This window comes from Shewanella sp. 3_MG-2023, assembly GCF_030548765.1.
In the GTDB taxonomy this organism is placed as follows: Bacteria; Pseudomonadota; Gammaproteobacteria; order Enterobacterales; family Shewanellaceae; genus Shewanella.
This window is the reverse complement of record NZ_JAUOSH010000037.1, coordinates 1-44,000: the sequence shown is the minus strand read 5'-3', so window position 1 is coordinate 44,000 and position 44,000 is coordinate 1. Positions and strand designations below refer to the sequence as shown.

General features: G+C 41.8%; 35 protein-coding genes, 1 tRNA gene and 1 riboswitch. Of the genes, 22 read left to right on the top strand and 14 right to left on the bottom strand.

Features of this window, described 5'->3' with window-relative positions:
* Positions 1 to 169: 169 nt before the first annotated feature.
* Positions 170 to 245: transfer RNA gene (locus Q4591_RS17480), tRNA-Glu, on the top strand.
* 499 nt (positions 246 to 744) lie between these two features.
* Here Q4591_RS17480 and Q4591_RS17475 read toward each other — a convergent pair.
* The 3 genes from Q4591_RS17475 to tesB form a co-directional block, all read right to left on the bottom strand.
* Complete coding sequence (locus Q4591_RS17475; protein ID WP_241901100.1) at positions 745 to 1,977, bottom strand: MFS transporter; 1,233 nt, start codon at positions 1,975 to 1,977, stop codon at positions 745 to 747.
* Between the two features lie 161 nt (positions 1,978 to 2,138).
* A complete protein-coding gene (locus tag Q4591_RS17470; protein ID WP_076540422.1) occupies positions 2,139 to 2,534 on the bottom strand; it encodes a YbaY family lipoprotein in 396 nt (131 codons plus the stop codon).
* Positions 2,535 to 2,537: 3 nt separating this feature from the next.
* The gene (gene tesB, locus Q4591_RS17465) at positions 2,538 to 3,401 is read right to left on the bottom strand and encodes an acyl-CoA thioesterase II (RefSeq protein WP_102477013.1); all 864 of its coding nucleotides are present in this window, start codon (positions 3,399 to 3,401) and stop codon (positions 2,538 to 2,540) included.
* Between the two features lie 234 nt (positions 3,402 to 3,635).
* On the opposite strand from tesB, the gene Q4591_RS17460 reads away from it, so the two are divergent.
* The gene (locus tag Q4591_RS17460) at positions 3,636 to 4,517 is read left to right on the top strand and encodes a 1,4-dihydroxy-2-naphthoate polyprenyltransferase (RefSeq protein WP_102439476.1); all 882 of its coding nucleotides are present in this window, start codon (positions 3,636 to 3,638) and stop codon (positions 4,515 to 4,517) included.
* 93 nt (positions 4,518 to 4,610) lie between these two features.
* Here the strand turns inward: Q4591_RS17460 and gndA are convergent, their stop codons facing one another.
* Positions 4,611 to 6,140 carry an NADP-dependent phosphogluconate dehydrogenase gene (gene gndA, locus Q4591_RS17455; protein WP_303462131.1) on the bottom strand — a complete coding sequence of 510 codons (1,530 nt, stop codon included), beginning with the start codon at positions 6,138 to 6,140 and terminating at the stop codon, positions 4,611 to 4,613.
* Positions 6,141 to 6,667: 527 nt separating this feature from the next.
* Between gndA and Q4591_RS17450 the strand changes: the two genes are divergently transcribed.
* The gene (locus tag Q4591_RS17450) at positions 6,668 to 7,666 is read left to right on the top strand and encodes a LysR family transcriptional regulator (protein ID WP_303462129.1); all 999 of its coding nucleotides are present in this window, start codon (positions 6,668 to 6,670) and stop codon (positions 7,664 to 7,666) included.
* Positions 7,667 to 7,882: 216 nt separating this feature from the next.
* On the opposite strand, the gene Q4591_RS17445 is transcribed toward Q4591_RS17450, so the two are convergent.
* On the bottom strand, positions 7,883 to 8,359 hold the full coding sequence (locus tag Q4591_RS17445; RefSeq protein WP_102477010.1) for a hypothetical protein: 477 nt from the start codon (positions 8,357 to 8,359) through the stop codon (positions 7,883 to 7,885).
* A gap of 283 nt (positions 8,360 to 8,642) precedes the next feature.
* On the bottom strand, positions 8,643 to 10,562 hold the full coding sequence (locus tag Q4591_RS17440; protein ID WP_102436308.1) for a propionyl-CoA synthetase: 1,920 nt from the start codon (positions 10,560 to 10,562) through the stop codon (positions 8,643 to 8,645).
* 428 nt (positions 10,563 to 10,990) lie between these two features.
* Between Q4591_RS17440 and Q4591_RS17435 the strand changes: the two genes are divergently transcribed.
* From Q4591_RS17435 to Q4591_RS17395, 9 genes are all read left to right on the top strand, one after another.
* Positions 10,991 to 11,389: a MerR family DNA-binding transcriptional regulator gene (locus Q4591_RS17435; protein WP_102436306.1), complete on the top strand. Its 399-nt coding sequence runs from the start codon at positions 10,991 to 10,993 to the stop codon at positions 11,387 to 11,389.
* A 127-nt stretch (positions 11,390 to 11,516) separates the two neighbouring features.
* Positions 11,517 to 12,686, top strand: a complete 1,170-nt coding sequence (locus Q4591_RS17430) for an isovaleryl-CoA dehydrogenase (protein ID WP_102477009.1) — start codon at positions 11,517 to 11,519, stop codon at positions 12,684 to 12,686.
* A gap of 229 nt (positions 12,687 to 12,915) precedes the next feature.
* On the top strand, positions 12,916 to 14,523 hold the full coding sequence (locus tag Q4591_RS17425; RefSeq protein ID WP_303462127.1) for a carboxyl transferase domain-containing protein: 1,608 nt from the start codon (positions 12,916 to 12,918) through the stop codon (positions 14,521 to 14,523).
* A 39-nt stretch (positions 14,524 to 14,562) separates the two neighbouring features.
* The gene (locus tag Q4591_RS17420; RefSeq protein ID WP_102436300.1) at positions 14,563 to 15,399 is read left to right on the top strand and encodes an enoyl-CoA hydratase-related protein; all 837 of its coding nucleotides are present in this window, start codon (positions 14,563 to 14,565) and stop codon (positions 15,397 to 15,399) included.
* The gene (locus tag Q4591_RS17415; protein ID WP_102436298.1) at positions 15,399 to 17,444 is read left to right on the top strand and encodes an acetyl/propionyl/methylcrotonyl-CoA carboxylase subunit alpha; all 2,046 of its coding nucleotides are present in this window, start codon (positions 15,399 to 15,401) and stop codon (positions 17,442 to 17,444) included. Before Q4591_RS17420 ends, Q4591_RS17415 begins: the two co-directional genes overlap by 1 nt.
* Entirely contained in the window at positions 17,445 to 18,347 is a 903-nt protein-coding gene (locus tag Q4591_RS17410; protein WP_102436296.1) for a hydroxymethylglutaryl-CoA lyase, read from the top strand.
* An 81-nt stretch (positions 18,348 to 18,428) separates the two neighbouring features.
* On the top strand, positions 18,429 to 19,145 hold the full coding sequence (locus Q4591_RS17405) for a CoA transferase subunit A (RefSeq protein ID WP_102436294.1): 717 nt from the start codon (positions 18,429 to 18,431) through the stop codon (positions 19,143 to 19,145).
* An 11-nt stretch (positions 19,146 to 19,156) separates the two neighbouring features.
* Positions 19,157 to 19,813: a 3-oxoacid CoA-transferase subunit B gene (locus Q4591_RS17400; RefSeq protein WP_102436292.1), complete on the top strand. Its 657-nt coding sequence runs from the start codon at positions 19,157 to 19,159 to the stop codon at positions 19,811 to 19,813.
* Between the two features lie 551 nt (positions 19,814 to 20,364).
* Positions 20,365 to 21,285, top strand: a complete 921-nt coding sequence (locus Q4591_RS17395; RefSeq protein WP_303462124.1) for an FRG domain-containing protein — start codon at positions 20,365 to 20,367, stop codon at positions 21,283 to 21,285.
* Between the two features lie 577 nt (positions 21,286 to 21,862).
* Here the strand turns inward: Q4591_RS17395 and Q4591_RS17390 are convergent.
* From Q4591_RS17390 to Q4591_RS17380, 3 genes are all read right to left on the bottom strand, one after another.
* A complete protein-coding gene (locus Q4591_RS17390; RefSeq protein WP_102477004.1) occupies positions 21,863 to 22,207 on the bottom strand; it encodes an FKBP-type peptidyl-prolyl cis-trans isomerase in 345 nt (114 codons plus the stop codon).
* Positions 22,208 to 22,761: 554 nt separating this feature from the next.
* Positions 22,762 to 23,163 (bottom strand): hypothetical protein, encoded by a 402-nt coding sequence (locus Q4591_RS17385; protein WP_102440648.1) that lies wholly within the window; start codon positions 23,161 to 23,163, stop codon positions 22,762 to 22,764.
* A gap of 154 nt (positions 23,164 to 23,317) precedes the next feature.
* Entirely contained in the window at positions 23,318 to 23,833 is a 516-nt protein-coding gene (locus Q4591_RS17380) for a DUF1097 domain-containing protein (RefSeq protein ID WP_303462121.1), read from the bottom strand.
* A gap of 415 nt (positions 23,834 to 24,248) precedes the next feature.
* Between Q4591_RS17380 and Q4591_RS17375 the strand changes: the two genes are divergently transcribed.
* The gene (locus tag Q4591_RS17375) at positions 24,249 to 25,586 is read left to right on the top strand and encodes a coproporphyrinogen III oxidase family protein (RefSeq protein WP_303462119.1); all 1,338 of its coding nucleotides are present in this window, start codon (positions 24,249 to 24,251) and stop codon (positions 25,584 to 25,586) included.
* A 419-nt stretch (positions 25,587 to 26,005) separates the two neighbouring features.
* Positions 26,006 to 27,796 carry an acyl-CoA dehydrogenase C-terminal domain-containing protein gene (locus Q4591_RS17370; RefSeq protein ID WP_303462117.1) on the top strand — a complete coding sequence of 597 codons (1,791 nt, stop codon included), beginning with the start codon at positions 26,006 to 26,008 and terminating at the stop codon, positions 27,794 to 27,796.
* 236 nt (positions 27,797 to 28,032) lie between these two features.
* On the opposite strand, the gene Q4591_RS17365 is transcribed toward Q4591_RS17370, so the two are convergent.
* Positions 28,033 to 28,611 carry a thymidine kinase gene (locus tag Q4591_RS17365; protein WP_076540377.1) on the bottom strand — a complete coding sequence of 193 codons (579 nt, stop codon included), beginning with the start codon at positions 28,609 to 28,611 and terminating at the stop codon, positions 28,033 to 28,035.
* 304 nt (positions 28,612 to 28,915) lie between these two features.
* Between Q4591_RS17365 and Q4591_RS17360 the strand changes: the two genes are divergently transcribed.
* On the top strand, positions 28,916 to 31,057 hold the full coding sequence (locus Q4591_RS17360; RefSeq protein ID WP_102476999.1) for a M3 family metallopeptidase: 2,142 nt from the start codon (positions 28,916 to 28,918) through the stop codon (positions 31,055 to 31,057).
* A 455-nt stretch (positions 31,058 to 31,512) separates the two neighbouring features.
* Here Q4591_RS17360 and Q4591_RS17355 read toward each other — a convergent pair whose 3' ends face one another.
* The 3 genes from Q4591_RS17355 to Q4591_RS17345 form a co-directional block, all read right to left on the bottom strand.
* On the bottom strand, positions 31,513 to 33,069 hold the full coding sequence (locus Q4591_RS17355) for a Na+/H+ antiporter NhaC family protein (protein ID WP_102476998.1): 1,557 nt from the start codon (positions 33,067 to 33,069) through the stop codon (positions 31,513 to 31,515).
* A 77-nt stretch (positions 33,070 to 33,146) separates the two neighbouring features.
* A riboswitch (Lysine riboswitch) is annotated at positions 33,147 to 33,367 on the bottom strand.
* Positions 33,368 to 33,764: 397 nt separating this feature from the next.
* The gene (locus Q4591_RS17350; RefSeq protein WP_102440654.1) at positions 33,765 to 34,688 is read right to left on the bottom strand and encodes an electron transfer flavoprotein subunit alpha/FixB family protein; all 924 of its coding nucleotides are present in this window, start codon (positions 34,686 to 34,688) and stop codon (positions 33,765 to 33,767) included.
* 2 nt (positions 34,689 to 34,690) lie between these two features.
* Entirely contained in the window at positions 34,691 to 35,440 is a 750-nt protein-coding gene (locus Q4591_RS17345; protein ID WP_102440655.1) for an electron transfer flavoprotein subunit beta/FixA family protein, read from the bottom strand.
* 453 nt (positions 35,441 to 35,893) lie between these two features.
* Between Q4591_RS17345 and Q4591_RS17340 the strand changes: the two genes are divergently transcribed.
* The 6 genes from Q4591_RS17340 (at position 35,894) to Q4591_RS17315 (ending at position 41,646) form a co-directional block, all read left to right on the top strand.
* Entirely contained in the window at positions 35,894 to 36,298 is a 405-nt protein-coding gene (locus tag Q4591_RS17340; protein WP_076540367.1) for an H-NS family nucleoid-associated regulatory protein, read from the top strand.
* 135 nt (positions 36,299 to 36,433) lie between these two features.
* Positions 36,434 to 36,829 (top strand): Rcs stress response system protein RcsF, encoded by a 396-nt coding sequence (rcsF, locus tag Q4591_RS17335; protein ID WP_102440656.1) that lies wholly within the window; start codon positions 36,434 to 36,436, stop codon positions 36,827 to 36,829.
* A gap of 270 nt (positions 36,830 to 37,099) precedes the next feature.
* A complete protein-coding gene (tsaA, locus tag Q4591_RS17330; RefSeq protein ID WP_102440661.1) occupies positions 37,100 to 37,846 on the top strand; it encodes a tRNA (N6-threonylcarbamoyladenosine(37)-N6)-methyltransferase TrmO in 747 nt (248 codons plus the stop codon).
* A 1-nt stretch (position 37,847) separates the two neighbouring features.
* Positions 37,848 to 38,492, top strand: a complete 645-nt coding sequence (locus Q4591_RS17325) for a DapH/DapD/GlmU-related protein (RefSeq protein WP_102440662.1) — start codon at positions 37,848 to 37,850, stop codon at positions 38,490 to 38,492.
* Between the two features lie 138 nt (positions 38,493 to 38,630).
* On the top strand, positions 38,631 to 40,346 hold the full coding sequence (locus Q4591_RS17320) for a proline--tRNA ligase (protein ID WP_303462113.1): 1,716 nt from the start codon (positions 38,631 to 38,633) through the stop codon (positions 40,344 to 40,346).
* Between the two features lie 172 nt (positions 40,347 to 40,518).
* Positions 40,519 to 41,646: a patatin-like phospholipase family protein gene (locus tag Q4591_RS17315; RefSeq protein WP_102440658.1), complete on the top strand. Its 1,128-nt coding sequence runs from the start codon at positions 40,519 to 40,521 to the stop codon at positions 41,644 to 41,646.
* Positions 41,647 to 41,800: 154 nt separating this feature from the next.
* On the opposite strand, the gene Q4591_RS17310 is transcribed toward Q4591_RS17315, so the two are convergent.
* Positions 41,801 to 42,337 (bottom strand): YfaZ family outer membrane protein, encoded by a 537-nt coding sequence (locus Q4591_RS17310; RefSeq protein WP_102440659.1) that lies wholly within the window; start codon positions 42,335 to 42,337, stop codon positions 41,801 to 41,803.
* Between the two features lie 328 nt (positions 42,338 to 42,665).
* Here Q4591_RS17310 and Q4591_RS17305 point away from each other — a divergent pair, with 328 nt between their 5' ends.
* Entirely contained in the window at positions 42,666 to 43,154 is a 489-nt protein-coding gene (locus Q4591_RS17305) for a glutathione peroxidase (protein WP_102440660.1), read from the top strand.
* The last annotated feature ends 846 nt before the right edge of the window (positions 43,155 to 44,000 follow it).

Here is a 44,000-nt window from a genome sequence, read left to right as displayed (position 1 = left end):
GGCCTAGGACACCGCCCTTTCACGGCGGTAACAGGGGTTCGAATCCCCTAGGGGATACCACAATTTTAAAATTATTGGTTTATTTCGATAGTTTAAAACAAGCGTTAAGTTTTAGCCTACAGAACTTAATGAGTTATTCACTCTTTGGTAGAGTATAACGCCAGTCCGGGTCCCCTTCGTCTAGAGGCCTAGGACACCGCCCTTTCACGGCGGTAACAGGGGTTCGAATCCCCTAGGGGATACCACCTTCTTTTTTCTAAAAGAACATAAACCACTTAAATGTGGTTTTTTTGTGCCTAAAATTAGGCGAGTTGGTAGCGTGTTAAAAAAGCTCCAATGACGAATATGAGTAAATTTCCCAAAAGAACTCATCGCTAATATCTCATCGATATCTGTAACCTAATTCAAACAGCTCTTATCCATCATATATCCTATTACGGATATACTCGATCACACCAATTACAGCAACCAAGCGAAAACACTATAAAATCCTCCAATTGATAACTTCAAATCCGCCTTAGAGAGCTTTCAAACTAGAACGATTCAAACCAATACTAAGCACTGCCTACTCACAACCTGCTATTCAATTCATCAATTAGTGACTTTATTAAATTCATTAACTAAATCGCTATTCAACTCTGTGCTTATAAAGTCTTATTTAACTGTAAATTTGAGACAAAAAAAGAAGCCATTAAGGCTTCTTCTATAAACAATGACGAAATTATTTTCCCAAGAGGACTGACATTATACAGCAGCTTTACTTAGGCTTTGATAATGCGACAACCTGAATATAGCCAGCGACAGTAATACCAATAAGCCAACTGAACCCACAACAACACCTTGCCATTCAGCTTGAACCCAAAACATCATCAAGTAAGGCCCTCCAAGAGCTGCGCCGAGATAATAACTACAAAGGTATAGTGATGTTGCTTTAGCCCTGTGAGAGGACGCCCTGATGGCCACAAATGAGTTACAACAGCTATGGGTTAAAAAGAATCCACTTGCTGTTAATAAAAAGCCTATAACGATAGCAAATAAATTATCAACTAAGGTCAGTAAAGTACCCAAGAACATCACAACTAATGCGCCGCGATATAAAAATTCCACCCCAAATTTAACCACCCACTTTGCAGATAAGTACGAAGTAAAAGTGCCACTGAGATAGCATAAGAAAATTAATGTCGCACCGAAACGACTAAACCCATACGGCTCAGCCATGAGGTGTAATTGAATAAAACTAAACTGGTTTACCATCATCATAAACGCTATGCCACCAATGACATACACTAAGCGCATTTGATGATCCGTTAAGTGATAAACAAAGCCGCCAATATCTTGTTTTATCTTCAAAAAGGTACTTTGCTTATCTAATTGTGGGGCATTTTTTTGCTCACATCGAGGTAATAGATAAGTCACCAAGGCGATACCCGTTAAGGTCACCAAAAAATTCACCATCATTGCTGACTGCCAATCAAAGTATTGTGACAATAACCCACCCATCAGGCGTCCGCCAATACCACCAAGACTATTGGACATAATGTAAATACCTGCAGCTTTTAGCATAAAGCTCGCTGGCAGTTGCTCTTTAAAATAAGCCATCGCAATGGCTGGTACGGCAGCTAACAAAACCCCTTGCAGTAACCTCACCATCAACAAAGAGTCAAAGTCTTGTACAAAAATCAGTAAGATATTAGAGGCTGCGAGTAACCACATACTCACCATGATCGGCATTAACCGCCCGACTCTATCGGAAATAACCGCATACAACAGTAATGAAAATGCCAGTGAAAAACTGGTAAAAGATAGAATCAATGTAGCTCTAGCACCTGAAACCTCAAAGTGTTCAGCAATGGATGGCAACATCCCCTGCATGGCATATAGGTTTATATAAACCACGACAGATGCTAAGCACAAAGCCCAAATTAAGCGTATTTCAGATTTTGGCCGACAGGTTTTAGTCCTTGTAGATGCAGACAATTCAGGCACAACTTAAGCCTTAAATAAAAATTGATGAAGAATTTGATTATTACCCGAAAACCAACATAAGCAATGGCGGAAATATTAAGATGTGACTTATGCCCTAAAATGATTCTTAGGGCATTATATTTATAGGTTGAGTGAGTTAAACCTAACGAAAACTAATGAGGGACTTTTTTCATCACAACTTCAGTGGTGAACTTGTCGTTGTGGATGACTTGAAACTTTTCATAGGTTTGAAAAATTACCTGCTCATTGTAGGTAATCATTGCCACCACCCCATAATCCACCGCATCATCAATACCTTCAGCAGGTAAAGTAAACTTAAACGGCACTGGAGCTCTGGCAATATCGAAGGTCTTTTGTGAAATGATTGAACCTGGGGTATTAAAGTCAATAATGGCAATATTGATTTTACAGCCTTGAGGCAAGGCTATTTTTTCTAAGTAGCCCGCATAGCCATTAATAACCACTGGCGGCTCAGGTTGAACGGTGACACAAGCACTTAGCATTAATGTTAATAACGAAAATATCGCCATTTTAAATGAAAATTTCATAAATTATCCTTTTGTCATTCTAAGTAGGCCTTCTTGGGTTGCTGATGCAACTAAACGGCCTTGTTGATCAAAAAACTGCCCCTTTACAAAACCGCGACCACCGCTAGCATTGCTGCTTTCAACACTGTAAAGCAACCAATCAGAAAAGTTAAACGGTCTATGGAACCACATCGCATGATCAATAGTCGCCATCCTAACGCCAGGCGTTAAAAATGAAACCCCATGAGGCTGAGCTGCGGTGACTAAAAAATTAAAATCAGAGGCATAAGCCAATAAATATTCTTGTACATTATGATCCGTTGGGATTTTACCACTGGCACGCATCCAGATATATCGTTTGGGCTCAGTGGAATCAGGCGCGATGGGGTGCGAAGGGTTAACTAAACGCATCTCAATCGGTGAGTCAGTCATAAACTTTTCAAGTATTCTTGCTGGGATCTTATCTCGCATACTCACAGCAAGTTCTTGCTGATTAAGTATGCCTTCAGGCCCGGGGACATTAGGCATTTCAGCTTGATGTTCAAAGCCTTCCTCTGGAGCTTGAAAAGAACAGGTCATATAAAAAATTGGCCTACCCTTCTGAATCGCTTTTACGCGTCTTGCACTGAAGCTGCCACCATCACGCATATTTTCAACATCATAGACAATCGGTAACTTTTCATCACCGGCTCGTAAAAAGTAAGAATGTAAAGAGTGCACATGGCGATCTTCACTGACGGTTTGCTTAGCAGCGCTCAGCGCTTGCCCCATCACCTGGCCACCAAAAACATGACCAAAACCCAAGTCTTGGCTTTGACCGCGAAACAGCCCTAATTCAATTCGCTCTAGAGACAACAAAGACAAAAGGTCATTTAATACTTGGCTCATAATATTCCTAGCAGTTTATTTACTTATCACTAATATCATAGGTTAACTTAATAACCTTGGTTACTGGAAAATTTAATCGTAAATTGAGTCGCATATAAAATTAAATCTACCTAGAAGAAAAAATAGCATAACTTTTTCATCATTTGCGAGATCATAACCCCGTACAAAATCTCAAAAAATTGCTATGCTATTAGTCCATTCTAATTTAAATCAACACCCTGAAGCCTTAATTATATGCAATCTTGGATTTTAGCTATTAGACCACGTACTTTACCGGCTGCGATTGGTCCATTATTAATTGGTAATATTTTAGCACTACATTTAGAACTTTTTAGTTTTACAATTGCTTGTATCTCGATGCTGTGTGCTATTTTATTGCAAATAGCCGTAAACCTAGCCAACGATTATTTTGACTACAAAAACGGTATTGATACCGATGAGCGTGTTGGTCCAGTTCGAGTTACCCAAAGTGGCATGATATCTCCCAACAGTGTTCGAAATGCGATGATTTTGTGTCTTATTCTCGCACTTATCGTCGGCTCAGCACTGATTTTACACGGTGGTTGGCCTATCGCTATTTTAGCTGTAGCCTCATTATTAGGTGCCGTCTGTTACAGTGGCGGCCCGTATCCATTAGCTTCTCACGGTTTAGGTGAAATCGCCGCATTTGTTTTTTTTGGACTAGTGGCCGTAGTAGGTAGTTATTACTTACAGGCTGGGGAAACCAGTATCAGCGCTTGGTTACTTGGCAGCGCCATTGGTATGTTCAATGCCGCGATTATGCTCGTCAATAATACCCGTGATATCCAAACTGATACCAAAGCTGGCAAAAACACCTTAGCGGTTCGTATCGGCCAAGCTCAGGCAAGAGTGCTTTATCAAGCCTTAGTGTATTTACCCTTTGGGCTCATCATTGGCGGTTTTCTGATGGGCTACCTTGCTGGTTTACCGGTTTTACTCGCCGGGCTTTCCATCGTTTATGCCCGTCAGTTAAGTGGCGAGTTCAGTAACACCAGTGGTGAAGCACTCAATCCAATTCTAGGCAGAACCGCAAAACTCACAATGATTTTTAGCTTGTTATTTAGCATAGGTTTAGTGTTTAGTTTGCCGCAATAATAAAATATCACCAATAAAAAGGGCTTCTACTATTTAGTAGAAGCCCTTTTTTAATCTATTGATTTACAATAAGTCTTAAACTGCTTTTGCAATTTAAACTTTAGATAAGGTGCGCGCTTTAGCACTCCAATCTAAATGATACTTTTCACCCGCTGGCTTGTCAGTGCGTTCAAACGTATGAGCACCAAAGAAATCGCGCTGACCTTGAAGTAAGTTAGCAGGCAAAGTTTCACATCGGTAACTATCATAATAAGCAATTGCCGAGCTAATACATGGCGCTGGCGTGCCTTGCATCACTGATGCGGCAACCGTTTTACGCCAATTCATATGTTTAGCCGATAAGCTAGCACTGAAGGTATCAGCCATTAATAAGTTCGGCAGCTCAGCATTATCTTGGTAAGCCTTGGTAATTTCTTGCAAGAAAGTGGCACGAATAATACAGCCTGCACGCCAGATTTTGGCTATTTCAGCAAAATCTAAAGTCCAGTTTTGCTCTTTCGCGGCCATTGCCATTAGCTGGAACCCTTGTGCATAGCAGCACACTTTGGCGCAATATAGTGCATCTTCTAAGTTAGCAATAAATGCTGCTTTTTCTGCATCAGAAAGGGTTACAACCGCAGGGCCAGCAAGTTTGCTGTTAAGCTGTACTCGTAAATCTTTTTGAGTACTTACCGCGCGGGCATAAACAGCTTCGGCAATCGTAGGCGCAGGGCAACCAATTTGTAAACTGCTTACCGCAGTCCAAAGGCCTGTGCCTTTTTGACCCGCTTTATCAAGGATCATCTCAACTAATGGCTTGCCTGTTAGTGGATCGTCTTGCTGCAATACTTCTGCACTTATCCCCATCAGATAGCTATTCAAGCTGCCATTATTCCAGCCATTGAAAATATCACCAATTTCATGGGCACTTAAGCCTAATCCGTCATGAAGCAATTGAAATGCTTCGCAAATTAACTGCATGTCCGCATATTCAATGCCGTTATGTACCATTTTCACATAATGACCAGAACCCGCAGGGCCAATATAAGTGGTACATGGCTCGCCTTCAATAACAGGGTTTCCTGGCTCAAAGCGCTCTATTGGTAACCCTGTTTCTGGATCGACTTTAGCTGCTATGGCATTCCAGACAGGTGCAACGTATTGCCATGCATCTTTATTACCACTTGGCATTAAAGAAGGGCCAAATCGAGCGCCAACTTCACCGCCAGAGACTGCAGAGCTAAAGAAAACAAACTGACCTTTATAACGTGCTTCACGTTCTACAGTATCAGTCCATAAACTATTACCGGTATCAACGACAATGTCATCTGACTCAATGCCCGCTTCAATTAATGATTTACACACTCCATCAACAGGTCCACCAGCAGGAACTGACAGCACAATAACACGTGGCTTAGTTAGAGATGACAGCATTTCGGTAAGATTATTACAAGCCAGCATTCGGGGGGCTGAATTGGCTTTTCTTTCCGCTTGTTCTTGATTAATGGCAGCATTAACTTTGACAGTATCTAAATCAAAAGCAGCAACCTGGTAGCCATTATCAACGATGTTTAACGCGAGATTCTTGCCCATAACACCAAGGCCAATAACGCCGATGTCTGAACTGAATGGTAGGGTATTCATTTATTATTTTCCAAAGGTCGCAGAGATTAATCGCGTATAGCGAATCCATTTGGACGGTGATTATACTGATTTGTGTAACTAAATTACAGTCATAATACGTGCATACACTTTTGCCAAAAGCGGCATATTAGATCACCAACAAGACTCTGAAAAAAATTATTTATATAAGACAACACCTTAATCTAGATTTTTAACTTTAGATAAGGAAGTGATGCTTTGTTTATCCGAGTAAAAGTTATTTTGCATTTCCTTTTACTGGCATTAAAAACACATATCAATCTTTAAACCTGTTCACTTAACCAGCAATCCTAAATTGTATAGGTAAAGTGTACTTTCTCTAAATCCACCAGTTTTAACCAATTAAGCTAATGATTTAAAATTAGATTTTACCCCTCTGCCAATTAACACTTCTTGAATAAATTCCATTAAAAAATGTGATTAGGTTAATAAATACTACAATTAACCTGCAACCTATACCCCGAAATTGGTATATTCAAAAAATTCACATCAGCTACGGAAACTAATCAATGATTAACGCGACCACTCAAGACAAGCTTCAGCATCTTGATTACATGACATTATTAGTATTTTTAAGGCTATATGAATTTAAAAGTGGCAAGCTCACTGCTGAAGCTTTTAATGTTCCTCAATCAAAGATAAGCCGCTGTTTATCACGCTTGCGAGATGCATTTGATGACCCCTTATTTGTCAAAAAAGTAGCCGGTCTTGAAATTAGCGATAAAGCACAACGGCTCTACCCCATCATTAAAAAAATCGAGATAAACCACCTCGACTTAGCCCAAGAAATTGATAAAAGTAATGACAAACTTGATAACAAAGTTGTTATCCATGCTCCATCGGGCTTCACCAATGGCCTACTAAGAAATCTCTATCAATGTAGTTGCATGAGCGCCTGTGTGAAATCAGCGGTACTGCAAGACAATGGTCCCAATGATGAAGAAATGCTGCTAAATAGCCAATGTGATGTGGTGATAAGTTGCCAAGCATCTAGCCATGTAGGGATTCAAAATCAGAAAATATGTGAAGTGCGAGATACCTTCATTGTCGCAAGAGATGAGCACCCAATTTGGAATGAGATATACAAACCTATTCTTGATAGAGTGCTGAACTACCCGGTTATTTTGACCGAAGTGTTACACTTTAATAGTGACATTGAAGCCACACCACTGAAACAGTTTGCCGATAGCCGTAAACGCGAGCTCGACGTTGCAGCCAAAACCAATAATCTCAATGAAATTAGTGACTTCCTCGTTGGCACTGATGCCATCACGTTAGTGGTATCACAAGGCGCGGTTGATCACTTAACTCAAAATGAAGCAATTAGGGCGCAAATGATACCGAAAACAGAGCGCGCCGAACTGATGCGTAATAAGCCTAATATGAACCTGTATATGCAAACCCGAAAATCAGAGCGCAAGTTAACTGATTGCGTTAAACATAAAATTGCACAACTGGTTACTCAGGGCGCCAATGGCAGCGATGAAGCCTGTCTATTTGAAAAATAAACACCAGCGACATAAACGCCGAGCAATGCTCACAACATTTAGGTGAGCAAACAATGCAAAGGCTATTACTGAGTTCAATAAATAATTTTGATGCCGTTGCATCAAAAATAATAACCACAAGGTTTTTCAGTAAACTTATTCATAAAAAGCAGACTATTTGATTAAAAATAGTCTGCTTTTTTGTATCTATCCTTAAGGCCTTATCAGCTTGTTACTTCACTTAATCTCTGTAATGTTAATACTGCCTTTGCCATAGGCTGGGTGGCCTTTTTGCTGCTCTTCAGGTAATCGATTAATGCAATAATTGATATAGAAAATATTAAATACCACGGTGAAAAACTTGTTCATTTTGAAATCAATTCCAAAATTCACATGGGCATAGTCTTGTAATGCAGAACGGGCCCTAAATGACCAAAACACGTACAAGAAGAAAGCGCCAAAAAGTAACAAACTACCTACTCCACTCAATAACCCCATTGCACTGTGTGACAGCACACCACCAAAGCCAAAGCAAACCGCGATAGCGATAATAAAGTCGTCATCAGCGGTGCGAATTGATGTAATTGCATCCATTTTGGGATACTTAGCAAATAACCAAATTATCGGGTAAATACCACCAGTAAAAATGGTTAACCAAAATAGTCTGCTGGTTTTAGTATTAATCTTTTCTGGCAGTTCTTTAATGTTGTTCATAAAACTTGATCAAACCTTTGTCATATTTACTGGTTAACAGTCATCTTTCTCAATTTCAGCCACGAGTAACTGAATTCGAGAATACATCTAGTTTAACGATAGATAGAATACCCTTGCCGATTATAAAATAAAAAACATCTCAGTTTGATTAAATAACACTATAAATCAGCACTTAACTCTCAGTTTAGACCAAATTTAGTCCTTAATATCTTTATATTCGATAAAAAGGCGTTATCCATAAAAAAACGAGCCATCAGGCTCGTTTGTTAACATGACACACAAACTAAACCGTGAGTTCCTTGGCCAACGCATCAGCATAGCCCATCTTAGTTAATGCCGTGCGAATAATATCTAGCGTCATCGGATCTTCAATAGTGGCAGGCATAGTATATTCGTTATTGTCAGCAATCTTACGCATGGTGGCACGCAAGATTTTACCCGAGCGGGTTTTAGGCAGTTTTTGCACCGCGCTGACTAATCGAAAAGACGCCACTGGGCCAATTTCATGTCTCACCAATGCTAGTAACTCTTGATATAAAACTTCATCAGATAACTCGACGCCATTTTTAAGTACCACTAGCCCTAACGGTACCTGACCTTTGAGTTTATCTTGCACCCCAATAACCGCCGCTTCTGCAACCGCTGAATGTTGGCACAATACCTCTTCAAAGCGCCCAGTAGATAATCGGTGCCCAGCAACGTTAATAATGTCATCTATGCGGCTCATAATATACAGGTAGCCATCTTCATCAATATAGCCCGCATCGCCCGTTAAATAATAACCTTGATACATAGATAAATAGCTCTCCACATAGCGTTTATCGTTGTTCCATAAGGTGGTTAAGTTACCCGGTGGCAACGGCAGTTTAATCACCACATTACCACTTTCATTGGCGCTAACTTGCTCGCCCATGGCATCGAGTACTTCGACCTGATAACCGGGTACTGGTCTTGCGGGCGATCCCGCTTTAATCTCGATAGGATCTATCCCCATCAAATTCGCCGCAACTGGCCAACCGGTTTCAGTTTGCCACCAGTGATCGATAACAGGTTTGGCCAATTTATCTTGGGCCCAATTGAGCGTGTCGGGATCGCAGCGTTCACCCGCAAGAAATACTTGCCCTAAACACGATAAATCAACACCTTTAACTAATGCTCCGTCAGGATCTTCGCGTTTAATGGCTCGAATGGCCGTCGGCGCGGTAAAAAAGCTTTTTACATTATATTGTTCGATGATCCGCCAAAAAGCCCCCGCATCGGGGGTACCAATGGGCTTACCTTCATACATCAATGTTGTTGCGCCAACTAATAATGGCCCGTAAACAATATAAGAATGACCCACAACCCAGCCCACATCTGATGCAGCCCAAAACACATCGCCAGCGCCGATATTATATATGTGCTTCATAGACCAGATTAGCGCCACCCCATGGCCACCATTATCTCTCACCACGCCTTTGGGTTGGCCTGTTGTACCTGAGGTATAAAGCACATACAGCGGATGGGTCGCTTCAACGGCGACGCAATCCACTGACGATGCATGGCTCACAGCACTTTGCCAGTCAACGTCCCTTGGGCTTTGTAAGTCTGCAGTATATTGAGGTCGATTGAGAATAACGCAATGGTCAACTTGGTGAGACGCTTGAGCTAAGGCATCATCTAATAGCGGTTTGTACTTCACCACGCCTGACGGCTCAATACCACAAGATGCCGATAAAATAAGTTTCGGTTTAGCATCATTAATCCGGGTGGCTAATTCATTGGCTGCAAAGCCGCCAAACACCACAGAGTGAATGGCGCCTATGCGGGCACAGGCCAGCATGGCATAGGCGGTTTCTGGCACCATCGGCATATAAATGACCACTCTATCGCCCTTTTCAATGCCAATGGATTGCATGTAACCGGCTAACCGGCTCACTTGGGATAGTAATTCTTGATAACTAATACTGTACTGATTTTGGGTTACAGGACTTATGTATTCAATGGCAATGCGATCACCGTGGCCAGCTAACACATGACGGTCAACAGCGTTATAGCAGGTATTCATTTCGCCACCAGCAAACCATTGATAAAATGGCGCATTAGCCTCATCTAACACACTATCAAACAGCTTATCCCAGGTAATGGCCTTGGCAGCCTTTCCCCAAAACCCTTGTTTATCCTGTAAAGAATCTTGATGCATTTCAATCCCTAAACCAGCCATAAGCTACTCCCCACTGAACGATTGACCTTTCACGCTAAGTCATACCTTTAAATAACTTACCGTGAGTAATATTGAATTAACTTCATTATGGCGTGGTTAAAAAAGTTTCCCCATTAGACCAAGGGATATAGAAATCTCAGCAATAACACTTAAATAAAAACTTCAGTGTTATGATGCTAACTTAATGATAATTATAAGTTAGCACTAAAAATCACCATTAATTATTAACCTAATTAATGGCGTCTTTGCTACAATATTGAATTCACTATTCTGTCACTGCGCCATTCTTGCGCGCGGTAATCCCTAGGCCTTGGCAAGCTGTATTTACATTGTTTTTTAACAAAAACAGCCTTGGCAACTGGCGACAAACTTTACCTTTACGTAAACTTCATATATCTTGCATCAAAAGACGTACTTTTGGTGAAACGATGAGCGCAAATTTAAACCCACAATCCACTTATTCAATTAGTGATTTATCAAAGGAATTTGATATCACCACACGTAGTATTCGGTTTTATGAAGACCAAGGCTTAATAAAACCTAAGCGCCGCGGTCAAACACGTATCTATAGTTTAAAAGATCGTGTGCGCTTAAAACTGATATTACGAGGTAAACGTTTAGGTTTTTCGTTAGCGGAAACCCGTCGTTTGTTTGAGCTTTACGATGCAGATAAAAGCAGTACTTCTCAACTACAAACAATGCTCGATTTAGTAGAAGAGAAAAAAGCTTCTTTGCAGCAGCAAATGGACGATATCAAGGTGGTACTTATGGAACTGAACTCTGCTGAGCAGCAATGTAAGTCAGCCCTAGAGGAAAGTGTTAAATAGCGACTCATCATCGACAGCAAAAGATCCGTTTAACTGAATAATAACAGCAACAATATAAAAATTATAAGCCTAAGGAACAAGATAGTTTCACGGCGCAAATAGCTAATATTCAACAGGACACAAGACAATGACATCACTCTATACAAGCCTTAATTTCGGCCTGGGCGAAGACGTGGACATGCTTCGCGATGCCGTACATGATTTTGCCAGCAACGAGATTGCGCCCATCGCGGCGCAAGTTGATCAAGATAATGCTTTTCCTAACCACATGTGGCCAGTTCTAGGAGAGATGGGACTCCTTGGCGTCACCGTGCCTGAAGAGTATGGCGGCGCGAATATGGGCTACCTTGCCCATGTCGTCGCCATGGAAGAAATCTCCCGCGCCTCTGCTTCTATTGGCTTAAGTTACGGCGCCCACTCAAACCTTTGCGTTAATCAAATTAACCGTAATGGCAGCGCTGAGCAAAAAGCCAAGTACTTACCCAAATTAGTTAGCGGTGAACATATCGGCGCACTGGCCATGAGTGAACCTAATGCGGGCTCAGACGTGGTGTCAATGAAGTTAAGCGCCCGTAAACAAGGCGACCGTTACATTCTTAATGGTAACAAAATGTGGATCACCAATGGTCCTGATGCTGACACCTTAGTGATTTATGCCAAAACTGATGCAGACAAAGGCCCACATGGCATCACTGCATTTATTGTTGAAAAAACCTTTAAAGGATTCAGCACCGCACAAAAACTCGATAAATTAGGCATGCGCGGCTCCAATACCTGTGAATTGGTATTTGAGAATTGTGAAGTCCCTGAAGAAAATATCTTAGGCGGCCTTAACAATGGCGTAAAAGTACTGATGAGCGGCCTTGATTACGAACGCGTGGTGTTATCAGGTGGGCCGTTAGGCATCATGAATGCCTGTATGGATATTGTCATGCCTTATATTCACGAGCGGGAACAATTTGGTAAATCCATTGGTCAATTCCAATTAGTCCAAGGCAAGCTTGCCGATATGTACACCGGCATGAACGCTGCTAAATCCTACATCTATAACGTGGCCAAATCTTGTGACCGCGGCGAAACCACCCGTAAAGATGCTGCTGGCGCAATTTTATATAGCGCCGAGCTTGCCACAAAAATGTCACTGGATGCGATTCAGTTACTAGGTGGCAATGGTTACGTCAATGAATATGCCACAGGGCGTTTATTACGTGATGCCAAGTTATATGAAATTGGTGCGGGAACCTCAGAAATTCGCCGCATGTTGATTGGACGTGAGCTGTTTAATGAATCCAAATAGCTGTTAAATTTGGATAGCTAATCCAAATAGCTGTTAAATTTGGATAGCCAATCCAAATAGCTTCTAGAATTTAGCTAGTTAGCAGCACACTAAAAAATACATTCAACACCAAATTATTCAAAAGTTAACGTCAATAGCAAAGTGTTTAGTGCGTAGCGTGGTTGAGACCTCATCCCCCTTTAGACTCAGCCATGCTAACGCCTCACTTGACTCATTAAGGATATGAATTGTGACGCAATTGAGCAGCCGTATTAACGCCCGTAGTGACGAGTTTAAAGCCAAGCATGATGACATGGTGGCATTAGTTGATGATCTAAAAATCAAACTCACCCAAATTGAACAAGGTGGCGGTCCCGTCGCCCTTGAACGCCACCTGTCACGAGGTAAATTACTGCCCCGTCATCGAGTCGAAAAACTGCTCGATCCCGGCTCACCCTTTTTAGAAATATCCCAATTCGCCGCCTATGAAGTTTATGATGAAGCTGTGCCCGCAGCCGGTGTGATTGCCGGTATTGGCCGTGTAAGCGGTGTTGAATGTATGATTATCGCCAATGACGCCACCGTTAAAGGCGGTACTTACTACCCTATTACGGTGAAAAAGCATTTACGGGCCCAAGACATTGCCAGTCGCTGTCATTTACCTTGTATCTACCTAGTGGATTCAGGCGGGGCAAACTTACCAAGACAAGATGAAGTGTTTCCCGATCGCGATCATTTCGGGCGTATTTTTTACAACCAAGCGCAAATGTCAGCTAAAGGCATTCCGCAAGTGGCTGTGGTCATGGGTTTGTGTACAGCAGGTGGTGCCTATGTTCCCGCCATGGCAGATGAGTCGATTATCGTAAAAGAGCAAGGCACTATTTTTTTAGCCGGCCCGCCATTAGTTAAAGCCGCTACCGGCGAAGAAGTAACCGCCGAAGAATTAGGCGGCGCTGAAGTACATACTAAGATTTCTGGTGTTGCCGACCATTTAGCCCAAAATGATGACCACGCACTTGAGCTTGCCCGTAAAGCCATTTCACGCTTAAACCATCAAAAGCAAATTACAGCCCAGTTAAGCCCTGTTAAGCCACCTAAGTTTGATATTAACGAGCTTTACGGCATTGTCGGCACCGATCTTAAAAAGCCCTTTGATGTAAAAGAGGTTATTGCACGGGTTGTTGATGACTCAGATTTTGATGAATTTAAAGCCAATTACGGTAACACGCTGGTTTGCGGCTTTGCCCGCATTCATGGCTACCCTGTCGGCATTGTGGCTAACAACGGCATTTTATTTTCTGAATCTGCCCAAAAAGGCGCGCACTTTATTGAATTGTGTTGCCAACGCAAAATCCCATTACTGTTCCTGCAAAACATCACTGGTTTTATGGTAGGTAAAAAGTACGAACATGAGGGTATTGCTAAGCACGGCGCTAAAATGGTTACCGCAGTATCTTGTGCCAATGTGCCTAAATTTACCGTCATCATTGGTGGCAGTTATGGCGCGGGTAACTACGGCATGTGTGGCCGTGCATTTGAGCCCACCATGATGTGGATGTGGCCCAATGCTCGCATTTCAGTCATGGGCGGCGAACAAGCTGCTGGTGTATTGGCCACAGTTCGCCGTGACGGTTTAGCCCGTAAAGGCCAAGACTGGTCTGATGAAGACGAGCAAGCCTTTAGAAAACCGATTGTTGAGCAATATGACAAAGAAGGTCATCCCTACCATGCCAGTGCACGCCTGTGGGATGACGGCATTATCGACCCTGCTCAAACGCGTGATGTAGTGGGTTTAGCGTTATCGGCGGCGTTAAATGCGCCTATTGAAGATACCAAGTTTGGTGTGTTCCGCATGTAATTGCGGTTATTCATTCAATATCAATAGGAGCATGCAAACATGGCAATAGCCAACCCATATCAATACATTCAATGCCAGCTTAACCAAGGCGTTGGTGAATTAATTTTAGACCGCGTTGAAAAACATAATGCCTTTGATGAAGTGATGATTAATGAAATGATCACCGCCATCGAAGCCTTTGCCGAAAACGACCAATGCCAGCAATTAATATTGCGCGCCAACGGTAAAAACTTCAGTGCTGGCGCTGACCTTAACTGGATGCGCAAGCAAGCCAAAATGGACTTTGAGCAAAACCTCAATGACGCCCATGAACTGGCTAAATTAATGCACGTGCTAGATAAGTTTCCTAAGCCGACTATCGCCTTAGTCAATGGCGCAGCCTTTGGCGGCGCACTGGGATTAATTTGCTGCTGCGATATTGCCATTGCCAATGAGCGCGCAAGCTTTTGCCTCAGTGAAGTCAAACTCGGTTTAATCCCTGCGGTTATCAGCCCTTATGTGGTGCGAGCCATGGGCAACCGCCAAGCACGACGTTATATGCTCACCGCCGAGCGCTTCAGTGCCACTGTAGCCTTAACTCATCAAATAATTCATGAAGTTAATGATGATTTAGACGCAGCAGCCCAGCCGTTTATCGAGGCCTTTAACGCTAACAGTCCCCAAGGCATGGCATGGGTTAAAACCTTAGTGTCCCACCTTGAAGATGGCGTGATAAATGACGCCACCCTTGCCCATACTAGCGAGCAGATTGCCCGCATACGTGTATCAGACGAAGGCCAAGAAGGCCTCAATGCATTCTTTGAAAAACGTTCACCATCATGGCGTGCTCAATCGACTAAAAGCAGCGCTAAGACTGATGCACAAGGAGCCCAATAATGTTTACTAAGATTTTAATTGCCAATCGTGGTGAAATTGCCTGTCGCATCATCAACACCGCCCGCGCCATGGGCGTTCGTACTGTAGCGCTTTATTCTGATGCCGATAAAGATGCCCGCCATGTCACCATGGCCGATGAATCTTTCCACATTGGTGGCAGCGCTCCGGCTGATTCATACCTAAAAGCTGATTTGATCATTGAAATTGCGAAAAAGTCAGCCGCTGAAGCGATTCACCCCGGTTATGGTTTCTTGTCTGAAAACGCTGACTTTGCTCGCAACTGTGAGCAAAACGGCATTGTATTTATCGGCCCAGGCAGTGATGCCATTGATGCTATGGGCAGTAAAAGCGCCGCCAAAATGATTATGGGCGCAGCCAATGTGCCATTAGTGCCCGGTTATCATGGTGATGACCAATCAGATGAAACCCTACTGGCTGAAGCTGAAAATGTTGGTTACCCCATGCTGATTAAAGCGGCCTATGGCGGTGGTGGCAAAGGCATGAAGATTGTTGAAAGCCAAGCTGAAGTGCTAGCAGCGATTAACTCAGCTCGTCGAGAAGCGGCATCATCGTTTGGTAATGACAAATTATTAATGGAACGCTACTTACGCCAGCCACGTCATGTGGAGCTACAAGTGTTTGCCGATACTTTCGGTAATACCATCTATTTATCAGATCGTGATTGCTCCATCCAGCGTCGCCATCAAAAAGTGGTCGAAGAAGCGCCAGCCCCAGGGCTGTCAGATGCACTGCGTAAGCAAATGGGTGAAGCGGCAGTAGCCGCAGCTAAAGCCATTGATTATGTGGGCGCAGGCACGGTTGAGTTTCTATTAGATACTGATGGCAGTTTCTACTTCATGGAAATGAACACCCGTCTACAGGTTGAGCACCCAGTTACAGAAATGGTCACCGGGCAAGACTTAGTAAAATGGCAACTAATGGTCGCTAGTGGCAGTGAGTTGCCCCTTACCCAAGCTGAAGTGCGTATTCATGGCCACGCCTTTGAAGCTCGTATTTATGCTGAAGATCCCCGCAATGAATTTTTACCCGCGTCAGGCAAGTTAACCTTCTTGCGCGAGCCGGATCAAAACCGTCATGTACGCATTGATTCAGGCATTCGCGAAAATGATGTCATTAGTAACTTTTACGACCCAATGATTTCAAAACTGATTGTCTGGGACGAATCTCGCCCCCGCGCACTGCAGCGCTTAACCCACGCATTAAGCTCGTATCAAATCAGCGGCCTTAAACACAATATCGAGTTCCTCGCTAATATTGCTGAGCATAAAGCCTTTGCAGACGCCAATTTTTGTACCGACTTTATCGAGCGCTATTCCGACAGTTTAATTGGCAATGTTACTGATGAGTCAGACAACGCACTGGCATTAGCGGGGCTTTATCAAGTATTAGCTCGCCAGCAAGCGGCAAAATCCACAGCCACCAACAGCCACGACCCTTACTCACCGTGGGGACAAGTTAGTGGCTTTAGACTCAATAGCGCCAGCGTGCATCATGTTGCCCTACTCAGCGACAGCAGTGACGAGCAGCAATTGCACAATCTCGTCATCACCGATTTAGGCGATGCACTGCATCTTAACCTTAACGGCCAAGCATTATCGCTTGCAGGCACCATTAAAGATGACATGCTGCAGGCTGAAATTAATGGCCATAAAAGCAACATTCCCGTCAGCCATCAAGGTGATGACTTTACCTTGTTCTTACCGAGCGGCAGCTATCACTTTAAAGCGATATTAGCCCAAATAGCTGAAGACACCATTGATAGCGCCGACAAATTAAAAGCGCCAATGAATGGCACTGTGGTCACTCACTTAGTTGAGGTGGGCGATAGCGTCACTGAAGGCCAAGGCTTATTAGTGATGGAAGCGATGAAAATGGAATACACCATTGAAGCGCCATTTGATGGTGTGGTCAGTGAATTTTACTTTCAAAGCGGCGAGCTCGTCACCGATGGTGCCCAACTGCTAAATGTCGAGCCAACAACACTTGATGTCACAGCGCCTGAATCTGCTGACTCGGAGGCATAAATGTTACCGAGCAATCTCCCGACTCAGGTCAGTATTTTTGAAGTTGGTGCCCGTGACGGACTGCAAAATGAAACCACGGTCTCTATTGAAAACAAAATTACTCTTATTGAGCAGTTAGCCGCTGCCGGTGTTAATCGTATTGAAGCGGCCAGCTTTGTTTCACCTAAGTGGGTGCCACAAATGGCCGACTCAGGTGATATTTTACGGCAAATTAAGCGTAAACAAGGCGTGGTCTACTCTGCCCTCACCCCAAATTTAAAAGGGCTGGAACTTGCCCTTGACGCTGGCGCAGATGAAGTGGCCATCTTTGGCGCCGCATCAGAAAGCTTCAGCCAACGCAATATTAACTGCTCGATTGACGAGTCAATCGCCCGCTTTGAGCCAGTCATGGCGCTCGCTAAAGCGCGAAACATTAAGGTACGCGGTTATGTTTCCTGTGTACTGGGCTGCCCCTATGAAGGCGAGATAAAGAGCACAGAAGTGGCCCGCGTGTCTGAAATACTTTACAAAATGGGCTGTTACGAGATCTCCCTCGGAGACACCATTGGTGTTGGCACGCCACTAAAAGCCCGTAAGATGGTTGAAACCGTCGCTAATTTAGTGCCTGTCGATAAACTGGCGCTACACTTTCATGACACCTACGGCCAAGCATTAGCCAACATTCAAGCCTGTTTAACCACAGGCGTAAGCGTAATTGACTCATCGGTCGCAGGCCTTGGCGGCTGCCCTTATGCCAAAGGCGCATCGGGTAATCTCGCCACTGAAGATTTAGTTTATATGCTCCATGGCATGGGCATAGAAACTGGCATTGATTTACACAAACTTGCCCAAGCAGGCAATCAAATCAGCCAAGTATTGGGCCGCACCACAGGTTCAAAAGTCGCCCAAGCGCTAACGGTATAGGCCATTGTTTAAAGTCAGTGCTTAATAGCGCACATTAAAACGATATAAATTTGCAAACCGCAAACTGAAAAGGACAAGATTATGGCAGGACTCAACAAAGTCGTTCACAGTTACCAAGAAGCCCTAAACGGCCTCAATAACGACATGACAATTATGGTCGGTGGCTTTGGCCTGTGTGGTATCCCTGAAGGCCTGATTAATCATATGGTGACCACAGGCGTAACTGGGCTTACCGCAATTTCAAACAACGCTGGGGTTGATGATTTTGGTTTGGGCTTATTGTTAAAGCAGCGCCAAATTGCCACCATGATTGCCTCATACGTGGGTGAAAACGCCACTTTTGAACAGCAAATGCTATCAGGTGAGTTAAATGTCATCTTAACCCCACAAGGCACCTTGGCTGAAAAAATTCGTGCTGGCGGAGCGGGTATCCCAGCCTTTTTCACTGCAACTGGTTACGGCACGCCAATCGCTGATGGTAAAGAAACCCGTGAAATTAAAGGCCGTAATTATGTGCTTGAAGAGTCACTAACCGCCGATTTCGCCTTAGTTCGTGCATGGAAAGCCGATACCATGGGTAACTTAATCTTTCGTAAAACAGCGGCTAACTTTAATCCTATGATGGCTACCGCAGGCAAAATCACCGTGGTAGAAGCGGAAGAAATTGTCCAGCCGGGCGAGCTAGACCCAAACCATATTCATACCCCTGGTATTTATGTTGATCGGGTGATTCAAGCAAGTTTTGAGAAACGTATTGAGCAGCGCACCGTTAAACCTCAACCTGACAACCAAGCATAAGGAGCAAGATCATGGCTTTATCAAGAGAACAACTTGCTCAACGTGTAGCGCAAGAAATGCAAGACGGCTTTTACGTTAACTTAGGTATCGGTATTCCGACCTTAGTGGCTAACTACATTCCTGCAGGCATGAGCGTGATGCTGCAATCTGAAAACGGCCTATTAGGTATGGGCGAGTTCCCAACTGAAGACACCATTGACGCCGACCTCATCAACGCAGGTAAGCAAACAGTCACCGCAGTTGATGGCGCATCATTTTTCTCATCGGCTGAAAGCTTTGCCATGATCCGTGGCGGCCATGTCGATTTAACCGTGCTCGGCGCTTTTGAAGTTGATGTAAACGGCTCAATCGCCTCTTGGATGATCCCAGGTAAATTGATTAAAGGCATGGGCGGCGCCATGGATTTAGTCGCAGGCGCTGACAATATTATTGTCACCATGATGCATGCTGACAAAAAAGGTAACTCTAAGTTATTACCTTTATGCGAGCTGCCATTAACCGGCTACGGCTGCATCAAACGCGTCATGACAGATTTAGCCTTTATGGAAATCAAAGATGGCGCATTCCACTTATTAGAACGAGCCCCAGGTGTCAGTGTTGAAGAGATCCAATCTAAAACTGCAGGTAAGTTGGTTGTGCCAGAGCATGTACCAGAAATGGTGTTTTAACTTCTAGCCAAAAGTTAATGTGTTGGCTTTTTTAAAATCAAAAGCGAGCTTCATTGGAGGTTCGCTTTTTTGTTTGGTGTGATTTAAGTTTTGGGGTGTGTTAAACAATAAAGATAACAGCAAGATCAAGGTCGTGGCGCTTCGCCCACCCCAGACGAAAGGGAAACAACAGCATTTCCCTTCTCGACATCCCTTGCCGCTCCAACGAAGTTATTCTGAAAAGCGAATAAGCTGCGCTCTTATTCGAAAATAACTAACGCTTACGATGGGGCGTCCCTTCCCCTCGAAAGCTAGCCAGACATCCATGTCTGGACTTACGTCATTTTCTTCAACGACCACAGCAACTTCGAATGGAGATCGTGGAAACCTTCAGCATTTCTTATTAATAGCTGTTCAATAATGTTCTTAAAAACTCAGTTATTAACTCAGATAGAAACAAAATCAATTCTAAAGCAAGTTATTGAAAAAAATAAATTAAAGTAAGTAGAATCATCTGATAGATTAGAAGTTAATAACTAATTTTAAAATTTGTAAAGTACACTAAAAACACGGTGATAATTTTGGACATTAAAGAATCAAAACTGGGCAGTGTGAAAACATTGATGGGCCTCCTACCAAGTTTATCTGAGCCAGGTTATACCATTTTCTATAGAGGGCATAATGACAAGAAGTTTGAACTTACCCCTTCTATTTATCGTAAAAATGAATGGTTTACCAATGAAAGTAAGATTATTCGTGAAATAATAGGACGCTGCCCTAATGAATTTCAGCATATGAAAACAAGCTTTGAAAAGCTTGTGAAAATGCAACATTATGATTTGCCAACACGATTGCTCGATGTAACTGAAAACCCCTTAGTAGCCTTATATTTCGCTTGTCTTAGCAAGGAAAATGAACCTGACAAAGATGGTGAACTGCTACTCTTTAAAGTACCGAATAAACTGATACGCTACTACGATAGTGATCGAGTAACTATCTTATCAAACCTTGCATGGTCAGATAATAATTTCGAAGTACTCGGTAAACATAATAATTCAAATTCATTTCATAAAAAAGATAATGAGCATGCAATAAAGTTAATGCACAATATTCGACAGGAAAAACCTCACTTTACAGAAAATATCAACCCTTCAGATCTATCAAGTGTAGTTTGTGTAAAACCTAAAATGGATAATCAAAGAGTTATTAGACAAGATGGTGCTTTTCTTCTATTTGGTATTGATGGTAATAAACATAAACCTGCATCAATAGATAAAGAGTGGAAGTATAACCCCGAAAATAAAAAGTACATTATCAACCATAATGATAAAGCTACGATTTTGAAACAACTTGAAAGTATTGGAATATCAAAAGCCAAACTATTTCCAGAAATAGATATGGTTTCTCAATTTATTAAAGATACATATGATCTTGAAAAGAATGACTTCAATTCAACTTATAGACGTCCAACGCGATTGAATATAGGGTTTTAATAATAAATCTGATCAAAGTATGAATGAGCCAACGGAAGAGTAAGCAGGCTTAATAAGCAATTCCAATAGAACCTGCTGATTCAATGATCTCCGTTGGAAGTGTCCGAGGGCGTTTAGCTAATTTACGTGATGGAGGCAGGACGCCGACATAGCCTCAGATTGAGCCATGGATGGCGAATCTGAGGCGGTAGTTAATTCGCTTAATTAAGCATGAGGATCAACACTTCGCCGGAGCGGCAAGAATCTTTATATATGAATCAGCGAAAAGGGAAATGCTGTTGTTTCCCTTTCGTCTGGTGTGGGCGAAGCACCACGACTTTAATCACTGTGACCGCAGGTCATAAATAATCGAATTAAACTAATCCAAACACTCCAATAGAACCTACAGATTCAACAATCTACATTGGAAATTGCTGATGCTGTTGAAGAATTTATATAGAAAGATGAACATGAGTTTGCAGCTAAGGCTTTATTAGCCCTGATAGGTTAGCCAAAAACAACAATGGCAACATTACTGTTGCCATTCATCAATCACTACAATGCTGATGATTAATATCAGCAATTAAACGTGCTGATATTAATCATCACGAGTTAGCACTTCTAATAATTCAATTTCAAAGAATAAATCAGAATTAGGCGGGATTTTATCGCCAATTTTGCGCTCGCCATAACCAAGGTGAGCAGGGACTGACAGTTTACGTGTTCCGCCGACCTTCATTGGGTTGTCGCCAATAATACCTTGATACCAACCTTGGATAACCCGTTTAGCGGTGATCACCACTTGAAATGCTTCTGAGCTATCAAATACGCTGCCATCGGCTAATTTACCGGTATATTTACAGGTGATTAATGCACCTTTTTCTGCGGCTTTGCCTTCACCAACCGTGATGTCGGTAATATTAAGTTCTGCAAGGGAGGTCATACGAATGCCTTTTCTATAAAATAATGTCGCTATGATAACAGCAAATTGACTCAATTCAGATGCTAAAAATAACTCATAGTCAGTATTTTGCAGCGTTTTTCATCGCTAAATGCTGCTGTAAACATGCTTAGATACTGCCAAACGTTTTTAGCCTATCTTCATTGTCGCTGGGGTAATGACCGCCATTGTTAAATAAGTGGGATCAAGAAAAATGGTTCTTAGAAAAGTAAGAGGCGGATTGCTGTTGTTTCCCCTCTTCGTCGGGTGTGGGTGGATAACCCACGACGTTGACTTTAGCAACCGACAGCTTGTAATCCTGCCACTAACTCTCAATCACCAATCACCAATCACCAGCTATCAAGTTACATCCAACCAAACAAACCATCAAACAAACCATCAAACAAACCATCAAACCATCAAAAATCAGCCACAAAAAAGGGAATACCTTGGTATTCCCTACTTCACTAACTCACTAGCTAAAGCTTTGATTACAACTTTAACCAAAACGATGGCAACAAATCTCAACTTAGCCATTCAATCGGCAGATTGAAAACCTAGAAGTGATATCTCACCCCAGCAATGGCTTCTAATTTCACTTTAACATCATCAAGTATATACAAGGTCGGTTGTGCTTCAGCAAAAAAGGTAAAACGCTCCACTTTAGCGTGAGCACCAAACACCGCTCTAGCACCTAACTGAATATCATCTTTATGTGAGTCAGCAATTTTACCCCCAAGGCCCCAATAAAAATTTGGGTTATCTTGGAAATTAAAGGTTCTATCCATAGTAAAAGATAACTCGTCAAATCCAACACCAATCTTGTAATCATCAATTTTGACATTGATACCTGAATCACTACCCACCATTAAACCCACTTGTGGCGCGGCGTTAACTGATGAACTGCTAAAAAGACTGAATAAAGCGATGAGGGTTAAAGCCAGTGTTACGGATCTCATGTGATACCTTGCTAGATGCTAAATGGGGCAACATCCTAGCGAGTTAGCACAAGGGAGTAAATCAATTTGTGCTAACTCAATGACAAAAAACACTATGTATTAAAAGTATCAAAAAACAAAAATTTCTGCTTTTACAATGGGTTTACTAACAGGCTTATAGCTCTTTCGCTGCATTATTATTAGCGGCATCAACTGATTTATTTACCGATAAACCTTGAAACTTTTCTGTTAAATTAATCAACTGGCCTGTTAATAAGCTCATGCTGTAACCCAGCATAGCGCCAATGAGCAACGGCGGTAATATCGCTGCAATGTCGCCCCCCATAGCAAAAGTGACACAACAGCCAATAAATGCCCCAGGAATGAATGCCAACTTTTTATAACTTGCCTGCAAACACATTGCAGAAGTCGCAATGCCAGTAAAAATATAGCCAAATAAAGGTGACACAAAAAAGCTACTGCCAGAAATAATTAACCAGCCCCAAAACACCCCTGATAAATTAGTGCTCATGGCCATGAACATACCTTTTACGCCAGATTCAGTCTGAGCAAAAAAAGTACTGCAACTCAGAAAACCAATCCAAGTGACTAAATGAAAAACATCTGCCACACCAGCCCATAACCCCGCTAAAAGCCCTGCTGATATTGCAATCTGCCAACGATGTTTCATAGTTTTCCCCTTGCACATAGTCCACAAATAAAAATGGAGAGTTCATCATAAAATACAATTGTGTGTAATGTACGCTATTTATAGTCTGAGAAAAAGTGATCACACACGTGTTTTAATTAATTGCCCACCTGCCGCAACCACAGCGTTAGCACTATATTCAATATTAGTGATTCAAAATAAACTATTAACCAGAATGAAAATTAGGAACGGTTAACGGCTTCGTACAAAAAAACAACAAATAATCAAAATCTTGCAGTCTGCAACTGCTACAAGAAAGTGATAACCATCAAACTTTAGTAACAAATTACCCTCTAATTTGTAGATATTTGTATCTTCATGCTTCAGCCGACATTTATCACCACTGGAGTCCATTAGTCTGGTTATATTAGACATAATGATATCAATGAGGGCTTTAATGAAATCCACTCTCTCAACCTCAAGGTTAGACCTTGCAACCAATAGCCTCGACTGGGTTATGGGTCAAACGATTAAACGCTCTTTAAGCTTGAAAAATGCGGTTGAAGTTGATGTTGACGCCAAAGACTATATCCCTGAAAAACCCATCGAAACCCTCTATATTCACATTCCTTTTTGCCATACTTTATGCCGTTTTTGCTCATTCCATAAAATCAAATTTGTTGAAGGCATTGCCAGAGAGTATTTCAAAGCCCTGAGAAAAGAAATTAGAGAAGTTACTGCCAAAGGCTATACCTTTAACCGGGTTTATATTGGCGGTGGTACTACGACCATTTTAGAAGATGAGTTGATTAAAACCATCGAGATGATTAAATCGATCACCACGGTACGCGAGGTCTCTTGCGAAAGCGATCCAATCTACTTTAAAGAAGGCAATCCACATTTACTTAAAGGCTTAGTGGATAGAATGTCCATTGGGGTGCAAAGCTTTGACGATAAGATTTTAAAAGCCAGTGGCCGTTTTGAAAAGTTTGGCTCGGGATTACAGCAAGCTGAATACGTTAGCCGCGCCATTGAGGTCATCCCCACTGTAAACCTCGATATGATGTATGGCTTTAAGGTGCAAACGCCTGAGTCAATTGCTTGGGATCTTGAGCAAACGATTCGCTTAAGCCCTGATCAAATTACTACTTATCCACTGACTATCGGCATTGGTAAAAACCGTAAAAAAGCAGGTAGCCTTGCAGGTGAGCCTAATGAGCTTTGGCCGCAATTTCTAGCTGTTAAACAAGCGTTAGGTGACAAGTACATAATGGAGTTCCCATGGACATTTAGCCGTAATTTTGGCCAACCAGTTGAAAACAAATATGTGCTCGACGGTGAAGATTGCTTTGGGGTTGGCTCTGGTGCCTTTGGCCGCTTTGGCGAGCAATTCAACATTTCCAGCTTTGATATCCCAACCTATATTGAGCGTATCAATGCCGGCCATAGTGGTACCTGTTATACCAAACCTCTTGAGCAAAAAGCGCTAATACAACATCACTTAATGATGATGATGGGTCATGGTATATTAGATAATCAACAATTTAAAGCCCATACCGGTAAAACATTGTGGCAGGCATTTCCCTTAGAAATGAGTTACTTGCATGCAGCTGGGGCAATAAAGAAACAAGGCAGTAACTACCGCACTACCACTGAAGGGCAATTTATTGCGCTGAAAATGTTCTCCGGTTTCTTAGCGGGAATGGACTATCTGCGCGAGCAAGCAAGGGAGTTGCCGTTATCACAACAGCAAGACCGCGAATTAACTGAATCAGTACTTACGTGCACTAACTAAATGCTATAACTAGGGCGATAAACGTGGTTTTGAGTTAAACTTTAGCAGCCATTGCCACAATACTGAATCGATGTAGCATTCACAGGGATGTGAGTGCTAGTTTCAAATCAATCACTCAAATCAATCACTCAAATCAATCACTCAAATCAGCTTTAATTCAAAACTAGCTCAATACAACCCATTGACTATATTACCTATTAGCATAATAGAAGCACATCAATCTCACTTTTCAATAGCCATCCACATTCAATAACGACACCTGACGCTATAATTGCCGCTGTGAAGTTAACAAACCGCCGATAAATAATTACTGAGTTTTTGCTCAAAGTTAGTTATGGTTAAACACCTGTTTAATTCTTGAACATCAATTCTGTCACTATGCGAGTAAGCACAGAAATATCATAAGAAAGGATCCTATTATGCCGATTTATCAAGCCCCCCTTAGAGATTATCAATTCATATTATCTGAATTACTTAATATTTATCAGCAACCTAACTTATCAGGTTTTGATGAAATCGACCCTGAGCTTGCTGATGCTATTTTGCAAGGCGTGGCCGATTTCACTACCGAGATTATGTTGCCGCTTAATGCTTCAGGTGATCTTGAAGGTTGTCAGCTTGTGGATGGCAAAGTGATTACCCCAAAAGGATTTAAACAGGCGTATAAACAATACGTTGATGATGGTTGGGCCACATTAACCTGTGATCCTGAATATGGCGGTCAAGGCTTACCCGAAGTTATTGGCACCTTTGCCACCGAAATGAAAACCGCCACCAATATGGCCTTTGCCATGTACCCAGGGTTAACCCATGGTGCTTACTCAGCTATCCACGTTCATGGTAGTGATGCACTGAAACAAAAATACCTTGCCAAGCTGGTCAGTGGTGAGTGGACTGGCACCATGAACTTAACTGAGTCTCATGCTGGCACTGATTTAGCTTTACTGCGCACTAAGGCAACCCCAGCTGCAGATGGCCAATTTGCCATTAGCGGTGAAAAAATATTTATCTCATCTGGTGATCATGATTTAGCGGAAAATATCATTCACTTGGTATTAGCTAAATTACCTGACGCTCCAGAAGGCGTTAAAGGGATCTCATTGTTTGCGGTACCTAAGTTTATGGTTAACGATGACGGCAGTTTGGGTGAAGCTAATAGTTTATCTGCCACCGGTCTTGAACATAAAATGGGTATTCATGGTAACTCCACCTGTGTGATGCATTTTGATAATGCTCTAGGTGAATTAGTCGGCGCACCTCATCAAGGTTTAAAGGCAATGTTCACCATGATGAATCAAGCCCGCTTAGGCGTCGGCATTCAGGGTTTAGGCGTGTCTGATATCGCTTATCAAAACGCATTGGAATATGCTAAAGGTCGCATTCAAGGCCGCGCGTTATCTGGTGCTAAACAACCAGAGCAAGCCGCTGACTCTATTTTAGTTCATGGCGATGTGCGCAGAATGCTGTTGTCGCAAAAAGCATTTAATGAAGGCACCCGCGCCTTAATGGGCCAGCAAGCGCTTTGGCTAGACTCTGCTGAGCGCCATACTGATCCCGCACAAGCAAAACAAGCTTCAATGCTGGCAGCGCTATTTACCCCAATAGTAAAAGGCTTTGTCACCGACCAAGGCTTTAAAGCCTGTGTTGATGCGCAGCAAGTTTATGGCGGCCACGGATATATTAACGAATGGGGCATGGAACAATTTGTCCGCGATATTCGCATTGCGATGATTTATGAAGGCACCAATGGCGTACAAGCATTGGATTTAGTTGGCCGTAAATTACTCTCAGATAAAGGCGCTGCACTGACATTGTGGTCAGGGATGGTTAAACAACTCATCCAAGAAAACAGCGCCAATGCAAACATGCAGCCTTACATTGCCGGCTTAATGGATGCGGCAGGCGATTTAGAAAAAGCCACTGGCTTTATCGTCAAATCTGCCAGCACTAATCCAGATATTATTGGCGCAGCTTCTATGGCCTACATGCAGCTATTTGGCATCACCACACTGGCGTGGATGTGGACCCGTATTGCCGCCACCTCGTTTGCAGCTATTGAAGCAGGTACTGAAGAAACGGAGTTCTATAAAGGCAAACTTAAAACCGCTCAGTTTTATATGAGCTACTGGGGCAGTCAGACTCGAAGCTTACGCAAGCAAATTGAATCAAGTAGCGCGCATATTGCTAATTTTGATGAAGCGGATTTTTAATCGCTGATAACGATACATTCAAACTACGCCCTAATAATATCTGAGTTACTGGGGTAGCCAGGCTCGAAGTTTACCTAAGCAAATTGAAGCGAGTAGCGCATATTGCTAATTTTGATGAGGCGGATTTTTAACGCTGCTTTGTAAGTAACTACCAAAAACAAGTCCAAACAAAAACAGCGCCTATAAATCAATATAGGCGCTGTTTTATTTAAGAGTAACTCGTTAACTGCAACGAACTAGTCCCAAAGAAATTCTCTAAAATGCTTACGGCATACCGACTCGTAACTTTCGTTACCGCCAATGGCAACTTGCTCACCATCACGCATAGGCTTACCGTTGCCATCCAGTCTTAACACCATGTTGGCTTTACGGCCGCAATGGCAAATAGTTTTAAGTTCTACCAATTTATCAGCCCAGGCTAATAAGTATTGGCTTCCGGTAAACAATTCACCTTGAAAGTCGGTTTTTAAACCATAGCACAGCACTGGAATATCAAAATTATCAACCACATGGGTTAACTGCTTAACTTGCTCTTTACTTAAAAATTGCGACTCATCAATTAATATGCAGTGCAGCTTTTGTTCAGCAAGTTGCTTTTCAATAAAATAAGCAAGGTTATCACCATCACTAAAAACATGGGCTTCGGTTTCAATACCAATACGAGAAGCCACTTTGCCAATACCATAACGATCATCAATTGACGCTGTCATGACTAAGGTATTCATTCCACGTTCACGGTAGTTGTACGATGATTGCAGTAGCGAAGTTGATTTACCTGCATTCATTGCAGAATAGTAGAAGTAGAGTTGCGCCAAAACGGTGTGTCCTTATGGTTATTTACCGTGGCAGTTTATCATTTTTTCAGCAGCGAAATAAGCGTTAGAATAGATAAACTCATGTCGGCATCACAAAATATCATCTCTGTGCAGCTGCGCTTTTGAGCTAATCACCTCTCGCAGCAGTAATTACATGTTAAATCCAGTTAACATGTCACATTTATTAAACAGTTAACGTTAAAAAAGCCATCATAGTTCACGCTTTTTGTATTACTTCAGATACGATTAAGAAACAATTGATAGATTGTTTGAACAATAAAATATAATAGGAAGTCTAAACACTATGCATAAAACACTTGTTGCTGCAGCTATTGCTGCCACAATCGTCGTAGGTGGATGCTCAATCTCAAATACTGATACAACCCAAGCTGAAAACGTCACTATGATACAAGCAGATAATCCTTTTTTTGCTCCAAGCAGCTTGCAATATCAAACCCCTAATTTTGCTGACATAAAAAATGAGCACTTCTTACCTGCGCTTGAGCAAGGTATCAATGAGCATTACCAGCAAATCTTGGTTATTGCTAACAATCCAGCGCCTGCAACCTTTGAAAATACCATTGTTGCCATGGAAAAAAGCGGTGAACTATTAGGCCGTACATCGAAGGTTTTTTATAATTTAACCGGTTCAACAAGTAACCCTGAGCTACGTAAAATACAGGGCATTATGGCGCCTAAAATGGCAGCCCATTCTGACAACATTAATTTAAATGCTGCACTTTTTAGCCGCATTGAACAGATTTATAACAGCCGTGAAGGCTTAGAAATTAGCCCTGAAGCAAAACGCTTAATTGAAGTTTATCATCAACGTTTTGTTCTAGCGGGCGCTAAACTAACAGAAGCGCAAAAACAGCAAATTCGTGTATTGAATGAAGAGCAGTCAACCTTGACTAACGAATTCTCACAGCGACTAATGCGCTTAAGTAAAGAAATCGCCGTAGTCGTTGAGGATGAGTCAGAGCTTGCGGGTTTATCAGCAACCGCCATTAAATCAGCAGCCATTGATGCCAGTGCAGCAGGCCATGAAGGTAAATACTTACTTAGCATTACCAACACCACTCGTCAGCCTGTATTAGCCCAACTAGACAACCGTCAGCTACGTCAACAAGTATGGCAAGCATCTGCTAACCGCGGTTTAACGGGTGACAATGAAACCGCTTCTTTAGTGGCTCGTTTAGCGCAACTACGTGCCGAAAAAGCCCAATTACTGGGTTATGACAGTTGGGCAGATTACCGCTTAGCGCCACAAATGGCCAAAACCCCAGATGCGGTTTATAAGATGTTTGGCTCAATGGTGCCTGCTGTAGTTGAAAACACCCAAAAAGAAGCCGCAGACATACAAGCAATGATCACCAAAATGGGCGGCGACTTTACCCTTGAACCATGGGATTGGGCTTATTATGCCGAGCGTGTACGTAAAGAAAAATTTGATTTAGATGAGGCATCAATTAAGCCTTATTTTGAATTTAATCGTGTACTGGAAGATGGCGTGTTTTTCACTCTTAAAGAATTGTATGGCGTGACCTTAACACCAAGACCTGATCTGCCTGTTTATCACCCTGATGTAAAAGCGTATGAAATGTTTGATGAAGATGGCAGCAGTATGGCTATCTTTTATGCTGATTACTTTTCTCGTGAAGGTAAACGTGGCGGCGCTTGGATGAACTCGTTTGTGGGTCAGTCTGAGTTATTAAACAACAAGCCTGTGGTAGTTAATGTGATGAACATTAAGAAAGCCCCTGAAGGTCAGCCAACATTTGTGAGCTACAGTGAAGTCACCACCATGTTCCATGAAATGGGCCATGGTACCCACGGTATGTTCTCAAAAGTTACTTACCCATCACTTGCGGGCACCTCAGTATCACGTGACTTTGTAGAGTTCCCATCGACATTTGAAGAAGACTGGGCAGCGCACCCTAAAGTGCTGGCTAACTATGCTAAGCACTATGAAACAGGCGAAGTCATTCCTGAGGCACTACTAGAAAAATTACTTGAGTCTCGCAGCTTTAATCAAGGGTTTGACACCTTAGAGTATATGGCGGCAGCACTAGTTGATTTAGAGTGGCATTCACTTGCTGCTGATGTGCCATTACAAGATGTGGCGAGCTTTGAAGCAAGCGCCCTGAAAAAACACGGTGTTGACATTAAAGCGGTACCACCTCGTTACCGCTCAAGCTATTTTGCTCACGCTTTCCCGGGCGGCTACTCTGCAAGTTATTACGCTTACATGTGGAGTGAAATCCTTGCAGCTGATGCCTTTGCTTACGTACAAACTCAAGGCGGTCTAAACCGTGAAATTGGGATGAAGTATCGCAAAACCATTCGTGAAGTGGGTAACTCAGTACCACCAATGGATGCGTATAAAGCCTTCAGAGGTCAAGAACCGACGACTGATGCATTACTTGAGCGTCGTGGTTTAAACTAACGCTATTAGAACCTTGTGGCTTAACATCATTTAAGTTTGGTTAAAGCTAATTTTATTTAGCACTTAAACTTAAATCCTAAAAATGCCGCTCATTTGAGCGGCATTTTTTTATCTCAATTTTCACCTAGATCCGAGTACGCTGATTAGCAGTACCTGTTAATCCCTATAATTGCTAACCCTTGCACTCACCATTGGCAGAAACAGTCATTCACTCACAGTGCTAATCGCTGCTTCTCTTCGCTAACAATAACTGCTGCATAAACAAAACATGTGAGCTTAAACCTTTGAGGTTCACTCTAGTGATTCGACTTAGATATTTAGCTTATATATACCACTTTATTATGCAGCCTTGATTTTAAAACATAAAAAATGCCGCTCATCTGAGCGGCATTTTCATACAAGCTAGCTATATCTAAAGTTCGCGATAAGCTTAAATCAAACCGAGTTAGCTTACGCTATTTAGTGATCAACTTCAGTCCAATAACGCTTAATACAAATAGCACACTACAGGTGACCAAGCCCATGGCCACTGACGCGGTAAAACCTAATACACCGTAGCCAATAATACTAATGACCGCCACGATTAACGCATAAGGTAATTGCGTCATTACGTGATCGATATGGTGACAACTCGCCCCCGTTGACGACAAGATAGTGGTATCTGAAATCGGTGAACAATGATCGCCAAATACTGCACCAGATAACACGGCTGCAAGCATAGGTAACATCATAGTGCTATCACTGCCCATCGCCATATCAGCTGCAATTGGCAACATGATACCGAAGGTACCCCAGCTGGTGCCGGTTGCAAATGCGGTTAGGCCTGCTAATAAAAATAATACTGCAGGTAGCATCGCAAATGGAATATTGCCTGTGGCTAAACTGGCCATGTATTTACCGGTTTCAAGGTTGCCAATAACCGTTGAAATCGTCCAAGCAAATAACAAAATATAAATGGCAGGTAGCATTGATTTAGCGCCAAGTTTGATGCCAGTGAACACCATAGGCAGAGCAATTTTTTGCTTCACAGTTAATACTAAGGTGACCGCTAACCCCACCAGTGAACCGTAAAATAGTGACGAGCTCACTTCAGTATTTTCAAATGCTCCTAAAATGCTAAAAGGTAAATCATTAGCTGATAATGCATCAGCGCCTGACGCCACCATGAAATAGAAGGTTGCCGCAACTAACACTAATATAGGTAAGAATAAGCCAATGATTTTACCGGTTTCCGCTTCTGGTAAATCGGCTGTGGCTCCTGGTGGTAAGCCTTTAGATTCGTCGAACAACTCACCCTTTTGGGCATTTTGTTCATGCTTACGCATTGGGCCAATATCTAAACCAAATAACGCCACACACACCAATAATAATAATGCAAAAATGGCATAAAAGTTCATTGGGATCATTTGCAGGAACACACTTAAATGCCCTGTATCAGCAAAGCCATGAGCCGTTAAAATCCCGCCGATCAGGGCGATAATGTACGCTCCCCAGCTTGAAACAGGCGAGATAACACAAATTGGTGCCGCTGTTGAATCCAATAAGTAGGCTAATTTAGCCCGTGAGATGTGGTAACGGTCGGTGATTGGACGTGCAATAGATCCCACCACAATACTGTTAAAGTAGTCATCAATAAACACTACAACACCAAGGAAGATAGTCATCAACTTGGCATCACGTTTATTGCGAATACGTTGATGAGCCCAATCAGCAAAGGCGCGAGCTGAACCACTTACCGTGATTAATGCCGTGATCATGCCCAAAATCACCAAGAAACCTAAAATTTGTAGGTTCCATGAATTGAGCGCGCCATCATCCCAAACTAGACCCGTGACGGTAGTCAGTAAATTTGAGGCTGCAGCGCTAACTGAAAAATCACCGAGTAAAAACACCCCGGTGATAATACCTAAGCCCAATGAAAGTAAGACTCGGCGAGTTAATACTGCGAGCAAAATAGCCACTACTGGTGGCAAAAGCGAGAGAGCCGAATCGGCGTAACTTGTTATCATCATTTCTTATAATTTCTTCGTTGAGTACGAATGGAGAATAACTGATAAGGCAAGTTTACGTTGAATACGTAAACGAAATTCTTTTCAGTAGCACTCCACAGTAATATCAATATCGTTGTCGATATATATTCTTCTACCCTTTCGGATAGAAATTACCATGACAGTGCAGTCCCTTTCGGTAACTGCCCCAATAAATGGTTTTGATAGAATCCATTTACTTCGGCACTAAATCCTTTCCGAATAAGTTATTGGCATCACCCAACTCACCCGTACTGATACTTAATGCACCTCTACTTATGTTAACAACAGAAAGGCTCTGTATATCAACACCCCATCATACAAACATAAGCAGTAGCATCATTGCCAGATAAAACTTGATTATCTTGTGATATATAACATCACAACTAAAACCGCGCACATTGACGCAGCACTAGTGTAACCTTTTATTAGCAAGGGTTCATATTTAACGCAGTGGTAATTTTTGCTCACTGATAGAACAGCACCGCAAATAACAACGCATTAGTATAAATTGGCAGCAACTATCTACGGAACATTAAAAAAGGCTTTTACCTCTCGGTAAAAGCCTTTTAGTGCCGTTTTTTATTAGTGGATATTAACTCACTAAAAAACTAGCGTAAGCCATAATCCTATTATAAAGAGCATTATTTAGGACTCTTATTTAGGGCTCTAATTAAGGACTATAGCAAATTAGTTAGCTCAGGGATCGCTTCAAACAAATCAGCTTCCAGACCATAATCTGCAACCTGGAAAATCGGCGCTTCAGGATCTTTGTTGATTGCCACAATGACTTTAGAGTCTTTCATACCAGCAAGATGCTGAATAGCCCCTGAGATACCTACAGCAATATACAGATCAGGTGCGACAATTTTACCAGTTTGTCCTACTTGTAAATCATTCGGTACAAAGCCAGCATCAACAGCTGCGCGCGAAGCACCAACAGCAGCAGTTAATTTATCAGCAAGCGCTTCTAAAATAGCAAAGTTCTCACCACTGCCCATACCGCGGCCGCCGGAAACAATCACCCCAGCACTGCCAAGCTCAGGACGCTCTGATTCAGTTAATGTTTGCGAAACAAATTCTGCCGCTGCTGTGGCAACAAAATCAACCATAACCGCTTCTGCACTGCCGTCATTGGTTGCGGCATCAAAAGCACTGGTTCGTACTGTTAGCACTTTAACCGCATCTAAACTTTGCACTGTCGCTAATGCCGAACCGGCATAAACAGGACGCACGAAGGTATCTGTGCTTACAACTTCAATCACTTCAGAAATTTGCGCCACATCTAATAACGCCGCGACTCGTGGCAGGGTATCTTTACCGACACTGCTAGCCGCAGAAATAATATGTTCGTAATCACCTGCAAGGTTAACCACTAACTGTGAAAGGTTTTCTGCTAGTTGCGCTTGATACACAGCATTATCAGCAACTAATACCTTGCTTACGCCTGTTAATGCTTGCGCTGCGGTAACTGCTGCAGCGCAATCACTACCAGCAACTAACACATGCACATCACCACCAATGGCAACCGCTGCGCTTACTGCTTTAGCGGTATCTAATTTTAAGCTTGCGTTATCATGTTCAGCTAATACTAAAATAGTCATAATTAGATCACCTTCGCTTCATTTTTTAACTTTTCAACTAATTCAGCCACTGAATTCACCATGATGCCAGCTTTACGCTCAGCTGGAGGGGTGACTTTTATAATGGTTTGATGTGCTTTTAAGCTTACGCCTAAATCATCAATTGAAAGTGTCTCTAATGGCTTACGCTTAGCTTTCATAATATTAGGTAATGATGCATAACGAGGTTCATTTAAACGTAAATCAACCGTAACCACCGCTGGTAATGGCATTTTTATTGTTTGTAAGCCGCCGTCAATCTCACGGGTTACTTCTGCACTGTCTGCCGTTAATGTTAGCTCTGATGCAAACGTTGCTTGAGGCATATTCGTTAATGCAGCTAGCATTTGACCGGTTTGGTTATTGTCGCCATCAATAGATTGCTTACCAAATATCACTAATTCTGCTTGTTCTTTTTCTTGAACCGCTTTTAAAATTTTAGCAATCGATAACGGCACTAACTCGTCATCAGTCAGGACATGAATAGCACGGTCGGCACCAAGCGCCATCGAGGTACGTAATTGTTCTTGAGCATTTTTAGCTCCAATAGTGACCACAACAATTTCCGTAACACTTCCTGCTTCTTTCAATCTTACAGCTTCTTCAACTGCAATTTCACAGAATGGGTTTAACGCCATTTTCAAATTAGCAGTATCAACATTTGTGTTGTCAGCGTTTACTCTGACCTTCACATTTGCATCGACTACGCGCTTTACAGGCACCAATACTTTCATGGGATTTCCTTTTACACCTTCAATGTATGTGGACGGCACATTGGTTTTAACCAATGTAATATGGCTCAACTTTACGGCCTGTTAACGTTAACGTCAACCTAAGTCAAACACTTGTTTATATTTTTTTTGGCTCAATGTGCGTTTAAAAGAACTGACTTCTGCACAATTTATATTAAATAAGGTACCTAAAAGGTAGATTAATTAATTTTTATCTACTTATTGATGATTTTATTTGATCCATTCAGATTTAGTTTCTATTATTAATGACTATTCAAGTAAACTTATTTTTTTACTATTAAGTATTGTGCTTTATTGACATGCTTAATGGTCAATTAAATTTGACACTCCAATGCTAAATAATTAAGCAATGTAGCGATTTTGATAGGTATTCTTTAATCTCTAAAGCATTACTTGAAAACTTATTATTTAATAACCATTAGGATGCACATTGATATGAGTGACTTTTTAGAAATACTAACCCATGGTCGTCGTTTTAAAGCTGCAGTTAAAGAGTTGTCTGTAGAAGATTTACGTGAGCTTTCAGTAAAGCTTGAAAAAATCATTACAGAAAGAGAAGAAGACGAAAAAGCAGAACAAGAAGCCAATGCAGAAAGAAATGCACGCATTGCTGAAATTCTAGCGCAAATTGAAAACAGTGGTTTATCAATTGAAGACTTAGGTGAAGTATCAATTAAGCCTGCACCAAAAAAACGTGCGCCGCGCCCTGCTAAATACCAAATTGAAGTTGATGGCGAATTAATCCAGTGGACGGGTCAAGGCCGTATGCCAACTGTGTTCAAAAACCAAGTTGATAATGGCAAAACAATGGAAGACTTCTTAATTCCTGGTATGGAATAACACTTGCTGTTTTGACATCCTTCATATAGAAAAAGCTTACTTTGGTAAGCTTTTTTCTTATCTGTATTCTATTCCCACCTGCTAGCAAGCATTGTAAACTATACTACATTCACCTCTTTTGAATTAGGCTTTACTATGAACGTTTCTCGTCCTGTTTTTTCTTTAGCTATAAGCTCAGCAATATTATTATCTGGTTGTGCTAGTGAATACACTTTTAATAGTAACCTAGACACTAAGGCAATTGATGACTATTTCAAACCTGGAAATGTGGTTCTATATAAAGAGAACCAACGCCCTAAAGGGTCATTTGAGGTGTTAGGCCTAGTTGAAGGTGAATCATGCCAACAAACTGCTGATGGGGTTCCTGCAAGCATTGCAGATGCGAGAACCGATGCACGAAAACAGGCGGTCGAGCTAGGTGCCAATGGGCTAATGATCAAAAAATGCCTATTAACAGAACAACAGGTCGACAGCTGCTACAGCCAAGCAATTTGTGTCGGCCAAGCAATTAAAACCGCTACTGAGCAGTAGATACTTGTTAATAATTTAGTATTAGAGCAACCGACTATTAATGGCTAATGGTCAAAGAAATTAAACCATCAGGCTAGGTGTCTAAGTCATTTTATTTATGCTGTTATCCGAAGCATTTTAAAGACATTAACACCCGCTTTGCTTAAAACCTTACATTGGCTAATGGCTCTTTAGTATTAAATTAACAAAGCATTGAACATTTATTAGGTTCAATGCTTGATTATGCCCCCTCTTAATTTATTAGTAACAACACTTGACGGTTTCTTAGACATGAAAACAGATCCTAACGCGCAAAACTTTAACTCTCAAATAGAGGCCGTCGGGTATTGTCGTACCCCTTACAAACAAAAGTTTGGTATCCCAAGACAACCAGGGTTGGTAAATATTAAAGGTGTTATTGAATTAGCCCCTCAAGTCAATAACCTTGATGCGGTTAGAGGTATTGAACAATATTCACACTTATGGCTGCTTTTTTGTTTTCATGAAAACCTACAGCAAGGTTGGAAAAATACCGTCAGACCACCAAGATTAGGTGGCAATGAAAAGTTAGGCGTATTTGCCACCCGCTCTACATTCAGACCTAATGGTATTGGCCAGTCAGTGGTTAAATTGCATAAGGTTATTCAGAAAAATGGCAAAGTTTGTCTTGAAATATCCGGCATGGATTTATTAGATGGTACCCCCATTATTGATATAAAACCTTATATTCCATTTTCTGACTCAATAGAAAGTGCGACAGGTGGCATCGCTCAAGATGCGCCAAAATTAATTGATGTACAATTTTCAAGCTTGGCAAAAGCGCAAATTGACGCCCACTCATCTAAGCTCAATAACAGTGATTTAATTCAACTTATTACTGACGTGTTAGCTCAAGACCCTCGACCTGCTTATAAAAAAGCCAAAGCAGATCCAAAATTATATCAAGTGGCCTTATATGATATTGATATTTTTTGGACCGTCACTGAGCAGCAGATTAATGTTATTGAAATTAAACCCACCAGCGTTGGTCAAAACTAATATGAAGTCTGATTTGAACAGCACCCTTGATACAAACAAAAGTCCTGATTATCAAACTCAGCATAAAAAACGTTTATCTTGGATGCCGTGGTTGTATTTTTCCTTAAAAGACAAACAATTTACCTGGGCTAAACCCTGGCAAGATGAAGTTCAGCAACAATTTGAGCAGCTTGAAACCATTAAGTTTGGTCAGCAGTGTTTTATCGCCCCCGAAGCCAATGTGTTTGCAGAGCCTGGGCGCAATATAACTATGGGAAATCAATGCATGATTGCCGCCGAGGTGTTTTTACATGGGCCGATAACCCTAGGCAATGAAGTGGCCATTAATCATGGCTGCTCTTTTGATGGCGGTCGCTGCGGCATCACCATTGGTGATAAAACCCGTATCGCCAATAACGTCACGATTTATGCTTTTAACCATGGCATGTCAGCAGAGCAAGATATCTATCAACAACCCAGTCAATCAAAGGGTATTGTCATTGGCCGTGATGTATGGATTGGCGCCCAAGCTGGCATTGTTGATGGGGTTACTATTGGCAACCAAGCCATTGTTGGCATGGGTAGTATTGTGACCAAAGATGTTCCCGAATTTGCGATTGTTGCCGGTAACCCTGCCAAAATCATTGGCGACCGACGCGATAAATAGTTGCTTTAATTTATCGCCCATATCATTTTGCCATAGCCCTATGGCTATCTTTGTCAGGTATCGCTTAATTATCTGGTGACTTCATCGTTACAGGTGATAAAATGTCGCACATTAATAGCTACTAAGTGGACATTGGGAATGCGAGTTAGCAAGTACCTGCTTTCAACACAAAAAGAAACACCTGCAAATGCAGAAGTCATCAGCCATCAATTGATGTTACGTGCCGGCTTTATCCGTCGTAATGCATCAGGCCTTTATTCATGGTTACCGAGTGGTTTACGTGTATTACGTAAAGTCGAAGCCATTGTTCGTGAAGAAATGAACAAAGTCGGTTCTATTGAAATTTTGATGCCCCTAGTACAGCCGGCCGATCTTTGGGTTGAAACAGGACGTTGGGAAAAATTTGGTCCTGAATTGCTCCGCTTCCAAGATCGTCATAACCGCGACTTCGTTTTAGGCCCAACCCATGAAGAAGTGATTACTGATTTAGTCCGTAAAGAAGTGAGCTCTTATAAGCAATTACCACTGACATTATATCAAGTACAAACAAAATTCCGTGATGAAGTCCGTCCTCGTTTTGGCGTGATGCGTGCACGTGAATTTTTGATGAAAGATGCCTATTCTTTCCATTTAACCCAAGAGTGCATGGATAAGACTTATGCAGACATGCATCAAGCATACTGCAACATCTTTAATCGTATGGGTCTTGCTTTCCGTCCTGTTATTGCTGACACGGGTTCAATTGGTGGTAGTACCTCACATGAGTTCCATGTTCTTGCTAACAGTGGTGAAGACTTGATCGCTTATTCAACTGAAAGTGATTATGCCGCAAACATTGAAAAAGCAGAAACTGCAGCACCAACTGGCACATTAGCCGCACCAACACAGGAAATGACTGTCGTTGATACGCCAAATGCCAAAACCATTGCTGAATTAGTTGAGCAGTTTGAACTTGAAATAACTAAAACAGTTAAAACCCTGATTGTTAAGGGCGCAACTGAAGATGCACCATTGGTAGCATTAGTTATTCGTGGCGATCATGAGTTAAACGAATTAAAAGCTGAGAAGCATGAGCTCGTTGCCTCACCACTTGAGTTTGCCACTGATGCTGAAATGGTTGCAGCTGTAGGCGCAGGCCCAGGTTCAATCGGCCCTGTAGGCCTTGAAATGCCTATTATCATTGACCGTGACGTCGCGCTAATGAGCGACTTTGCTGCTGGTGCTAACCAAGAAGGTAAGCATTACTTTGGCATCAACTGGGAGCGCGATTTACCAATGGCACAAGCGATGGATATTCGTAACGTGGTTGAAGGTGAAGCAAGCCCAGATGGTAAAGGTGTTTATGCGTTTGCACGTGGTATTGAAGTCGGTCATATCTTCCAACTTGGTACTAACTACTCAGAAGCAATGGGCGCAACCGTACTTGATGAAAACGGTAAGTCAAAAGTGATGCAAATGGGTTGTTATGGCGCTGGTGTTAGCCGTATCGTTGCCGCTGCAATCGAGCAAAACCATGATGACCGCGGTATGAAGTTACCTGAGTCACTGGCGCCGTTCACTGTGGGGATTTTACCGATGAATATGCATAAGTCACATCGCGTAAAAGACATGGCTGAGCAGCTTTACGCAGACTTAAGTGCCCAAGGCATTGATATCTTATTAGATGACCGTAAAGAGCGCCCAGGCGTGATGTTCAATGACATGGAGCTAATTGGCTTGCCTCATGTAATTGTTATTGGCGATCGTAATATCGATGCTGGCGTGTTTGAATATAAAAACCGCCGCACTGGTGAAAAACAAGATATCCCGTTTGATCAGATTGTCGACTTTATCAAGTCAGCAATTAATGGCTAATCATTCGCTTTAAAACTATGCCGTAAAAAACGCACCTTTTAAGGTGCGTTTTTTTTGGTTTTCATTTCATATTTTACATGTAACTACTGTCGATTATGTTATTTTGATTGGTATAACCAGTTATTGCTATACATACTGATATCATCAGCTTATCAAACAGAGGAGAGCATAGTTGTCAGATTCAATTGCACTGGTATTAGGTGGCGGTGGCGCACGGGCTGCGTATCAGATTGGCGTGTTAAAAGCGCTAGTTCAGCTTTATCCGCGTAATCATCATATCCCGTTTGATATTCTAAGTGGTAGCTCAGCAGGTGCAATTAACGCAACGTCATTAGCTACCCATGCCTCTTGTTTCCATTTAGGGGTTCGCAAACTTGATTGGGTTTGGCGGCACTTTGAAACCCATAAAGTCTACAGTTCATCGTTTTGGAATGTATTAAAACACTTATCAAAAATGGCCTTAAAAGGGCTACAAAGTGATAAGGTCAATACCGAAGCGGGCAGCCTGCTTGATAATCAGCCATTACGAAAACTACTGAATCAATTAATCGATTTTCAGCGTATTGAACGCAACATCGGTAGTGGCGCTTTAAAGGCCATTAGCTTAGATGCATCAAGTTACAATGACTCATATTCCTACAGTTTCTATCAAGCTAGCCATCATATTAACGACTGGCAACGGGCAAGAAGACAAGGTACCCGCACCACATTAACCACAGATCATTTGATGGCGACCTCAGCTATCCCATTGGTTTTTCCATCGGTAAAATTAAAACAAGCCTATTTTGGTGATGGCTCAGTACACCAATTGTCGCCGTTATCCAGCCCGATACATCTAGGAGCCAGAAAAATTATGGTGATCAATCTAGATAGCCCTCATAAACAAAGGCACAGTGATATAGATGCTCACCCAAAAACAGCAACCATTGCAGGTCATTTACTGGATACCATTTTCTCAGACACTTTAAACAGTGATTTAGAACGCTTAGAGCGGATAAACAGCACCTTAGACCTTATTCCACCCGCCGATGCTAAGCTGGTTAATTTGCGTAAAATTGACACCTTAGTCATTAAGCCCAGTGAAGATTTAAGTGTTATTGCCGCGCGCTACTTTCAAGACTTACCTCTCGCCATCAGAATATTATTGAAATTTATTGGCATTAATCGTCAATCAGACTCAAGTATCGCGTCATACTTATTATTTGAAAAATCCTACACCAGTGCCTTAATTGATCTCGGTTATAAAGACGCTATGAACCAAATGGATACCATCAAAACCTTTTTTGAACTGGAAACCTAAATAGGCTTCTTGGCTAAATGATTAGTGCAGCACGACTCACTTTGAGATGAACTCACTGCCAAATACGCTGCTATTACAAATAATAAAAAGCAAGTTGCCACGCAACTTGCTTTTTTTGGTGGAGAGTGTTTCCACAGGTGCCGCTTAATAAGTATTAGAAGCGTGAAGTGCCACCAATATAGAAACCATCTTCAAAAGCACGATCTGAACGACCATCATACTGGAAGGTCATATTTCTATAACCGAAAAAAACCGCCATATTAGGGTTAAAGTCATACTGCACTTTTCCACCTAATTCGGTGTAACCATCGACATCCGAAAAAGACAATACTGACGGCGCATAATAAGCATCAGCATGCAGCGATATTTTATTGCCTAGCGCAAAGCCATAGTGTCCACCGACGGCAATGACACTGCCATTAGGACTATTATCAAACCAAACACTGGATAACTTAGGGCCAATTTCAATTGAATGCGGACCTGTTTGATGGGTCATATGCATGGCAAACTGCGCCAAGTTACCCTTTTTATCTGAATACACATAACCGGCTTCAAGATTAACATTAGGGTTAATATTGGTCTTAATGTCAGCAGATACCACGTGCTCACTGAGCCCTAAAGAAAACTCAGTAGCATTAACATTGACGCAAAACACACTCGCTGCAATAACAGCCATCATTTTTTTATTCATTTATAACCTCAAACCTAAGTGCTTATGGGCCAAGATTATACTGAGCTAATTAATTAGTCTTTATAAAAAGGCCTAACACGAGCGCCTAGATGGATTAACACACAATTAAACCACAACCAAGTTACAATAAATAAGAGTTAGCAATACCTGTAAGTCAATATATCAAGTCGCGGTTGAGTATAACTTAATCGGTAAAATTAACTACTCTCGTTGATGGCAAGCCCAGATCAGCTTATGCGTTTATTAAATCCGTATTTTAAATTGTGCACAATCCAATTTGCAGTTATGATAAAACTTAAAAGTATTATTATCGTTTTAGGAGTTGACCATGAGCCAAACATTTTATCAGCAAAGCGCAGTAGACATTCAAGGTAACACTGTATCCATGGATCAATTTAAAGATCATGTGGTATTGGTTGTTAACACCGCTAGCGAATGCGGCTTCACCCATCAATATAAACCCCTTGAGCACCTGTATCAGTTATATAAAGAGCAAGGTTTAGTGATATTAGGGTTTCCATGTAACCAGTTTGGCTCCCAAGAAAAAGGCGACGAAGCTACCATTAGCAAATTCTGTGAACTGAATTTCGGGGTTAGTTTTCCATTATTTAGTAAGGTGGACGTTAATGGCGCCAATGCCGCACCTATCTATCAGTTTCTTAAGTCTTCAGCTAAAGGGTTGCTGGGCAGTGAGTCAATTAAGTGGAACTTCACTAAATTCTTAATAGACAAAGAAGGCAAGGTGTTAAAGCGTTATGCACCGACCATGAAACCTGAAAATTTAGTAGAACAAATTGAGTATCTACTGAAAAAGTAATAGTTACCGCATTAAATCGACACTTAATGTATTTTTAATCTACTGATTTAATTGCATAAAAAAATTATTGATAAAAAATATAAAAAAATTGATGTTTTTTTGAACTATTTCACTTTGAGATGCTCATAGTATATAGACAGTGTTTTCACTTTCATCATCTCCCTGGGACTTCTAGCGCGGTCCCTTTGATCTCAAAGTGGATCAATAGGCAATCGTTTGATTGCCTTTTTTTATGGAGCTAATTTTTGATGAGACTGGTTTGTTAAAGCAAAGTTTATAAAGCACCCCTTAATCCTGACGATGTTCGCCATAAAAGAACAATAAAGGTTATCACAAAAACCCAATAAAAACAGATACATAAAATGTATCGCTTTCGATCATTCTAAATATTTAAAAAATAATAAATTTTATTGAACCATTTGCAGCTTAGCCTCTCTTAGTAATGTAGCTAGTCAGTAATAGGCTAACCCCTCATCAAGGTTATTTCGATACTGAGCTTTTATAGATTTAATCTCCCCAATTATTTCGCTACTCGAATTTGGTAACTCTTTTTCATCATCACTCCCAATTGGGACATTGCTAACACGCTAGCGCACCGTTAACAGTGACCCGCATAGAAATACTTCTGGCAATCCACTGGGTTGCCATTTTTTTTGCGCCAAGTTTATCTCAGCTTGAATATGACCTGAGATTAAACACCAATTCAAACTGCTGATTTAAAACTAAATTGCAGTAATAAAATCCAATCAAGCCAGCTAGCCAAAAAAACTTTAAAATAATTTACCGCGGTAATGAACTTTTTTGAAATGAGCCACTCTGAGTAACTGTAGCAACGAGGTAATGTGC

Excerpts from the sequence above, each read along its gene's own strand:
- Q4591_RS17470 (WP_076540422.1), bottom strand. The coding sequence starts at position 2,534 with ATGAAATTTTCATTTAAAATGGCGATATTTTCGTTATTAACATTAATG.
- tesB (WP_102477013.1), bottom strand. The coding sequence starts at position 3,401 with ATGAGCCAAGTATTAAATGACCTTTTGTCTTTGTTGTCTCTAGAGCGA.
- Q4591_RS17460 (WP_102439476.1), top strand. The coding sequence starts at position 3,636 with ATGCAATCTTGGATTTTAGCTATTAGACCACGTACTTTACCGGCTGCG.
- gndA (WP_303462131.1), bottom strand. The coding sequence starts at position 6,140 with ATGAATACCCTACCATTCAGTTCAGACATCGGCGTTATTGGCCTTGGT.
- Q4591_RS17450 (WP_303462129.1), top strand. The coding sequence starts at position 6,668 with ATGATTAACGCGACCACTCAAGACAAGCTTCAGCATCTTGATTACATG.
- Q4591_RS17445 (WP_102477010.1), bottom strand. The coding sequence starts at position 8,359 with ATGAACAACATTAAAGAACTGCCAGAAAAGATTAATACTAAAACCAGC.
- Q4591_RS17440 (WP_102436308.1), bottom strand. The coding sequence starts at position 10,562 with ATGGCTGGTTTAGGGATTGAAATGCATCAAGATTCTTTACAGGATAAA.
- Q4591_RS17435 (WP_102436306.1), top strand. The coding sequence starts at position 10,991 with ATGAGCGCAAATTTAAACCCACAATCCACTTATTCAATTAGTGATTTA.
- Q4591_RS17430 (WP_102477009.1), top strand. The coding sequence starts at position 11,517 with ATGACATCACTCTATACAAGCCTTAATTTCGGCCTGGGCGAAGACGTG.
- Q4591_RS17420 (WP_102436300.1), top strand. The coding sequence starts at position 14,563 with ATGGCAATAGCCAACCCATATCAATACATTCAATGCCAGCTTAACCAA.
- Q4591_RS17415 (WP_102436298.1), top strand. The coding sequence starts at position 15,399 with ATGTTTACTAAGATTTTAATTGCCAATCGTGGTGAAATTGCCTGTCGC.
- Q4591_RS17410 (WP_102436296.1), top strand. The coding sequence starts at position 17,445 with ATGTTACCGAGCAATCTCCCGACTCAGGTCAGTATTTTTGAAGTTGGT.
- Q4591_RS17405 (WP_102436294.1), top strand. The coding sequence starts at position 18,429 with ATGGCAGGACTCAACAAAGTCGTTCACAGTTACCAAGAAGCCCTAAAC.
- Q4591_RS17400 (WP_102436292.1), top strand. The coding sequence starts at position 19,157 with ATGGCTTTATCAAGAGAACAACTTGCTCAACGTGTAGCGCAAGAAATG.
- Q4591_RS17390 (WP_102477004.1), bottom strand. The coding sequence starts at position 22,207 with ATGACCTCCCTTGCAGAACTTAATATTACCGACATCACGGTTGGTGAA.
- Q4591_RS17385 (WP_102440648.1), bottom strand. The coding sequence starts at position 23,163 with ATGAGATCCGTAACACTGGCTTTAACCCTCATCGCTTTATTCAGTCTT.
- Q4591_RS17380 (WP_303462121.1), bottom strand. The coding sequence starts at position 23,833 with ATGAAACATCGTTGGCAGATTGCAATATCAGCAGGGCTTTTAGCGGGG.
- Q4591_RS17375 (WP_303462119.1), top strand. The coding sequence starts at position 24,249 with ATGAAATCCACTCTCTCAACCTCAAGGTTAGACCTTGCAACCAATAGC.
- Q4591_RS17370 (WP_303462117.1), top strand. The coding sequence starts at position 26,006 with ATGCCGATTTATCAAGCCCCCCTTAGAGATTATCAATTCATATTATCT.
- Q4591_RS17360 (WP_102476999.1), top strand. The coding sequence starts at position 28,916 with ATGCATAAAACACTTGTTGCTGCAGCTATTGCTGCCACAATCGTCGTA.
- Q4591_RS17355 (WP_102476998.1), bottom strand. The coding sequence starts at position 33,069 with ATGATGATAACAAGTTACGCCGATTCGGCTCTCTCGCTTTTGCCACCA.
- Q4591_RS17350 (WP_102440654.1), bottom strand. The coding sequence starts at position 34,688 with ATGACTATTTTAGTATTAGCTGAACATGATAACGCAAGCTTAAAATTA.
- Q4591_RS17345 (WP_102440655.1), bottom strand. The coding sequence starts at position 35,440 with ATGAAAGTATTGGTGCCTGTAAAGCGCGTAGTCGATGCAAATGTGAAG.
- Q4591_RS17340 (WP_076540367.1), top strand. The coding sequence starts at position 35,894 with ATGAGTGACTTTTTAGAAATACTAACCCATGGTCGTCGTTTTAAAGCT.
- rcsF (WP_102440656.1), top strand. The coding sequence starts at position 36,434 with ATGAACGTTTCTCGTCCTGTTTTTTCTTTAGCTATAAGCTCAGCAATA.
- tsaA (WP_102440661.1), top strand. The coding sequence starts at position 37,100 with ATGAAAACAGATCCTAACGCGCAAAACTTTAACTCTCAAATAGAGGCC.
- Q4591_RS17325 (WP_102440662.1), top strand. The coding sequence starts at position 37,848 with ATGAAGTCTGATTTGAACAGCACCCTTGATACAAACAAAAGTCCTGAT.
- Q4591_RS17320 (WP_303462113.1), top strand. The coding sequence starts at position 38,631 with ATGCGAGTTAGCAAGTACCTGCTTTCAACACAAAAAGAAACACCTGCA.
- Q4591_RS17310 (WP_102440659.1), bottom strand. The coding sequence starts at position 42,337 with ATGAATAAAAAAATGATGGCTGTTATTGCAGCGAGTGTGTTTTGCGTC.
- Q4591_RS17305 (WP_102440660.1), top strand. The coding sequence starts at position 42,666 with ATGAGCCAAACATTTTATCAGCAAAGCGCAGTAGACATTCAAGGTAAC.